Here is a 57,671-nt window from a genome sequence, read left to right as displayed (position 1 = left end):
GGTGGTCTGGACCAAGTAATGTTCCGTCCAGATCTGAAATAGCTATTTGATACATGTTAACTTACCTTGTTGAGCGGATTGAAAAATCTAATATTTGATTAATTGCGGGTATTCTATATTGGTCTTGTTCCAATAATATTTCATGTTTGGCGTTGTCTATACGAAACAGTTGACTCTGTTGCTGTTTATCTCGGTTAACGATAAATCGTTGTTGTCCTTTTTCAGTTACAATACTGTCCGCACCTGCTTGAATCAATAATACGGGGATATCGATTTTTTGAGCATTTTTTACTGCTTTTTCAGTCGCGTATAAACTTCTGTTCACCCAGCGCATGGTTGGGCCACCTAATTGAGTTTCTATTACTTGTTCAAATATATTAAATATGGCGTTAAAACGTTTTTCGCTTGATGTTAATGCATTATCAGTAAATATGCCTTTTTGATATTCCCCGACCTTAGGTGCATAACAGGCTAATTCATTAAACAAGCTATAGGTTGCATCACAAACAAAGCTGATTATTTTAGCGGCCCATACGGGAATATTACCAGTATTGATAGAAAACATTGGGCTACAAAAACTACTTTGTTAAAAGGATGATCTTGCTCTTGTAAATACAGAGCACTAATTGCAGATCCCATAGAGTGCGCGAGTAAAAAGCATGATGGATAATGTTGTTGCAATGATAATGAGTTAACAAAATAGCGTAAATCCGCTACATAGTGTTCAAACTCATGCATCGTGGCCTCTGTGTAGGTCACCACCTAATCGACTTGATAAACCTTGGCCGCGATGGTCGATTAAAAAAATATCGTAACCTTGTTTGTTTAAGTCAAAAGCCAACTCTTTGTATTTAAACACAGATTCATTACGACCTTGGCAAATAACAATGGCTTGAATGTTACCGGTTTTAATATGTACAGTATGAATCTTGCCATCATGCTCACTATCAAATAGATGCACTGTGGCATGCTGCTGCCAAAAGGCATGAATAGCAGGTGAAAAATCATCGTCTAATAAATCTTCAGTATTGAGTTGATATTTATTGTCTAACATTCGCATTGCACTCTACTTATTTTTCAATAAGTTTATCAGTATATAGAGGAAAAATTAAAACGGAACTGATAGGGGAAATTAAAAACCACGCTGATTAGCGTGGTTTTTAATGGTTACACGAGAGAGTGAGTGATGATTAAGCTAATTTTGCTTTAATAAAGGCAATCGCTTCTTCAATCTTAACTTCTTCTTTCTCGCCAGAGGCACGGTTTTTATATTCGATAACACCGTTATCAATACTACGGTCACCAATCACTAATGTGTGTGGAATACCAATTAATTCCGCATCAGCAAACATGATACCTGGGCGCTCTTTACGGTCATCTAATAGTACTTCAATACCAGCTGCTTGTAATTCTGCGTAGTATTGCTCTGCTAAGTCTGCAACGCGATGTGATTTTTTCATGTTCATTGGCACGATCACAACAGTGAAAGGTGCGATAACATCATTCCAGATGATACCGTTTTTATCATTGTTCTGTTCAATGGCTGCCGCAACAATACGTGAAATACCAACACCGTAACAACCCATGGTCATTACTTGATTTTTACCCTGTTGGTTTAATACTGCCGCATTCATTGCTTGCGCATAAGTATCACCTAACTGGAAGATATGACCCACTTCAATACCACGGGCAATAGATAAGGTACCTTGACCACATGGGCTTAGGTCACCTTCAATCACATTACGTAAATCAGCCACTTGACCTAATGCTACATCACGATTCCAATTAATATTGAAGTAGTGTTTGTTATCAAGGTTAGCGCCTGCAGAGAAATCACTCATTACCGCCACACTGCGGTCTACAATAAATGGCATAGGTAGTGATACAGGACCTAAAGAACCAGGACCCGCTTTAACTAAATCACGGATTTCAGACTCATGGGCAAAGGTCAACGGTGAAGCGACTTCTGCAAGGTTTTCTGCTTTGATCTCATTTAGTTCATGGTCTCCACGAATAATCAATGCAACCAAATCTGATTCACTCTCTTCTGAAGCTTTAACAATGAGTGTCTTAACGGTTTTTTCAATGGCAATATTGTGTTCAGAAACAAGCTCTGCAATTGTTTTAGCATTAGGAGTATCTACTAATTCCATTTCAGCTGTTGCAGGTGCAAGTTCAACTTGTGGGCTAAGTGCTTCTGCTTTTTCAATGTTAGCTGCATAGTCACTTTGGTCAGAGAAAACAATCGCATCTTCACCGCTTTGTGCTAATACATGGAATTCATGTGATGCACTACCACCGATACTACCTGTATCTGCGATTACTGCACGGTACTCTAGTCCTAAACGGTCAAAGATACGGCAGTAAGCATCAAACATAGTTTGATATGTTTTTTCTAAACACTCTTGGTCTAGGTGGAAAGTGTAAGCATCCTTCATAATAAATTCACGAGTACGCATTACACCAAAGCGAGGGCGTGTTTCATCGCGGAATTTAGTTTGAATTTGGAATAAGTTAAGTGGTAATTGCTTGTAGCTATTTACTTCTTTACGTACTAATTCAGTGATCACTTCTTCGTGAGTTGGGCCTAAAACAAAGTCTCGGTTGTGGCGATCTTTAATACGTAATAATTCACCGCCGAATTTATCCCAACGGCCAGACTCTTGCCATAGGTCAGCAGGCTGTACAACAGGCATTGAAATTTCAACAGATCCCGCTCGTTCCATCTCTTCACGTACAATTCGCTCTACTTTACGTAATACACGTAAACCCGTGGGTAACCAAGTGTATAAACCTGAGGCTAGTTTTCGAATCATCCCTGCGCGTAACATCAGCTGGTGGCTGGCAATTACTGCATCACTTGGTGCTTCTTTTTGAGTGGATAATAAATAATTGGTAGTGCGCATGGTGATCCTTGTTGATAGTTATCTATCGTATAACGAATATTAAGTTTGCTGATTTTAGCAGTCGATTGCTGTGGACTAAAGCATTGTTAGTTGATTTAAGTAAATAATATTGTGTTTTTTTATAAAATTTGGTTAGTTTTATAACTCTAGCCAAAGGAGTTAATATGCAAAGCTACTTTAGACCCGCAAAACACAGCTTAATGATCATGTTTTGTTGTGCTGTATTGTTAATATTAAACACGGTTTTTCAAATCAATCGTTTCGGTATTGCCCCAAGGGAGTTAAGTCATTTAACTGGCATTATTTTTCTCCCTTTTTACATGGTGATTGGGCACATCTAGTGAGTAACTTTTTCCCTTTTGTTATTTTCTCCTGCTTGATTGGTTTACATAGCTTAAAACGTTTCTGGTTAGTGTTTGTATTATCAATCTTGATGACAGGCAGTTTAGTTTGGTTATTTGGTCGTGCGGCAAGTATTCATATCGGTATGAGTGGAGTAGTTTATGCGATGTGGGGATATTTAATCGTATACGGGATCAAACAGCGCCACTTTCGCGATATGTTAATTTCTATCTTAGTCTTAATTATTTATGGCGGGTTAGTATTCGGTGTCTTACCAAGTTCACCGAATATCTCCTATGAAAGTCATCTGTTTGGTGCTCTATCAGGTGCAGTGATAGGTTATCTGTTATCTAAGACTAAAACGATATAAAGACGAGGGAGCTTAGACTCCCTCAATAGACAATACATGGATCGCATCAAGCTCACATTGCCACTTAATATTAAAATCCGATAGATGCATTGCATAAACCTTAGTATCTACTTTTGATTTTTTGTAAGCAGGCCTTGGGTCTTGCTGTAATACTTCTATGATGAACTGTTGTAGTGTTTGGTATTCAGCAGGTAGTTCAGCTAACTGAGATAGAGATTGCTCACTAAAGTGAATAGCTAAAGGTGAGTCTGGTGCTGTTTGTGCAAAACCGGCTTGTGCATCAGGATTGGCATCGGCATAAGGTAAATAAGGTTTGATATCGATAATCGGTGTGCCATCAACAAGGTCTATATTACTTAAAGAAAGAAACAACTTACCATCACGTTGAATGACACCATGAAACTTCACTAATGATAAACCTATCGGATTAGGGCGATTAGGACTACGCGTGGCAAACACACCAACACGCTTATTACCCCCTAAACGCGGGGTCTTACCGTAGGGCTCCATGAATTTGTAGGTTCGGAGTCAGGACTAAGGTTTTTATGAAAGGTGAAGATAAGCCATAAATGACTAAATTCATCTAAGCCATTAAATGCATTAATGTCATTAAATGGAGGTAAGATCTCTAATTCCGCTGTTGCACTAGGCACTAAACCTGGTTGCCTTGGTACCGCAAACTTCTCTTTATAAGGAGAATGTACGGTACCTATAATAGTATGTTGCGCATTAACCATCGATTGGCTCTGCAACATCTAATGCTCTACCGTAACAAATCACATTGCTCACGCAACTCTCATCACGTTCAAAATTGATACAAGATTGGAAAACAACACCATTTGCATTCATATCAGCAGCATTGATACGTGCTTCGGTGCGCGCTTCTGCTTCACTTGCTGGCACGTCTATTTCATCAATCTGGCAACTACTCCCTTCAACCGCACCTAATACAGTATATTCAAGGTCTAATAATTGCTGCTTATCATATACAGTCACTTTAGAAGGTTTGAAGTAGGTTTCGAAATTTTCTTTATCAACATTAGAGTGCAGTTGATAATCACTACATCCCGCAATCAAGATAAGTAAAGTAAGTACAAGCAGTCTATTCATGGTGGTTACTCTTTATTAATAGTAGGGAATAATAATGAGTGGCATAATAACATCATTAAATAGTCCTGAAATAGAGAAGTGAAAATGAGTAAGTCAAAACCTGCAGTATTTTTAGATAGAGATGGTGTTATTAACAAAGATAATGGCTATGTGTCAGAGATTGATGACTTTGAATTTCTAGAAGGTGCCATAGAAGCATGTATTGCATTAAAGAAAAAAGGTTACCTATTAGTTCTTGTTACCAACCAATCTGGTATTGCACGCGGTTACTTCTCGGAAGAGCAATTTCATACATTAACGGAATGGATGGATTGGTCGATGGCTGATCGTGGTGTGGATTTGGATGGCATCTATTATTGCCCACATCATAATGAAGCAGGTGTTGGTGAATTCAAAATTGATTGTGAATGTCGTAAACCAAAACCAGGTATGTTAAATAACGCCATTGATGATTTAAACATAGATGTTGAAAATTCAATTTTAGTGGGTGATAAGGTTTCTGATATCCAAGCAGGTATTGCAGCGGGAGTGAAAATTAATTACCTAGTACGTACTGGTAAAGCAATAACAGAAGAAGGTGAAAGGTTAGCAACAGGCATTTTTGATGATTTAACGGCTATTGTTGAAAGTATTTAATAACTCTGTGGATAAGTTGCGTATTTTTGTGTGTAACTTGTGCCCAAGATCAGTATAAAAATTAATTGCAAATAATCGCAATAAAACGCTTGCCAATGTGATCTTAATCCCTATAATGCGCACCCACAGACACGGGACGGAACGCAAGTTACCCAGCGAGTTTGAGAACAAATAAGGTTAACGATTCAAGCTTCGGTTTGAAATTTAGTTTTGCCGAATGGCAATTTTTCATGTTTTAAAAAGATTAATTATCTTTTTGAAAACATTAAATAAAAGGCCTTGACATTGTTCGAAAGGCGCGTAATATACGCCGCCTAGCCGAAAGGCACGCTCTTTAACAATTTAATCAAACAATCTGTGTGAGCACTTATTGTTGATGTGATTTAAAAAAATCAAAGTCCTACTTGTTGGGCAACATCAATAGAAGTGACACACGAATTAATTCATTAATAGGTTAGGAAAACGTAGTTTTCTTAATGATTAACGTAGCGAATGAACTTGTTCAATCGCAGTTAATTCAGAATAACATTGTACTTAGGTACATAGTTTTAGTCAGTAATATTGAGTCGCACTTTTAGTGCAAATTAAACTTTAAATTGAAGAGTTTGATCATGGCTCAGATTGAACGCTGGCGGCAGGCTTAACACATGCAAGTCGGACGGTAACAGAAAGTAGCTTGCTACTTTGCTGACGAGTGGCGGACGGGTGAGTAATGCTTGGGAATATGCCTTATGGTGGGGGACAACAGTTGGAAACGACTGCTAATACCGCATAACATCTCCGGATCAAAGTGGGGACCTTCGGGCCTCACGCCATAAGAGTAGCCCAAGTGGGATTAGCTAGTTGGTAAGGTAATGGCTTACCAAGGCGACGATCCCTAGTTGGTCTTAGAGGATGACCAGCCACACTGGAACTGAGACACGGTCCAGACTCCTACGGGAGGCAGCAGTGGGGAATATTGCACAATGGGCGCAAGCCTGATGCAGCCATGCCGCGTGTGTGAAGAAGGCTTTCGGGTTGTAAAGCACTTTCAGCGAGGAGGAAAGGTTGTACTTTAATAGAGTGCAGCTGTGACGTTACTCGCAGAAGAAGCACCGGCTAACTCCGTGCCAGCAGCCGCGGTAATACGGAGGGTGCGAGCGTTAATCGGAATTACTGGGCGTAAAGCGCGCGTAGGCGGTTAATTAAGTCAGATGTGAAATCCAGGGCTCAACCTTGGAACTGCATTTGAAACTGGTTAACTAGAGTTTTGTAGAGGGTGGTAGAATTTCAGGTGTAGCGGTGAAATGCGTAGAGATCTGAAGGAATACCAGTGGCGAAGGCGGCCACCTGGACAAAGACTGACGCTGAGGCGCGAAGGCGTGGGGAGCAAACGGGATTAGATACCCTGGTAGTCCACGCAGTAAACGATGTCTATTAGAATTTTGTGGCTATATGCTGTGGGATTCAAAGCTAACGCATTAAATAGACCGCCTGGGGAGTACGGCCGCAAGGTTAAAACTCAAATGAATTGACGGGGGCCCGCACAAGCGGTGGAGCATGTGGTTTAATTCGATGCAACGCGAAGAACCTTACCATCCCTTGACATCCAGAGAATCTGTTAGAGATAGTAGAGTGCCTTCGGGAACTCTGAGACAGGTGCTGCATGGCTGTCGTCAGCTCGTGTTGTGAAATGTTGGGTTAAGTCCCGCAACGAGCGCAACCCTTATCCTTATTTGCCAGCGGGTTATGCCGGGAACTCTAGGGACACTGCCGGTGATAAACCGGAGGAAGGTGGGGACGACGTCAAGTCATCATGGCCCTTACGGGATGGGCTACACACGTGCTACAATGGCAAATACAAAGGGCAGCTAACCAGCGATGGTATGCGAATCTCCTAAAGTTTGTCGTAGTCCGGATCGGAGTCTGCAACTCGACTCCGTGAAGTTGGAATCGCTAGTAATCGTGGATCAGAATGCCACGGTGAATACGTTCCGGCGCCTTGTACACACCGCCCGTCACACCATGGGAGTGGGCTGCACCAGAAGTCATTAGCTTAACCTTCGGGATGGCGATGACCACGGTGTGGTTCATGACTGGGGTGAAGTCGTAACAAGGTAGCCCTAGGGGAACCTGGGGCTGGATCACCTCCTTACGTAAAGAAACACATTGACAAGCCTTTCGGTGAATTTGCTTAGGCAAATAAACCTGTCGGCATGAGTTTTTGCTCCGCAAATACTCATCGAGTGCCCACACAGATTGTTTGATTAGAAAGTAAAGAGACGTATAGATAGACTCTAGATGGGTCTGTAGCTCAGTTGGTTAGAGCGCACCCCTGATAAGGGTGAGGTCGGCAGTTCGAATCTGCCCAGACCCACCAATTTCTTGTATTGAAATTGGATTGCTATTTATACAAACCATGTTGGGGCTATAGCTCAGCTGGGAGAGCGCCTGCCTTGCACGCAGGAGGTCTGCGGTTCGATCCCGCATAGCTCCACCACTTCATTTAAACGAAGTGACCAACATGTGAGAAGCCTTAGATAAACAACACATTTTATCTAAGGCTTTTTTTAACGAAAAAGTCTGCTCTTTAACAATTAGGAAAGCTGATAAATGTTCTTATTTATAGCACAAAAACAATGAGTTACTTGTAACTTGAGTGGTGTGATAAATAAAACGAAATGTTTAATTCATTAACGTGAATTAAACGAGTTCTCAATATTAAAACTTCGGTTTTAGTATTGTAATCAAGCAAATAGTTCATTTTTACGAAGTAAATGTGAACACAAATGCACATTACATGCAAATGTAATGAGTACGTATCTACACACTCTTAGAGTGTTAGGTGCACGAAAAACGTAAACGTTTTTCATATGTAAATATGAGAGTCGCAAGCGTCTTGGAAACAACATACACACCCAAACACTGTTTAGGTGTTGTATGGTTAAGTGAATAAGCGTGCACGGTGGATGCCTAGGCAATTAGAGGCGATGAAGGACGTGGTAATCTGCGATAAGTCCGGGGAGTTGATAACAAGCGTTATATCTCGAATTTCCGAATGGGGCAACCCGGCACTTAGTGTCATCGTTATGTGAATACATAGCATAGCGAAGCAAACGAGGGGAACTGAAACATCTAAGTACCCTTAGGAAAAGAAATCAACCGAGATTCCGAAAGTAGCGGCGAGCGAAATCGGAACAGCCCTTAAGCTGTTTAAAAGTTAGTGGAAGGCTCTGGAAAGTGCCACGGTACAGGGTGATAGTCCCGTACACAAAAACTTCTTTACAGTGAAAACGAGTAAGTCGGGACACGAGAAATCCTGATTGAATATGGGGGGACCATCCTCCAAGGCTAAATACTCCTAATTGACCGATAGTGAACCAGTACCGTGAGGGAAAGGCGAAAAAGAACCCTGTGAGGGGAGTGAAATAGAACCTGAAACCGTGTACGTACAAGCAGTAGGAGCGGATTTATTCCGTGACTGCGTACCTTTTGTATAATGGGTCAACGACTTAATTTCAGTAGCAAGGTTAACCATTTAGGGGAGCCGTAGGGAAACCGAGTCTTAACTGGGCGAATAGTTGCTGGGATTAGACCCGAAACTTGGTGATCTAGCCATGAGCAGGTTGAAGATTGAGTAACATCAATTGGAGGACCGAACCCACTAATGTTGAAAAATTAGGGGATGACTTGTGGCTGGGGGTGAAAGGCCAATCAAACCAAGAGATAGCTGGTTCTCCTCGAAAGCTATTTAGGTAGCGCCTCATGTATCACTGTTGGGGTAGAGCACTGTTAAGGCTAGGGGGTCATCCCGACTTACCAACCCTTTGCAAACTCCGAATACCAACAAGTGCAATCATGGGAGACACACGGCGGGTGCTAACGTCCGTCGTGGAAAGGAAACAACCCAGACCGCCAGCTAAGGTCCCAAAGTATATGTTAAGTGGGAAACGATGTGGGAAGGCTTAGACAGCTAGGAAGTTGGCTTAGAAGCAGCCATCTTTTAAAGAAAGCGTAATAGCTCACTAGTCGAGTCGGCCTGCGCGGAAGATTTAACGGGGCTAAACATATCACCGAAGCTGCGGACGCATATTTATATGCGTGGTAGAGGAGCGTTCTGTAAGCCGTCGAAGGGAAAGGTGTAAACCATCCCGGAGGTATCAGAAGTGCGAATGTTGACATGAGTAACGATAAGGGGGTGAAAAACCTCCCCGCCGGAAGACCAAGGGTTCCTGTCCAACGTTAATCGGGGCAGGGTGAGTCGACCCCTAAGGCGAGGCCGAAAGGCGTAGTCGATGGGAAACGGGTTAATATTCCCGTACCCTTATATTTTGCGATGGGAGGACGGAGAAGGCTAGGTGGGCCTGGCGATGGTTGTCCAGGTTCAAGCGTGTAGGTAGGTGACTTAGGTAAATCCGGGTTGCTATATACTGAGACGCGATGTCGAGCTACTAAGGTAGTGAAGTCATTGATGCCATACTTCCGGGAAAAGTCTCTAAGCTTCAGAAATATGAGGATCGTACCCCAAACCGACACAGGTGGTCAGGTAGAGAATACCAAGGCGCTTGAGAGAACTCGGGTGAAGGAACTAGGCAAAATGGTACCGTAACTTCGGGAGAAGGTACGCCCTTGACGGTGATGAGACTTGCTCTCTAAGCTGTTGGGGGCCGAAGATACCAGATGGCTGCAACTGTTTATTAAAAACACAGCACTCTGCTAAATCGTAAGATGACGTATAAGGTGTGACGCCTGCCCGGTGCCGGAAGGTTAATTGATGTGGTTAGACTTGGGTCGAAGCTATTGATCGAAGCCCGGTAAACGGCGGCCGTAACTATAACGGTCCTAAGGTAGCGAAATTCCTTGTCGGGTAAGTTCCGACCTGCACGAATGGCGTAATGATGGCCATGCTGTCTCCACCCGAGACTCAGTGAAGTTGAAATCGCAGTGAAGATGCTGTGTACCCGCGGCTAGACGGAAAGACCCCGTGAACCTTTACTATAGCTTAGCAGTGAACTTAGAGCCTACATGTGTAGGATAGGTGGAGGCTTTGAAACCGCGTCGCCAGATGCGGTGGAGCCGACCTTGAAATACCACCCTTGTATGTTTTGAGTTCTAACCATGGCCCCTGAATCGGGGTTTGGGACACTGTTTGGTGGGTAGTTTGACTGGGGCGGTCTCCTCCCAAAGAGTAACGGAGGAGTACGAAGGTTGGCTAATCACGGTCGGACATCGTGAGGTTAGTACAATGGTATAAGCCAGCTTAACTGCGAGACAGACACGTCGAGCAGGTACGAAAGTAGGTCATAGTGATCCGGTGGTTCTGAATGGAAGGGCCATCGCTCAACGGATAAAAGGTACTCCGAGGATAACAGGCTGATACCGCCCAAGAGTTCATATCGACGGCGGTGTTTGGCACCTCGATGTCGGCTCATCACATCCTGGGGCTGAAGTCGGTCCCAAGGGTATGGCTGTTCGCCATTTAAAGTGGTACGCGAGCTGGGTTTAGAACGTCGTGAGACAGTTCGGTCCCTATCTGCCGTGGGCGTTTGAGAATTGAGAGGAGCTGCTCCTAGTACGAGAGGACCGGAGTGGACGAACCGCTGGTGTTCGGGTTGTTATGCCAATAGCATTGCCCGGTAGCTACGTTCGGAATCGATAACCGCTGAAAGCATCTAAGCGGGAAGCGAGCCTCAAGATGAGTTCTCACTGGAACTTTAAGTTCCCTAAAGGGCCGTTGGAGACTACAACGTTGATAGGCAAGGTGTGTAAGTGCGGTAACGTATTGAGCTAACTTGTACTAATTACCCGTGAGGCTTAACCATACAACACCTAAGTAGTGTTGTTATGTGACCAAGATAGTCAAAGAAGACGTTAAAATATAAGCGCTTGTGATAGCGTATTTACATAACTGCTGATTAGATAGAGCAAAAAACAAGAACATTAGAACATCACTTTCCTAATTACAATTTATGCTTGGCGGCCATAGCGCTGTGGTACCACCCGATCCCATGCCGAACTCAGAAGTGAAACGCAGCTGCGCCGATGATAGTGTGGGGTCTCCCCATGTGAAAGTAGGTCATCGCCAAGCGCCTCATTTAAAATAGCCCCACTGGTTAGTTCCGGTGGGGCTTTTTAATTGTGTTGATTTATGCTGACCTACGCAGAAAGTAGGGCGAGTTTACCGACAGGTAAGGGTCACGAGCGGAGGAGCTCTGCGACGACTTTCCATCGCCAAGCGCCTAACAACGATAAACCCCAGTCTTCGAAAGAAGGCTGGGGTTTTTTCGTTATTGGCTGTTGGTTTAAGAGCGACTTGAACATGGGATAAACAAAAGCAGCGACGTAGTCGCCATCCTTATGTGTGACAGTTGGGCGAATATCGCGACAGCGATGGGTTATGAGCAATGTTCACCCATCGCCAAGCGCCTAATTTAAAATAGCCCTACTGGTTAGTTCCGGTGGGGCTTTTTTAATTGTGTTGATTTATGCTAACCTACTTGAACATGGGATAAACAAAAGCAGCGACGCAGTCGCCATCCTTATGTGTGACAGTAGGGCGAATATCGCGAAAGCGATGGGTTATGAGCAATGTTCACCCATCACCAAACGCCTCATTAAACGAACTCTGTTGACTCACGTCGACAAGATTTTTTTATGTCTGAAATTCGAGGATATAATACTTACCGTACTGACCTATTCTGTTTACGACACATCCTTTGACCTCGGGGCGCTGGCTTTAGCCTGCAGTGTCTTTGTGTTAATTTTGGTTTTAGCTTATGACATTAAAAATTAAATAATCATTAGCTTCTCCCATTTAGGGTATTAGCCGAATGTGGTCATTTTCTGTGTTTAAGGAGCTGATTAATACTCACAATATCACTAAAACCCAACACATTAAAACTGCAGGCTAAAGCCAGCGCCCCGAATATCAAGCTTTGCTTGATAGCTGTCGCTCTGTTATGAGATCAGTGAAAGTGTTGAATTTTAATGTTGATGTAACGTATTTACGAAACATCTTTTGACCTTGGGGCGCTGCCTTTAGCCGGTAGTGTCCGTGTGTTAATTTTGGTTTTAGCTTATGACATTAAAAATTAAATAATTATTAGCTTCTCCCATTTAGAGTATTAGCCGAATGTGGTCGTTTTCTGTGTTTAAGGAGCTGATTAATACTCACAATATCACTAAAAGCTAACACATTAAAACTGCAGGCTAAAGCCAGCGCCCCGAATATCAAGCTTCGCTTGATAGCTGTCGCACTGTTATGAGATCAGTGAAAGTGTTGAATTTTAATGTTGATGTAACGTATTTACGAAACATCTCCTAAGGGGCGCTGCCTTTAGGCTGCTTCTTTTGATTTTAATGTTTTATGTTGTGAACTGTTTATTGGTTCGCTTCGCTCATCGAAACTAATACACATATGCGATAACTCGCATACTGGCAGGCTAAAAAAGGGTGCGCAGAGCTTACCCGCTCATGAGACCAACCTGACGGTTGATTCGCCCAGCGCCTCGAATATCAAGCTTCGCTTGATAGCTGTCGCACTGTTATGCGATTAGTGATGGTATTGAGTTTTAATGGAACGTAATTGACGAGTAACATCGTAAGTTACGACACATCTCCTAAGGGGCGCTGGCTTTAGCCTGCAGTGTCTTTGTGTTAATTTTGGTTTTACCTTATGGCATTAAAAATTAAATAATAATTAGCTTTTCCCATTTAGAGTATTAGCCGAATGTGGTCGTTTTCTGTGTTTAAGGAGCTGATTAATACTCACAATATCACTAAAAGCCAACACATTAAAACTGCAGGCTAAAGCCAGCGCCCCGAATATCAAGCTGAGCTTGATAGCTGTCGCTCTGTTATGAGATTAGTGAAAGTGTTGAATTTTAATGTTGATGTAACGTATTTACGAAACATCTTTTGACCTTGGGGCGCTGCCTTTAGGCTGCTTCTTTTGATTTTAATGTTTTATGTTGTGAACTGTTTATTGGTTCGTTTCCCTCATCGAAACTAATACACATATGCGATAACCCGCATACGGGCAGGCTGAAGCATGCGCCCTGATTATCAAGCTTCGCTTGATAGCTGTCGCACTGTCATGCGATTAGTGATGGTATTGAGTTTTAATGGAACGTAATTGACGAGTAACATCGTAAGTTACGACACACCTCCTAAGGGGCGCTGACTTTAGTCTGCAGTGTTTTGATTTTTATGTGTTGGGCTTGGGCTCATTGGTCCAGTGCCCCGAGTATCAAGCAATGCTTAATTGCTGTCGCTACTCATTAAGCATTCATCATCGAAACTTCGAATCATTGTTTGAATCTTGCCACCTATTTAATTGTACCCGATAGTTTAAGCATCAACATTTCTTGATTAGTATTGATATCAGAGAGTTAGAAAATGTCTATTTAGTAATAGCAACTTAAGCATTTAAACAATGTCTTATTATTCATTACTTTCTTAATAGGTTATTAAACATAGGTTTATTTTGCTAATTTTTAAATTTTTGGTAGATAGTATTAGGCTTTATAGAATGATCAGGGTATTAATGTATTGGTATTAAAGGGTAGTTATACCCATCACACTAAGTAACTGATCTATTTTACTTGTTAAAATAACTGACGCCTTCGTTGTGATTTTCATTAATAGACTATTAACTAAGTTAATCGTCGAAAGGCTTAAACGACGCCTTTAACTAAGGCATTTTTCCTGCGCAAAATTGAGTTCGCTTATTTAATGCAATTGGATTGATAAGGAAATAGTTATGAAATCACTCATGCTTAGTCTAGTGGTTGTTTTGTGTTTATTGATTACAATGACCTTCTTTGAACCATTTCATTCAGAAGATGCTGCGCAGGTAAACTCTCATAGTTCAAGTGATAAAAGTATTATTGGCAATGCATTTAAACAAGATGCTGCTTTGATCCGCAATACCTATGAATCACAGTTATATACCTTATCTGCTTTCAAATCTGGCCATTATGGGCTGAGAATGTACCGTCAAAGCTTAGATGATAAATATGCAGCTGCTATTTGGTCTGATATGGCTCGAGTAGCCAGTCGTTTAAACTATTTTGCTAATGAAGTGAATACACCCGCGCAAATAACTGCTTATTCAGCAAAACGCATTAATAATTATTTAGTAGATGCCAGTGAACGAAGCGTATTACGTTATCAGGTTACAAAAGCGATACCTGAATATTTGTACCTTGGTGTTGATTTATTAGGCTCTATGGCCCGTGCAAATGAGTATGGCTTGAAACATCAACAGGATGCTAAGTTAAGGGAAGTAATAGGTCGTTATGACTTTACTAACTATGCCACCAATCAGGAGATGATAAAGGCTTGGGCTGCACAGTTAGCTAATCAAGTATACTGGTTAAAGCAACTAGGTGAGCAGGATGTAACTGAAGAGTTTATCGAAGCATTCAGAGAAACCTATCCAGATCATCAAGATCAGCAATTATCTGAACAACAGTTAATTAACAAAGTGTATGGTTTAACCCACATTATATTTGCTGCTTCAGCCTATTATCAATTTCCAATTAACGAGACCGATTTTCAATGGATCTATGATTATTATCGAAACAATATCGATATGATTATTGAGCGCACTAAAGAAGATGTGATTGCAGAAGTGGGTATTAATTTTTTACTCGCTGGTTTAGCTGACGATCCTGTTGTACTACAAACACAAAGTGTTATTCAAAAATCACTTGATAGAGAGCATGGGTTAGTGCCTTCTGTAGATGGCGAGTTTGATCTTAAAAAAGGCGAACACCGTAATGTATTAGCAATTATGCTATTAGATTGGCAAGGTGTACATCAAGCGCCAACGGTGAATGCTCAACCTGATTTATTTAAGTCTGTGCCCTATGGTTTAGTTAATAAATAACGCTTCTAATCAAAACCAATAACAAGAAAGGTTTATATGAAATATAGCTTTAATGTAGAAGATGCTGGTCAGATATTTGTAGGGGCATTTGCGTTAGCGGTACCCGTTTCTTTTTCTGAAGAAGCATGGAAACTGGGTGAAACTTTACCCACACCTAACTTGTTAATGTTGCTGTTCTTATCCATTCTATTTTTAAGCCTTTATACCTATCACAGTGTTTTCCAAACTAATATTATTGAACGACGTTTTGTCTTTGTTTTTCGCATTGTGATTGCTTATTTGATGACTGCTTTTGTCGTTGCACTGGTTTTATTGTGTCTTAATAAATTGCCATTCCTTGACTCTCCTTGGATAGCCATTAAACGTATTATCGTTATCAGTATGCCTGCATCGATGGGTGCAATTGTTGTAGATAGTTTCGATAAAGAGTAAGGAAACATTAACCTTACTCTACCTAAGTTATTACCAAGGGATACTTTTACCTTGCCAATCCACAAAGCTGACTTCACCGTCTAACTCACTGTTGTCTACTATGGCAAAAAGCTGTGAGGCAACAAACTCGCTAGTAAATAGTTTTCCTTCTGGTACATTCTTCTGAAATGGTTTAGATAAAGGGCTATCCGTTGTGCCAGGGTGAAATGAAATGAGCTTAATATTCTTAGCCGTTCTAGCAAGCTCAATGGCTGCGGTTTTTAACAACATATTCGTTGCTGCTTTAGAAGCTCGGTAGCTATACCACCCACCGATTTTATTATCAGCAATACTGCCTACTCTTGCGGAGAAAATAACAACTTTACAGGTTTCCTTACCAGATAAGTACGGCACGAGATTCTTCAGCCATAACATAGGTGTGATGGTATTAGCATTCATAACCTCAGTGAAACTATCCACATCAAAAGCCTGTAAGCGTTTCTCAGGGGTAATATGCTGGTTATGCAATAATCCATGACAGATAAAGACATTGGTTATCAGCGTCGCTTTATTTTCCTTAATCGAATCAATAGCTTCATTGATATAGTGCTCTTGATAATCAGCTAAAGTGATGACTTTACTGTTGCGGAATAGCGGTTGCTGATAAAAACTAGGATCACGAGTAATAACAATTAGTCCATTATTATTTTCATTGACTGTTTGTAACGCTAATGCTTTTGCTATTTCACTATTTGCCCCGATGATTAATGTCGTTGGGTTTGCCATAACAGGTTCCTTGTTCACAGTGTTTCATGCCTATACCAAAACGTTGGTACATGAAATTTGAAATTGGCTGGCGATATTTAGCAACTAATAGATAAATTTGATGGGAGAGAGGTTTAATTATTGCCCATTGCAAAGGAGCAACTAACCAGCCTTTACCAACTAGTGTCCAAGCTCTATGGGTAACATCTAAACCTAAGAGTATTTTGCCTTGATATTTGCCATGTAAAATAGCTAATCCTTGGTTAATATCGATCTCAGGATAAATAGTATTAAAATCCGCTTGATGGAGATCCACGAGTAGGATTTGGTCTGCTTTATCCTGTTCCTTTAATCTTTGCATCTCTAAGCTGCATAGTGGGCATTGCCCATCATAGAAAATAGTAAGCTGTTGCATATTCATTTCGACGCCTCTACTTGATGAAGTGGTGAATCTGGTTTAGCGTAACTTAATCGGCTTAAACGTTGACTACTGTGGTAACTGTCTAACCCTGAAATAGCAACCGTCTGCAACGCTTCTATATCAATATACCCATCTTCTTTGATAGCACTCTCTTCGCATAACACATGGCTAATTTCACCAATCACCATCTGTGTATTATTAAGTGCGATAGGCAGTATCTCTTTTAATTTAACCACGAACTTTAAACTGCTTTCTTTGACAAAAGGGACATTATCAATATAACCACATTCAAGACCAGCCATCTCAAATTCACTCTCTTCTATTGGGTAACGTGCTGAAGTTTGATGGGCTTGTTGGTAAAACGCCTCAGAGACTTGGTTAATGGTATAGACTTGAGTTTCAATAATATTATCTAGGGTGTGTCGTTGTCCTGTGTCTGGACGCATAATAAATCCCACTAACGCAGGAGAGGCACCCAAGTGAACAACTGAGCTGAATATGGCTACATTAGTGTTACCTTGCTTGTCTTGTGTGGCAATTAGGTTCGCGCTTTTAAATCCCGATAAACTGTTAATAAAACGCGCACGCTCTCGTGTTGGCATCTGTTTAATTTGTTGTTGTGTGAAATGTTGAATAGCGATAACAAGCCCCTAGCATCTATTTTTAATATTCAAAGATACGTTAATGCCTGAACTTAAGATCTACCACAGATAAAATTAACAGCTTGTTATGTTATCTTGATAGTCCTTTATAGCACTCTATAGGTGAACTAATGAAACGCATTTCTCTTTGTTTATTATTAACATCATTGGTTATCACTCCTTTTGCACAGGCAAGTAATACTGAAGGGGCTTCATTAGATCTCGCTCAGGTAACTTATGTACAAGCTACACAGAGCCAAAATGGAAGTTGGTGTTTTAATACTCAGGTGCATCATAACGACCAAGGCTGGGAACATTATGCCGATGCATGGCAAGTGTTGGATCTACAAGGTAATGTATTAGGTGAAAGAAAATTACTTCACCCTCATGATAATGAACAACCTTTCACACGTAGTTTGTGTAATGTTCAGATTAAACCTGAACTACAGAAAGTGGTGGTCCGTGCTAAATGTAATGAGCATGGCTGGGGTGATAAAACGGTAACGGTGAACTTATCAAGTGAAGCAGGAAAAGAGTTTAAGGTGATTCGAAATAATAAATAACTCGATAGCAGAGATCAATTGGCTACCATCAAGTTATATAAAATAAGTGATTGGTATTATTTAGTGTGTTGCAATGTAAGGCTCTACGATTGCATTGTCTAAACTGTATGACATAGTGATCTTTTTATTGCCATCCACAAGATACAGGTCTTTCACTTCAGGTGTTATACGTAAAGTACCAGTGATCTTAATCGGCATAAAAGGTGAGCCAGCAGCAACAGGTGTTTTTGCTTTCACAAAAATCAACTGATTCGCTGGCGGCACAGGTTTATGAGAACAAGCGCCGATTGTTGGGACTAATAAAAACTCAGAAACTGTTCCTTTATCAAATTCTAGCGCAAGCATATAACCCGACATTTCAATTTCTCTATCAGCTAATAGATCATTGGTGATTAATGCTGCTTTCTCGCGTTTTTGAATGATGATTTCGCGTTGTTCAAACATATAATCAATATCGACATTCTCTGCTATTAATTGTGCTTTAGCATCTTCTGCTTCTTGTAACATAGCCTCTGTCAGATCGTAATCAGGGTATAAACGTTGCATCTCTGAAATACGTCCATACACAGAAAGATTATATAACTGTTCATCGGTTAAATCTGCAAAAGGGTCTTGGTAAGGTTCTACTTTACCTTCCAAGTCCTGCCATGTTATTTTCATTGGCTGGGCTTGCACCATGGAGGTCAAGCCCAGCAATAAAGTGATTAAAAATAGTTTCTTCATAATTTCCTAAAACTTAATACTCATCCCATCTGATAATGAATATTTATAAATCAACCACCCTGGAATAAATGCGATCACTAAAGCACTTAGTTGGATGATTGCTAAGATAAACCAATCATTAGATGTGAGCGTATTGATATCTAAATAGAAGCCATAATAGCTTGCTAATGGTGCCTGTAGCGTAAACAGAAGTAGGTAAAGTAATGCAACACCTAATAAAATACCAGCAAAACAAACAAAACCAGCTTCACCAATAATTAAACCAAAGATATGACCAGGTCTTGCTCCTACTGAGCGTAATATTGCCATTTCACGTCGACGCTCATTCAGACTCATTAAGATGATACTTAACATACCTAATAGTCCAACTAAGACAACAAAAGCAGTAACAATGTTCAATGCGACCTCAGCAAGGCTAAAGAACTGCCATAACTCTTGAAGCGCAACAGCAGGAATAATCGCAGATAATGGCTCAGCTTGGTAGTTATTCACATAACTTTGCATGCTTAAAATCGCTTGAGGCGAAGTTAAACCAACAAAAATAGCATTGATTTTTTCTGGTTTTATTTTTAATAAGCGAGCAACACGTTGGTCTTGTGTATCTTGGTGACCGTGGTGTGCATGGGCATCATGGTCGTCGTGGTCGGCATGTGCTACTTCATCATGTCCATGTTCGGCGTGATCAGCATGCTCTTCGTGAGTCGCTTCATCATGATGTTCATGTGCGTCGTGGTCAGCATGCTCTTCGTGAATCGCTTCATCATGATGTTCATGTGCGTCGTGGTCAGCATGGGCTTCTTGAGTCGCTTGGTCATGATGTTCATGTTCGTCGTGGTCAGCATGCGCTTCGTGAGTCGCTTGGTCATTGTGTTCATGTTCATCGTGGTCAGCGTGCGCTTCGTGAGTCGCTTCATCATGATGTTCATGTGCGTCATGGTCAGCATGGGTTTCGTGAGTCGCTTGGTCATGATGTTCATGTTCGTCGTGGTCAGCATACGCTTCGTGAGTAGCTTCATCATGGTGTTCATGTTCGTCGTGGTCAGCATGCGCTTCGTGGGTCGCTTGGTCATGATGTTCATGTTCGTCGTGGTCAGCATGGGCTTCGTGAGTAGCTTCATCATGGTGTTCATGTTCATCGTGGTCAGCATGCTCTTGATGATTATCACTAGGTAGAATCTGTTCTCCGGGTAGTGCACCAAAGTGACCGTGATTATCAGTATGCATTGCTTCCATTGCTTCCAATGAAATAATTAAAGTTTGGTCAATTGCAGTGAAAGAGGGCGCTAAGATGGCACTAATATAAAAAGGAATATTGTCATGATGATGACCTTCTATTTCACCGCCACCATGTGTCACGATCACTTGATCGCCAATGTTATAATTTAATTTTTTAGCAACTTCTGAGCCGATAACAACAGCAAACATATCATCATCAATTGCGCCTTTATCAACTTTTAAATGCTGTTTATTAGCAAAACTAAAGTAATCATAAAAGCTTAAATCAGTAGCCATTACCGTATAACCTTTATGAGAGTCACCCATTGATATAGGCACCGCCCACTCAACCGTAGGTGATTGGCTAATCTTTTTATAGGTATTGTATTGAATGGTGTTAGGAGTATTACCTATATGGAAAACTGAACTTAATAGTAACTGTGATGATGCGCCTCTAGAGCCTATGATTAAATCAGTACCAGAGATACTTTTCATAAAGCTGCTATTGGTTTCTGTTTTTAAGGTTTGTACACCTAGTAACAAGGTTACACTGATCGCAATTGAAAATAGAGTGATAAAAAATGTCAGTTTACGGTTAAGTAAGCTCTTAAAAGCTAATGATAAAATAGCCATTATAAGGCCTCCTTAATGCTAACCTGATTAAGTTCTTGAAGATTAATATGATGTGAGAAATGGTGTTTTAAAGTAGCGTCGTGACTAACAAAAATTAACGTGATATTTTCTTTTTCGCACTCTTCAAAGAGTATTTTAATAAACGCTTGGCGGTGGTCATTATCCAGTGCAGAGGTTGGCTCATCGGCAATAATAATATCAGGGCTGCCTAACATCGCTCTTGCTGCTGCAACACGTTGTTGCTGACCGACACTTAACTCATTTACACTGCGTTTTATTAACGCTGGATCATTAATCCCTAATGCAGACAGCAAACGAATCGCTTCTTTTTGTAAACTGCCACTGCGGCTCAAGGCTTTCTGTTTACGGTCAATGGAGAAGGTACAAGGTAAAGTGATATTTTCTAAGACACTTAAATAAGGGATAAGATTAAATTGCTGAAAAATAAAACCAATATGATTGGCTCTAAAACTATCTTTTGGCTTGAAGACATCTGGTTTAATGATTGACCGAGTATTTCAACCTCACCACTTTGCGGTGTGATAACACCACCCAATAAATTTAATAGTGTACTTTTACCACTTCCACTAGGGCCTTCAATAAAAAGGTGTTGGCCTTGATCAATGCTGAGTGCATCGATATTAATAATGGGCTCTTTTTGCCATGCAAAACGTAAGTTATTTATATTGATCATATTTTTCTCGTTTGTTTTGAAGATAGTCAAATATCACTTTGTTACAATATAACAATAATCCGGTCATAACATAACGAAATTTAAAAATTTTACGAGATACTAATGTCAGATAAGGGAATAGTTAAGCACAGGCAAAAATAGTCAGTCATTTGTTATATTAAATATATCTGTCACAGAGACTATTTTTAGCAAGTTGTTGAATAATAGATCTTAGTCAAAATCATTAAGTAATACAAAAGAATCACTTTGTTTGAACTTATAGGACGTTTATACTGATTTTAACTGCACAAGTATTAACCCTACTTGTCGCTAATCAACCATAAACTTATCAAACCATTGTGAGAGTATTTTATGTCAACTGAAGCATTAACGAGTGTACAAATTAATGAACTAGCTCAAGCACTATCAAGTGCACGTAAAGAGATTCGTATTGTAGAAGGTTTTCAGGGCCTATTCCGAACACCCTAAAGAAGCTTATCAAGTACAAGACGCCTCTATCGAAGCTTTAGATCAAGAAATCGTTGGTTGGAAAGTAGGCATGATACCACCTGATTTGCGCGATACATTAGGTGATGTACGTGTACTAGGTCCGGTTTTTAAAGATGTACATATTGAATTAACTGAAAAGCAAGCAACGGGTGAAGCATTCGACCTACCTGTTTTTGCTGGTGGTTTTATTGCTATTGAGCCTGAGTTAGTAGTAGAAATTAACCAAGAGATTAAACCTGGTAGTATCAACACTGCTGATGGTGTGACTCATCTAGTGAAAGCCGTTTATGCCGGTATCGAAATGGCAAGCAGCCCTGTGGTGGACTTAAATAGTTACGGCCCAACGGCAATTATTTCAGATATTGGTAACCAATACGGTGTGATCGTAGGCACTGCTATTGAAGATTGGGAAAATGCGATCACTAAGATGGAAACCAGCACTAGCATCAATGGTGAGTTAATTAACACAGCAGCTACAGATGGTATTTTAAATGGTCCTATGTCTGCATTAGCCTTTATGATCGACTGTTGTGCTGAGCGTGGCATCACACTGCCTGCAGGTTCAATCTGTAGCACAGGTGCAATTACTGGTGTGCATGAAGCATTAGTAGGCGCAACATCTACAGTGAAATTTGGCGATGTATGTGAAATGAACTTCACACTAGTAGATAATACTAAAAGCTAAAATACTCCTCGAATAGAGAAACAGGTAAAGCGATCTTATTAGATCGCTTTTTTATGCCATTTCCAAAGCTAATTAACAAATACTGCCACCTTGAAAGTCAATATCTTGCTTATGGCTAACAATCGCTTGTGCCGCCGCCGCTAATCCTTCAACAATTAAATCTAAAGATAAAGTCGGTTTGGAACCGTCAATAGCTTGCTCTGACATAAGTGGAATATGTACAAAACCGTGACCAATAGTGGAGTTGCGTAAATAATGTTGCACGCCGTAAAAAAGATGATTACAGACATAAGTACCTGCAGTGCTTGATACCTGTGCTGGAATACCTTTATCTTGAATCGCTTTGGTCATTGCTTTAATCGGCAAGGTTGAAAAGTATGCCGCAGGTCCATCTGCAACTACTGGCTGATCGGTAACTTGATTACCTTCATTATCTGGAATGCGATAATCATCAAGATTAATGGCGATACGTTCAGGGGTGATTGCGGCACGTCCGCCGGCTTGTCCAACTGTCATCACAAAGTCCGGTTTGTGTTGTTCAATCGCTGCAATTACTGTATCAATCGATTTTTGATGAACCACTGGCACTGAACAAGTAATAATTTTTGCACCCTCAATAGGTGTGCTTTCTAATCGTGTAATAGCCTCAAGTGCTGGATTGATTTTTTCACCACCGAAAGGTTCAAATCCTGTAATAAGTATAGTTTTCATGGTTAACCTTAAAATGCTAAGAAGTAGATAAGGAACGTATTAATGGCAAGCATTAATAGGGCTGGGAAAAATTGCATGTAAATCACTTGGTTTTTATTTTGTAATTCTAATAATGCCGCTGGCACAATATTAAAGTTAGCGGCCATCGGTGTCATTAATGTCCCACAATAACCAGAAAGCATTCCAATGACGCCAATAATAATAGGGTCACCTGATTGTTCAATCATTAATAACGGAATGGCAACACCAGTAGTGATCACGGCAAAAGCAGCAAATGCATTACCCATAATAATAGTAAATAGCGCCATTCCACATGTGTAACAAAGTACATAAGCAAATAAGTTGCTATCGGGCACGATCTCTTTCACTATTTGTGACACAGTATTACCTACACCAGCCTCACCGAATAAATAACCTAACGCGGCTAAAAATTGCGATAAAATAGCAGCCCAACCAATTGCATCAATAAGGCGACGTCCTTCATGTAAACTTTGCTGTGCTTTGCCTTTGGTGATCATTAACGCAACGATTAATGCGAGTAAAGCACTGATCCCTAATCCTATTAATGCGCTGGTACCAGTAAACTTAGACCACATAATAGTACCAATAGGCACGATTAACGCAGGTATAAACATTTTATTTTTTAGTTTATCCGCACTGGCTTTACGAAATGCTGGGTCAGAGTGGCGATAATTACCTATTCCCATAAAGCCACCTGCAGCAATCAAGGTTAAAGCTAATACCATTAAGCCGATAAACCAATCAGGTAAGACAGTACCTAAAATAAAGGATAAGCCGTAAATTAACCAAAATAAGCCAGTGCCAATACGTTTGCTATTACTAGTATCTACAAAGGTTTGTAGTGAAAAGGCAATTAAGAGTAAGCCTGTTGCTTGATATACATATTCTAACATTGCTCTTTCTCCACAGTTGCATTGGCATTATCGATTTGGCGTTGCTGTAACTTAGCAAATATATAAAAGATAAATATGGAGGCAAAAGCGGTTGGCAGCGCCCAGTAATACATCTCATCCAGCTCCATGGCATAACCGCTTTCATTTAATACACCTTTGATCAGTAACAACCCGCCACTACCAATAAACAATAATTGGCTGAAGAAATTCGCAAAGTTTTCACTCATTGCACTAAAAGCTCTAACACGTAAGCCTTCCTTAACTGGTAAGTCTGGATTATCAGTTACTGCAGCAGCCTCGGCCATTGGTGCAATTAATGGACGAACCATAGTAGGGTGACCACCTAGGCTTAAACCAATAGCATTGGTCACCTTACGAAGTAATAAGTAACTTAATGTGACCTTACTAACGGATGATTTTTTCATGGAGGAGATTAACGATTCAGCTCGTTCTTTTAAGCCATAATGCTCTAACAAACCAATCATGGGTAAAATAAGTATAAATAACGACATATATCTATTTTTAGTAAATGAAGCACCTAATATAGATAGGATCTCGATAAGGTCTAAATGTGCAACTAAACCTGTCACCACACCTGCGACTAGAATCACCAGTAATGTATTGAGCCTAAAAGCAAAGCCTATCGTAATAATAGCAATGCCGATCAATGGCCATAAATCGATCATAATATTGTCCCTAATATAAAGTGTTTGTTGAAATTCAAAGTTTGAATTTTTAGTTGGTTTACATTTTGCGTTTATATTAAATGCAAAATGCGCGTAAATTGTATTTTGCATATACTGAGCCAATATTCTTGTTTGTGATAGATCTTTTTTTGATCCTGATAAATAGACGCTTGAGCGGTCACAAATTACTTATTTAACAGAAATTGATTAAGCAAACCTGTTTTTTATTGCACTAATTTGGGACTTAACGCACTACTTTGGTTTGTTTTTAGACTTAAGGAAAGCCTGTTATTTTAATGTTTTACTTTTAAAAAAGGGGGAGGTGAAAATAGAAAATTAAATTTAGTTGTTATTAAACAATTATTTAAATTTAATTCTTGAAGGGAGAACTCAAGGTCAAGTATCAATCTTTGAAAATGGTACGAACCATGCATTTTACGAATCATTGGATATATTGAATGTAATTTACGCGTAATATGTATTCACGTTGATTTTGTAAGTTAATAAAGGATAAGGATGATCTATGAAACAATTTATTAAAATGGCTGCATTAACAGTGGCGGTTTGTACCTCTGTAACAGCAAATGCAGCAACACGTTGGGATATGGCAACACCTTATGTTGATGCAACACACCATACACAAAATATTCGCCAGTTTGCTGAAGAAGTAAAAACAGCAACAGATGGTGAATTTGAAATTATTGTGCATGCCGGCGCTTCTTTAATTAAACATAAAGAGATACCAAGAGCAGTGCGTACACAACAAGTACCAATCGGTGAAGTCTTTATCGGCATCTTAGGTAATGAAGACCCTATTTATAAATTGGATAACCTACCATTTTTAGCAACAAACTTTACGCAAGCTAAAAAGCTATATGAAGTCTCTAAATCAGCGCTACAAGCTAAGTTAGATAAAAAAGGGATGATGCTTTTGTATTCTGTGCCTTGGCCTCCACAAGGTTTATATAGTAAAGAGCCAATCAATAACATTGCTGATTTTAAAGGTGCCAAGCTACGTGCTTATAGCTCTACTTTATCACGTCTTGCGATTTTATTAGAAGCTTCACCAACAACAGTACAATCGGTAGAAATTCCACAAGCCTTTTCAACGGGCATTATTGATATGATGATCACTTCGCCAACAACAGGTGTGAGTAGCCAATCTTGGGATTATGTAAATAACTACACCGACGTACAGGCGTGGATCCCTAAAAATATGGTGATTATTAATAAACGTGCATTTAAACGTTTAGACAAATCTTTCCAACAAGCATTATTAACTGCCGCAGCCACTGCAGAACAGCGCGGTTGGGAAATGGCAATGAATGAAACAACCAGTAAAACTCAAGAGCTAGCAGCGAAAGGAATGAAGGTCGTTGAGCCAACGCCTGAACTAATGGAGTCACTGAAAGCCATTGGTGATGATATGGCTAAAGAATGGGCTGAAGAAGCAGGAGAGGAAGGTAAAGCACTATTAAGTGAATACCACTAGTCACTTACTTTTATGATGATAACGACCCAGTTATCTTCTTAGCTCAGGATTAGATAATCTAATTCTGAGCAGTATTATCAAGATCATAGGAGTTAGCGCTATGCGTTCCTTTTTAGATAAACTTTATCTGTGTGCCGGTGCATTATCGGGCATATGTATTATTGCTATCTGTTGTATTATTTTGGCCCGTGTTATTGGTCGTTGGCTGGGTATCGAAGCACCTTCTAGCGATGATTTTGCAGGTTTCTTATTAGCCGCGGCAACTTTTTTAGGGCTAGCTTATACCTTCCGTGCAGGCGGGCATATTCGCGTAAGTCTATTTACATCTCGCTTACCAACTGCCGTTAATAAATTCATTGAAAGAGTCATCTTATTTTTAGGTTGTGGCTTAATTTTGTATCTATGCTGGCAACTTATCTACTTAGTGTATGAATCCTATATTTTCGATGAGCTTTCTTCTGGTTACATTGCCGTGCCTCTCTGGTTAGTACAATTACCTTTAGCGATTGGCATGATTATTTTCAGTGTCGCCATTATTGACCAAACTATTTGTCATTTACTGTTTGATCAAGCTCTTCCAAAATCTGAAGAAGAAGCGCTGAGTGAAAGTGCGCCTATCGATCTTAATGCATCATCAGCTGCGGAGAGTAAGTCATGAACGAAATAACAATTGGATTCATATTATTAGCTGTTTTATTTGCATTGTTGGCCAGTGGCTTTTGGATTGCCTTTACTTTAATTGCTGTTTCATTTGCAGGATTAATGCTGTTAGGAAATGATAATTTTGGTTTGTTATATAGTACATCAACGTGGGGCGCTGTCTCTGATTGGTCATTAGCGGCATTACCATTGTTTATTTGGATGGGAGAAATCCTGTTCAGAACACGACTGTCAAAAGATCTCTTTGAAGGTTTAACACCCTGGTTAAGCCGAGTACCAGGGCAATTATTGCATGTAAATATCTTAAGCTGTGGCATTTTTGCTGCTGTATCTGGCTCATCGGCTGCAACGGCAGCGACTATCGGAAAAATGACGCTACCTGAATTAAAGCGTCAGGGATACGATGATAAAATGGCCATTGCAACACTAGCAGGCTCAGGGACTTTAGGACTATTAATACCCCCTTCAATTATTTTAATTGTTTATGGTGTTGCAGCAGAAGTCTCCATTGGCCGTTTATTTATGGCAGGCGCATTACCTGGTCTGATGTTAGTTATCATGTTTATGGGCTATACCGCGTTTTGGGCTATGCGTCGAAAGGGTCATAAAACTCAACAAGCAACACACTATTCATGGGCAAAAAAGCTACGTTCATTAACGCGTTTAATACCTGTTAGTGCATTAATTATTTTCATCATTGGTTCTATTTATGCTGGTTTAACAACACCAACAGAAGCAGCGGCTTTTGGTGTACTTGGCTCTTTAGTGCTCGCATTTGGTAGTCGTTCATTAAGCTTAAACAGCTTTATTGAAAGTTTAATGGGCGCAGTTAAAACCTCTTGTATGATCACCTTTATTCTTGCTGGTGCTGCTTTCTTAACCATGGCGATGGGCTTTATTGGTTTGCCTAGAATGCTAGCTGAGAATATTGCGTTATTAGATCTTTCTCCTTATATGCTGTTATTTTTGATGACCATTATGTTCGTTATTCTTGGTTGCTTCTTGGATGGAATATCAGTTGTGGTATTAACCACATCAGTGGTCTTACCCATGGTGATTGAAGCGGGTATTGACCCACTGTGGTTTGGTATTTATATCGTATTAGTGGTGGAAATGTCACAAATTACCCCGCCGGTTGGCTTTAATCTGTTTGTTATTCAAAGTTTAACTGGGCGAAATATTTTCTTTGTTGCTAAAGCGGCTTTACCCTTCTTCCTATTATTAGTTGCCGCAGTGTTTATAGTCACAGTCTTTCCTGAGATTGTTACTTGGTTACCAAACTCGATGTCGAGAGGATAAAAAATGAATAAAAAACCAGAATATGTACCGATTTTATCGTCCGCTCATTTAGTGGGTAAAAATGGCCAAGCCTTAAGTGAGTTCGAATACGGTTTAACCATGGTTAACAATGCTTTCCAACGTTGGATGCAGTCATGTAGTAATGCCTGTGAACAACACAATTTAAGCCCATTAGATAACTTGGTTATCCATAATATATTTCATCGAGAGCGAGCAAAACGTATCACCGATGTCGCTTTTACTTTAAATATAGATGATACACATAACGTCTCTTACTCGGTGAGAAAGTTAGTAAAAAGTGGCATGTTGACCCATGAAAAACGCGGTAAAGAAACCTTCTACAGCGTGACAGAGTTAGGTAAAAAATATTGTTTAGAGTATGCGGAGGTGAGAGAGAAGTGCCTTATTCAAGCACTAGAACATCTCTCTATTGACGATTCATTAGGTGAAGTGGCAAAACTCATGCGAACGCTGTCGGGTGTCTATGCGCAAGCTTCAAGATCGGCAAGTTCTCTTTAATAGTTGGTAAGGAGTAAATGATGCTTATAAATTGTGACATGGGTGAAAGCTTTGGTATTTGGGAGTTAGGAGAAGACCAAACGATTATGCCTTTTATCGATATGGCGAATATTGCCTGTGGAATGCATGCTTCTGATCCCAGTGTGATGTTAAAGACGGTTCGCTGTGCTAAAGCACACAATGTTAAAATTGGCGCGCATCCTGGGTATAACGATTTACAAGGTTTTGGTCGCCGCTTTATTGAAATGCCATTGCCTGAATTACAAGCCTTGTTTATTTATCAACTTGGTGCATTACAAGGTATTTGCCAAAGTGAAGGTGTTCAGCTGAGTTATGTCAAACCACATGGGGCTTTATATAACGCGATGATGAAATCCGATATTATTTTTATGGCATTAATGGAAGCGTTAGCTAAATACGATAACAGCTTACCGTTTATGGCGATGGCGGTTCCTGATTATCAACGCTACCAAGAGATGGCGGCACAACATAACATTAGCCTTTTATTCGAAGCCTTTGTTGACCGTACTTACCAGCAGGATGGTCGTTTAACTCCAAGAAGTCAGTCAGGCGCTTGTCATAGTGATTTACAGTCTATCTGTGACCAAGCAATGCAACTAGTGGAGCAACAAAGTGTGTTGAGTATTGATAATATCGAAGTGCCTATTAAAGCTGATACATTATGTATACATGGTGATGGGGCGCTTGCAGTTGATGTCGCAAAGGCATTATATCAACGACTTAAAAGTGTAAGTGAAAGCGCTGAGAATGTTTCATGAAAATTAACTTGGTTAATGAAAACAGTGTGATTATCTATTTCTCAGATGCTGTCAGTATCGAAACTGCGGATCGCATTGCTTATGCTTGTCACTTGTTACGAAACGGGCTATCGACAATGTTGTCAGATATCGTGCCCTCCTATACCTCGATTTTATTAAGCTGTAATTTACGTAAAACAGGGCTACAAGGGTTTGTCTTAGAGGTGAAGAAAGTCCTTGAGCAAATAGAAGCACATAATATTGAAACCCCTGCTGCCAAACAGATCACATTACCTGTTTATTACGGAGAAGAGGTTGCCTTAGACCATGCAGAGATCAGCGAACATGCTGGTTTATCTTTTTCTGAAGTAGTGAAGTTACATACTTCCGAATGCTATCGAGTATTTGCCATTGGTTTTGCCCCAGGTTTTGCTTATTTAGGTAATACACCAGAATCAATTAAGATGCCGCGTAAAATGACCCCAAGAACCAAAGTACCTAAAGGTAGTGTCGCTATTGCAGACCAACAAACGGCCGTTTATCCTCGAACCTCACCCGGTGGCTGGCAAGTGATTGGCCGTACTCCGGTTAACCTATTAGACTTTTCTCAAGATAATTTAAGTCAATTCTCGGTTGGCGAACAAGTACGTTTTGAAGCCATTGACCGCGCTACTTTTTTGGCAATGGGTGGCGAGCTGTAACGTGAATAAAATGGACAGAGTATGACATTACATATCAAACAAGCTGGAGTGTTGAGCTTGTTACAAGATCTTGGTCGTTATGGACATCAAGATGTTGGCGTAACACCCGGAGGCCCGATGGACAGCCATGCATTTCATTGGGCAAATAAATTACTAGATAACCCAGCTAATTCCGCACAAATAGAGATAACCATGGGGCCTTTCCAAGCCCACTTTCAAGCAGAAACCACTTTCAGTGTGTGCGGTGCAGATGTGGAATTGAAGCTCAATGGCATAAGTCTTTCACCTTGGCGTTCATGGCAGGCACAAAAGGGTGATCTATTAGAAATAGGTTATCCAAGTAAAGGGTTACGTAGTTATCTTGCCGTTGCTGGTGGTTTTCAAGTCTCAGAAACTTTAGGAAGTGCTAGCAGCGTGGTACGTGACCAATTAGGTGGTTTAGATCAGCAGGGCCATAAGTTGAGTGATGGTGATGTTATTCCGTATCAAAGCGTAAAACGTCATTACACACGGACAGTGCCAACCCAGTTTATTTCTGATTTTAACAAGGTGATTCGATTAGGAGTCTTACCTACTTATCAATTCCACGAGTTCAGTCATACCGCAAGAAGCACATTGTTTAATGAATTATATACGGTGACGCCTGAAATGGATCGAATGGGTTATCGTCTAAAAGGCAAAGCGATAGAGGTTAAACAACAAAACTTCATCTCAGAAGGGATCGCGTTAGGTGCAATTCAAATCCCAGCCAATGGTCAGCCAATCGTATTAATGCGTGATAGACAAACTATAGGTGGTTATCCCAAAATAGGTTGCATCTGCCAACGCGACTTAAACTTACTAAGTCAAGCCACACCAGGCACCAAAATTCAATTCTTCGAACAAGACCTGTACCAAGCCGAAGCAGAATTACAACAAACACAACAGTACTTTTTTGAAGGTGAGTAAAAAGGGTAAGGTAAAAAGATAAAAGATAAAAGTAAAAAGGTAAAAGAAGCAGGCTGAAAAAAGGAATCGCAGAGCTCTTCCGCTCATAACACTAGGCTGTCGCCTAATTCGCCCAGCGCCCCAAGGTCAAAAGATGTTTCGTAAATACGTTACATCGACATCAAAATTCAACACCTTCACTGATCTCATAACAGAGCGACAGCTATCAAGCAAAGCTTGATATTCGGGGCGCTGGCTTCAGCCTGCAGATCTTTTGTGTGTTTCTTTTTAAATCTGTATATCGCTTTCTTATAAATTGATAAATGAGTAAATCAAAATCAACACTTTCACTCATCTCATAACAGAGCGACAGCTATTAAGCATTGCTTGATTTCGGTGCGCATGCTTCAGCCTGCCCGTATGCGAGCCATCGCATACGGGTATTAGCTATGATGAGCGAAGCGAACTAATAAGCAATTCAAAACATAAAACACAAAAATCAAAAGAAGCAGGCTGAAGCCAGCGCCCCATAAAAAAGTTTCGTAGCTTTGGTTGATCTTCGACGATGATAAACTTTACGGATGATGCTGTAATCCAACGTAGATAACGCTTTGAAGTGCGATAGCCATCAAGCAAAGCTTGATAATCGGGGCGCATGCTTCAGCCTGCCCGTATGCGAGTTATCGCATACGAGTATTAGCGAAGCGAACCAACAATCAATTCAAAACATTAAAATCAAAAGAAGCAGCCTAAAGGCAGCGCCCCAAGGTCAAAAGATGTTTCGCAACTTTGATAGATTATTCGTTATAGCAGGTCAGAAGATGTTTCGTAACTTTGTTTGATCTTCGACGATGATAAACTTTACGGATGATGCTGTAATCCAACGTAGATAACGCTTTGAAGTGCGATAGCTATCAAGAAAAGCTTGATAATCGGGGCGCATGCTTTAGCTTGCCAGTATGCGAGTTATCGCATATGTGTATTAGTTTCGATGAGCGAAGCGAACTAATAAGCAATTCAAAACATAAAACACAAAAATCAAAAGAAGCAGGCTGAAAAAAGGAATCGCAGAGCTCTTCCGCTCATAACACTAGGCTGTCGCCTAATTCGCCCAGCGCCCCAAGGTCAAAACAAACACACAAAAACACTGCAGGCTAAAGCATGCGCCCCAAGGTCAAAATCAACACATAAAAACACTGCAGGCTAAAAAAGGAGTCGCAGAGCTTCTTCCGCTCATAACACTAGGCTGTCGCCTAATTCGCCCAGCGCCCCAAGGTCAAAACAAACACACAAAAACACTGCAGGCTAAAGCATGCGCCCCAAGGTCAAAATCAACACATAAAAACACTGCAGGCTAAAAAAGGAGTCGCAGAGCTTCTTCCGCTCATAACACTAGGCTGTCGCCTAATTCGCCCAGCGCCCCAAGGTCAAAACAAACACACAAAAACACTGCAGGCTAAAGCATGCGCCCCAAGGTCAAAATCAACACATAAAAACACTGCAGGCTAAAAAAAGGAGTCGCAGAGCTTCTTCCGCTCATAACACTAGGCTGTCGCCTAATTCGCCCAGAACCCCTAAAGATGTTTCGTAACTTTAATAGATTCTTCGTGATAGCAAGGTCAAAAGATGTTTCGCAACTTTGATAGATTCTTCGTGATAACAAGGTAAAAAAGTGATTCGTTATAGCAAAGTCAAATCATAACGTAGCTTCGATAGATAAAGCTACGTTATGTTTTACTGTATACCATTTACTCAATGGTGATGAATAGCGTCAGCGATTAAGCTAACCATAACCTTAAGCCACAAACTCTTCTATTTGAATGCGCTGTGTGACGGTTTCTTGTTTCTCGTCTAAGATGCTTTGCACTTCTGGTAAACAGCTGCCGCAACCTGTGCCGGCGCTGGTGCATTCTTTAATGCTATCCAGAGTTAAACAGCCTTGTTCTACGATTGCATCGGTAATGGTATTGATGCCCACTTGTTTACAGGCACAGATGATCTTACCTTGAGCAAGTTTACCTTCTACCACACCTGAAATAAGTGTCTGTTCGATACTGCCATCTAAAGGCATATCTAATACACTCTGTAACCAATCTAAGGATTGATTGGTGAGCTTATCCGACGCTATGTAAGCATTATTTAGTTGATTTTCCTGAATAAATGCATAGCGATATAACATCTGTTGCGTGCTATCTGTGCTAGCAAACTGCAAGGTTTTACCTGACTCATTACTTAACAGAGCTTCAAGCGAGGCAGCTAGTTCAGAAGGCAAACGCTCATCGGCAATGCGATATAAATAACCCTGTTCAACTTTCTGTTTCACCCAATAATCAAACTCGTCAAAATCAAGTTGAGTACGCGTTAACAACATAGCTTCACTCTGATATTGCCATTTCTTGATATTAGCCTGTGTTGATTTTAAAGCAGGTTGACCAGAAACTGGGTCGGTATCATCATTGACTAAGTTACATACATTAGCGGTTTTAGCTGTTTGTCTGTTCCAGTGAATTGGTGTGAATATCTGCCCAACATTTTGTTGCTTAGTAATTAAGGCTCTGACTAGCATAGCTCCCTGCGGGCTATTGATGGCAACTAAGTTATTATCTTCAATCGCTAATGGTGAGGCATCATCAGGATGAATTGCGACAAAAGGCTCAGTAATATGCGCGGCTAAACGGCTCGATAAACCAGTTCTGGTCATAGTATGCCATTGGTCACGAATACGTCCGCTGTTTACAATCAGAGGGTATTTAATTAATGATTTTTCAGAGACCTTCGCCTTGATACTCGATGAAACAGCAACAAACTGCGCTTTTTTAGAGGCAGTAAAGAATTGTTTATCGGCAAATAAACGCTGTTGAATAATCTCTGTTTGCAACTCAGTCACTGGCCATTGTTGTGGTGTTAACTGACTATAACCTTTAGCATCAAGTTGCGTTAACCCAATCAAGTTTAAATCTCGGTTACGTCCATCTTCATTATCTAAGGTGGTCATCTTGGCAAATTCAGCAAACACTTCGCCTTCATGCAAAAAGTTAAAAGCCTCTTCAAATCCCATACGTTTTGCCACTTCACTCATGATCCACCAGTCAGGCTTAGCAACACCTGGACTAGAGAGTAAACGCCTTTGCCTTGAAATACGGCGTTCAGAGTTAGTAACAGTACCTGATTTTTCACTCCAACCTTGCGCAGGTAAAAGCACATCTGCATAAACTGTGGTGGCCGTTTCTGCAATACAGTCAGACACCACTACAAATGGACATTTCTCTAGGGCTTCTCTGACTTTATTACTATTAGGAATGCTCACCACTGGGTTAGTCGCCATGATCCAAACCGCTTTAATTTTGCCTTGATGCATCTGGTCAAATAGATCTACGGCTTTTAAGCCAGGTTTAGTGGCTAAAGTATCCGTTCTCCAAAAATCGCTAATCAACTGATTAGCATGATCATCACCAAACTCCATATGCGCTGCTAGTGTATTAGATAAACCACCAACTTCGCGGCCACCCATGGCATTGGGTTGCCCAGTTACAGAGAACGGGCCCATACCAGGTTTGCCGATACGGCCAGTGGCGATATGGCAATTAATAATACTGTTTACCTTGTTACTGCCTTGTGTGGATTGGTTAACACCTTGAGAAAAAATAGTGATCGCTTTTTCTGTGTTTGCAAACTGTTCAAAAAACTGAGAAATATGCTGTTCATTCACTGCTAACGTTTCAGCTAATGCTTGAATGCATTGTGCATCTTGTTGAGCACTACTTAATGCGGCTTCAAATCCTTCACTGTGATTGTCGATATAGGCTTTATCGATTTTATTATGGGTAACAAGGTAAGAGAGTAAACCGTTAAATAACGCCACATCGGTTTCTGGTCGAATGGGTAAATGTAAATCGGCAATGGAACAAGTATCTGTTTCACGAGGGTCAATCACCACAATAAATAGATTATCACGCTGAGCTTTCTGTTTTTTCAAACGTTGAAATAACACTGGGTGACACCACGCTAAGTTAGATCCCGTGATCACTACTAGTTCAGCAGTATCAAGGTCTTCATAACAGCCTGGAACTGTATCACTACCAAAACCGCGCTTGTGCCCAGCTACGGTGGAGGACATACATAAGCGCGAGTTAGTATCAATATTACCGCTACCGATAAAGCCCTTCATTAATTTATTTGCGACGTAATAATCTTCGGTTAATAGCTGTCCTGATACATAAAAAGCCACGGAGTCAGGACCATGTTCAGCAATGGTTTGTGAGAATTGTTCTGCAACATGTTGCAGGGAAGTTGGCCAATCTGTTTCCGTTCCGTCAATGGAAGGGTGCAGTAAACGTCCTTCGTGAGTAACGGTTTCACCTAGTGCTAATCCTTTTGAACATAGGTCACCATAATTGGCTGGGTGGGATTTATCACCACGTATTGTTAATTCTCCAGAGGCTTGTAATTGCGCTTCAATACCACAGCCTACTCCACAATAAGCACAGGTTGATTTAGTCCATAAATCTTTACTTTGAGTCATTTTGTCTCTCTTTGATAACAATTAGCGCTATCACTAATGCTAGATGATAGGGAATACACACAATAATCTAACTGTTATGAATGTCCGGTTGATATCTATTTAAATAGTTACAGTACTTTTACAGCAAAGAGCAGACCAATTAGTGGTGCTTTTTCTACATACTAAAAAATAATCTTAAATGTTCTTTAAAATCAATGGCTAAAGTTCAACTTAAAACAGCTATATAAAGAAGAAAAAATTAAATGAATTAATAACAAAAGAAATATCGCACCATCTTGGTGCCTTGCGCACTAGGACTTCACATTTCTTTAACAAAATGGTGGTAAGGCATACACCTTGATTAAGGTCTTGTCCAAATGGTCACCTCTAAAGTGTTGAATAATATAAGTTATTATTTTTATTGTTTTTTATTTATTTTTTGGCGTTTTCTTTGCAACGTTATTTTCAAGGCGCTTATACGGACAAATAAGCGAACTAACAATATAATGTTAAAAGGATGTAAAAACTATGAGCAAGCAACGTGTTATTGTCGTCGGTAACGGCATGGTGGGACATAAGTTTATCGATACCATTATTGGTAGTGATAACCACAATTTTGAGGTGATCACTTTTTCTGAAGAATCCCGCCTAGCTTACGACCGCGTACAATTAAGTTACTTCTTTTCAGGTAAAACAGCTGATGACCTTGCATTAACAGATGCTGCGTATTACGAAGAAAATGGTATTAAGTTTGTTTTAAATGACAAAGTCGTAGATCTAGATTTCCCAAACAAAAACGTTATCACTGCAAGCGGCCGCGTAGAAAGCTACGATAAATTAGTATTGGCAACTGGCTCTTTCCCTTTTGTTCCTCCAATCCCAGGTAATGACCAAGAACATTGTCATGTTTATCGTACTATTGATGACCTAGAAAATATCACTGAATCAGGTAAAACCAGTAAAGTTGGTGTGGTGATCGGTGGTGGTTTATTAGGCCTAGAGGCTGGTAATGCACTGGTTAATCTGGGTGTAGAAACACACATTGTAGAATTTGCTCCACGCTTAATGGCTGTTCAGCTAGACGACGGTGGTGGTGCATTATTAAAACGCAAAATTGAAGAATTAGGCGTACAAGTACATACACAGAAAGCAACCACTGAAATAGTTGCGGGTGAGCAATGTCGTTACCGCATGAACTTTGCGGATGGCTCATTCTTAGAGACCGATATGATCATCTTCTCTGCCGGGATTCGCCCTCAAGATGAACTAGCGCGTAGCTGTGGTATTGCCATTGGTGAGCGTGGCGGAATTGTAATCAACAATCACTGTCAAACTAATATTGATGACGTGTATGCCATTGGTGAATGTGCCCTGTGGGAAAACTTTATCTTCGGTCTAGTTGCTCCAGGTTATCAAATGGCAAAAGTCGCTGCAGCACATATGCAAGGTGACAAAGAAACCGAGTTTACTGGTGCAGACATGAGTACCAAGTTAAAACTGTTAGGTGTTGATGTAGCGAGTATTGGTGAAGTACACGGTCAAACACCTGGCGCGCAATCTTATACTTACCATGATGAAATCGAACAAGTTTATAAACGTTTAATCGTATCAGCTGATGGTAAGAAAATGGTTGGTGCAGTATTAGTGGGCGATGTAGAAGCTTACGGTACTTTACTGCAACTAAAATTAAACGATATGGATTTACCGGCTAATCCAAGTGTCTTAATTCTACCTGCTGCTGGCGGTGAAGAAGCTGCTGGAATGGGCGTAGATGCGCTACCTGATACAGCTGCAATTTGTTCATGTTTTGATGTATCAAAAGGTGATATTAAAGAAGCCGTTGCAGCTGGTTGTTGTAGCATGGGTGACCTAAAAGAGTCGACAAAAGCCGCGACAGGTTGTGGTGGTTGTTCAGCGTTAGCGAAACAAGTATTAGACAGCGAATTAGCCAGTCTTGGTTTTGAAGTAAACAAAGATATCTGTGAGCATTTTGCATATTCACGTCAAGAATTAGCTGACATCATTCGTGTTAAACGTATCAAAACCTTCTCTGCTCTATTAGCGGAATGTGGTTCAGGTATCGGTTGTGAAATTTGTAAACCAGCCGTGGCAAGTATCCTTGCTTCTTACTGGAATGATTACGTATTAGAAGACGAACACGTTGGTTTACAAGATACCAATGATAACTACCTAGGTAACATGCAAAAAGATGGCACTTACTCAGTGGTTCCACGTATGCCAGGCGGTGAAGTGACACCAGATGGTTTGATTGCTATCGGTCAAATAGCGAATGAATTTAACCTTTATACCAAAGTAACGGGCGGCGCTCGTGTGGATCTTTTGGTGCACAGTTACATCAACTACCGACGATTTGGAAAAAACTAGTGGATGCGGGTTTTGAAACTGGTCATGCCTACGGTAAATCGTTACGTACTGTTAAATCTTGTGTGGGTGATACTTGGTGTCGCTACGGAGTGAAAAACAGTATTGGTTTTGCGATAGAGCTAGAGAATCGCTACAAAGGTTTACGCTCACCACATAAAGTGAAGTTCGGTGTGTCGGGTTGTACCCGTGAATGTGCTGAAGCACAGGGTAAAGACTTTGGCTTGATCGCAACTGATGGTGGCTGGAACTTATACTTCGGTGGTAATGGTGGTATGCGTCCTCGTCATGGAGACCTATTTGCATCTGATTTAACCGATGAGCAAGTACGTACTTACATTGACCGAATCTATATGTTCTACATTCGCACCGCTGATCGTTTACAACGTACATCAGTGTGGTTAGAAAACTTAGAAGGCGGTATCGAATACTTACGTAAAGTAGTGGTTGATGACTCGCTTAACATCAATGCAGAGCTAGAAGCAGAGATGCAAAACAACATTGCGCATTACCAATGTGAATGGAAAACTACCATTGAAAGTCCTGAAAAACTGAAACGTTTCAAACACTTTATTAACAGTCAGGAACAAGACTCTGGCCTAGTTTATAAAATTGTTAGGGGGCAACGTTTCCCGCTAGAGAAAGAAATTGAAGTTACAGAATTAGTTTAATAGGGATAAGAAAATGGAAACATCAAACACAACATGGACAAATATCTGCGCAGCAAATGATTTAACACCTAACGCAGGTATTTGTGCTTTATATAACGATCAGCAAGTGGCTATCTTCTTATGTAAACAAACGAATAACGTTTATGCCGTTGCTAATTACGACCCATTTGGCGGTGCCAATGTATTATCACGTGGTTTAATTGGTTCAACGCAAGATATTATCTATGTTGCCTCTCCTCTGTACAAACAGCGTTTTAATTTATCAACTGGTGAGTGTTTAGATTCACCTGATCATAAATTAAAAACCTACAACGTACGTATCGAGAATGATCAAGTTCAGCTAAAAGAAGCGTCTTAATCAGATCATTACATCAGCCTACACCTAACAAGTTATTTTAATGAGAGACTCAGTCTCTCTTAAAGTAACTTGTTTGTTATGCCGAGCTTTAAATTATTAACAAGCATGCTTGGTATGAATTCTCAATAATTAGACAGGATATCTATGAGTAACAGTTCATTTAATATATTTTCCTTCCAAGGAAAAATGAAAACATTACACTTAAGCTGGATGGCATTTTTTATTACTTTTGCTGTGTGGTTTAACTTTGCGCCATTATTACAATCAGTAAAAGAAACCCTAGGCTTAACCACAGAAGAAATTAAAACCCTATTAATCTTAAATGTTGCGATCACCATTCCTGCTCGTGTCATTATCGGCTCGCTAACAGATAAATATGGTCCACGATTAGTTTACTCTGCGTTATTAGTTTTATGTTCAATCCCTTGTTTCACTTTCGCTTTTTCAGATAACTTTATGCAAGCGGCGATTTCACGTTTTGCTCTAGGTTTCATTGGTGCTGGTTTTGTTATCGGTATTCGTTTGGTATCTGAATGGTTCCCACATAATGAGCTCGGTACAGCCGAAGGTATTTACGGCGGTTGGGGTAACTTTGGTAGTGCTGCTGCAGCATTCACCCTACCAACTGTTGCATTAATGTTTGGCGGTGATGACGGCTGGCGTTATGCAATGGTAGTAACGGGTCTACTAAGCTTAGTATTTGGTTTTATCTTTTACACAAACATTACCGATACACCAAAAGGCTCAACTTACTTTAAACCTAAAAATCTAACTGCAATGGAAGTGACTTCAAAAGGTGATTTCTTCTTATTACTGATCATGAAAGTACCAATGTATGCGGCACTTGCCCTATTAGCTTGGAAATTATCACCAGACAACGTAGGTATGATCTCTAACACAATCTGTTATGTGATTTACGCATTGCTATTTGCTTTGTACCTATATGAATGGTCACAGGTATGGAAAGTTAATAAATCAATTTTCACTACACCAGTACCTGAAATTCACCAGTACAAATTCAAGCAAGTAGCGGTATTAAATATTCTTTACTTTGCAACATTTGGTTCTGAATTAGCTGTGGTTTCAATGTTACCGTTATTCTTCCTAGAAACCTTTGAATTAACACCGGTTATTGCGGGTATGGTTGCCTCAGCTTATGCCTTTATGAATCTAGCTTCTCGCCCAGGTGGCGGTTGGTTGTCTGATAAGTTTGGTCGTAAATCAACGTTAATTATCCTAACAGCAGGTCTAGCGTTAGGTTACTTACTCATGGCTCAAATTGAATCTAGCTGGACACTCTGGGTTGCCGTTGCAGCAGCGATGTTATGTTCTTTCTTCGTACAAGCAGGTGAAGGTGCAGTATTTGCGACAGTACCATTAATCAAACGTCGTATGACTGGACAAATTGCAGGTATGACAGGTGCATACGGTAATGTTGGTGCAGTAGTTTACTTAACAGTATTATCTTTTGTAAGTTACCAAACATTCTTCTATGTGATTGCTTGTACTGCCTTTATTGGTTTAATCACGCTATTATTCATGGCAGAACCTAAAGGTAAAATTGCCGAAGTAAATGAAGATGGCAGTGTTACTATGATAGATGTGAGTAGCCATTAATAGAAGGTAATATAGAGCATGGATAAGCGTCCTAAAGCTAAGCTAACAGTATCAATGGGTGGTTACTCCACAGCGGGTAATCGAGAAGTTAACCAAGATGCTTTTGCGCTAAAGGACCCTTATTCAGATTTAGAAAAACGTATTAAAGGTATTGTTGCCTGTGTTGCTGACGGCGTAAGCTGCAGTGATAATGGGCAACAAGCCAGCCACACTAGCGTCACGCAATTTATTGCAGACTATTACAGCACCAACAACAGTTGGGACGTCAAACAATCTGCCAGTAAAGTCTTAAACTCCCTCAATACTTGGTTATATCAACATAATCAAAATGACCTAAGACATAACGGTCTGATCACCACTTTTAGTAGTGTAATATTTAAATCAACCACAGCACACCTTATTCATATTGGTGATAGCCGAATCTATCGTTATCGTGAACAAGCATTAACACAACTGTCTCATGACCACAGCCGAAGAACTCATGCTAAAAATTCAGTATTAACCCGTGCATTAGGCATGGATTGCCATCTAGATATTGATTATCAAGCTGTCTCGTTGCAAGTAGATGACTTATTTATGCTAAGCAGCGATGGTGTACATGATTATCTTGAGAAAGAGGTAATAGCTGCAAACTTAAGTCGATTGTCAGAGGAAGCCACCACCAAAGACTACGAACAAGTTGCGAAAGATATTTGTGACCAAGCTTTAGCGCAGGGCAGTAGCGATAATATCAGTTGTTTAATCGTCAAAATCACCACATTACCTAATGCGGATCTCTCTGAGTTATTTACTCACCTGAGTACGTTAGTGATTCCACCTGCATTGCAAGTAGGTAATGAGATAGATTGCTTTAGAATTGATAAAGTGTTGCACGAAGGTGCAAGAAGCCATGTTTATTTAGCGACTGATAAAAGTAATCAAAACAAAGTGGTATTAAAAATGCCATCGTTAAATTTTGAGGAAGATCTCAATTACTTACTTGGTTTTTACAAAGAGCAGTGGGTAGGGCAGTCGATAGATAATCCAAGCATAATGTCGATAGCCAATAATATTAAAAACTCAGTATTTTTATATCACATCTGTGAATACGTAGAAGGGGGCTCGCTACGACAATGGATGCTAGATAACCCTCATCCTGAACTACAGCAAGTGAATACGATCATTAATAAAGTGGTTAATGCCGTTCGCGTATTACAACGTGCGGGCATGGTACATAGAGATTTAAAACCAGAAAACATCATGCTTACGCCAGACGGAAACATAAAGATATTAGATTTCGGAACCGTGCGTGTAAATGGTTTTGAAGAGATAGTCAAAGAGCAACAAGAAGAGCCACTAGGCGCAGTGGATTACATTGCACCAGAATACTTAAACGACGGTGAAAGTAGTGCGCTGTCAGATCTATTCTCGATCGCCGTGATCGCCTACGAAATGCTATCAGGGCAATTGCCTTACCCCAGCAACCAAGCACAATCATTAGACCGAGCAAGACAATACACCTGGGAATATGCATCCATTCAACCATTACGCCCGGAAATCTCATCACGCCTAGATAAAGTCTTACAAAAAGCCCTTAATCCAAAGCCAAGCCAACGCTACAGCAGCATGAGCGAATTCATCGGTGACCTCACCAAAGTGCAACAAAGACAGATCGCAAAAGCCCCAAAAAAATCACTCTTAGAAAGAGACCCAGTAAAATTCTGGCAATGGCTCGCCTTCATCTTCATGGGCATCAGCGCAACACAACTCTTCATCATGCTAAGAGATAACTTCTGAGTGTAGGGATAACATATATGTTGTTGTTTCGAACGCAGACAGAAAAGCAGCGTTATTAACATTACTCATTACTATTAACTCGCGATAGCGATCAAGCAAAGCTTGATATTAGGGGCGCATGCTTCAGCCTGCCCGTATGCGAGCCATCGCATAGGAGTATTAGCTATGATGAGCGAAGCGAACCGTGAACAACTAAAACAACACAGTCAAAATACAAAATCAAAAGAAGCAGGCTGAAAAAAGGAATCGCAGAGCTCTTCCGCTCATAACACTAGGCTATGGCCTAATTCGCCCAGCGCCCCTAAAGATATTTCGTAACTTACGATGTTATTCGTTAATTACGTCGCATCAGAACTCAATTCCACATCGCATAACAGAGCACTAGCTATCAAGCGAAGCTTGATAATCGGGGCGCAGGTCTTCAGCCTGCCCGTATGCGAGTTATCGCATACAAGTATTAGCCACAATGAGCAAAGCGAACCAACAAGCAAAGCTTGATAATCGGGGCGCTGGCTTCAGCCTGCCAGTATGCGAGTAATCGCATACAAGTATTAGCTATGATGAGCGTAGTGAACCAACAAGCAATTCAAAACATAAAAATACAAAATCAAAAGAAGCAGGCTAAAGCCAGCGCCCCTTAAAAGATGTTTCGTAACTTACGATGTTATTCGTTAATTACGTCGTATCAGAATTCAATTCCACATCGCGTAACAGAGCGACAGCTATCAAGCGAAGCTTGATATTAGGGGCGCATGCTTTAGCCTGCCCGTATGCGAGTTATCGTATACGAGTATTAGCTAGGATGAGCGAAGCGAACCGTGAACAACTAAAACAACACAGTCAAAATACAAAATCAAAAGAAGCAGGCTGAAGCCAGCGCCCCTTAAAGATGTATCGTAACCTTCATCATGCTAAGAGATAACTTCTGAGTGTGGGGATAACATATATGTTGTTGTTTCGAACGCAGACAGAAAAGCAGCGTTATTAACATTGCTCATCACTATTAACTCGCGATAGCTATCAAGCAAAGCTTGATAATCGGGGCGCATGCTTTAGCCTGCCCGTATGCGAGTTATCGCATACAAGTATTAGCTATGATGAGCGAAGCGAACCGTGAACAACTAAAACAACACAGTTAAAATACAAAATCAAAAGAAGCAGGCTTAAGCCAGCGCCCCTAAAGATATTTCGTAACTTACGATGTTATTCGTTAATTACGTCGCATCAGAACTCAATTCCACATCGCATAACAGAGCGCTAGCTATCAAGCGAAGCTTGATAATCGGGGCGCATGCTTTAGCCTGCCAGTATGCGAGTTATCGCATACGAGTATTAGCTATGATGAGCGAAGCGAACCAAAGTGTTCAGCCCAATAGTCCAAATCCCTAAAACTAACCTACACTTTTTTATGTGGCGATTAAAAGGGGAAACGCATGCATATTAAAAGCCTGTTTCACATCAATCATCCCAATGCGATTCAGTTTGTTACATTCAGAACACAAGAAAGCATCCGTTATTATCTACAAAACAATCATGCAGATAAAGCAACCAGTGCAGCTAAACAACAATTCGAAATGGATAAAGTATTAGACCTTTCAAAAGAAGGCGCAATACTAAATACAGAAGTTATTGAATTGCTGATGCAATATCTATTATCAAAAAACAACTCACTTTATAACCTAGTAGCAGTATCAATAATGCCCAACCACGTACATATTATGTTTGAACAACTAGTTCCTCTAACTAAAATAATGCAACACATCAAAGGCGCTAGTTCATTACTAATAAATCGACATCTAGGGAGGAGCGGTGTGCTGTGGGATAAAAGTTATTACGATAAAATAGTCAGGTCCGAAGAGCAATTCAGAATCACTTATGAGTACATCAAAAACAACGCATACAAAGCTGAGCTAGCAGATGCATCAAAGCGTTTCTATGGAATATATGAGTAGTAGGAAATTAAAGAATAAATCGTATTGCCATAACTTCAGAAAGTAAAAATCAAAAGAAGCAGGCTGAAAAAAGGAATCGCGGAGCTCTTCCGCTCATTGATCTAGCCTGTCGGCTAATTCGCCCAGCGTCCCTAAAGATATTTCGTAACTTACGATGTTATTCGTTAATTACGTCGCATTAGAATTCAATTCCAGATCGCGTAACAGAGCGCTAGCTATCAGGCAAAGCTTGATATTAGGGGCGCATGCTTTAGCCTGCCCGTATGCGAGTAATCGCATACAAGTATTAGCTAGGATGAGCGAAGCGAACCAACAAGCAAAGCTTGATATTAGGGGCGCATGCTTTAGCCTGCCAGTATGCGAGTAATCGCATACGGGTATTAGCTAGGATGAGCGAAGCGAACCAACAATCAATTCAAAACATAAAAACACAAAAATCAAAAGAAGCAGGCTGAAAAAAGGAATCGCAGAGCTCTTCCGCTCATAACACTAGGCTGTCGCCTAATTCGCCCAGCGTCCCTAAAGATATTTCGTAACTTTCATTGATAACGATAAAACACAAAACAAGCAGCCTAAAGGCAGGCTCTAAGGTCAAAAGATGTTTCGCCCCATGGAAACCAAAACCCTACCCAGTAATAATTGTTCTTAATCCGTAGTCTAAAATCTTTCCGGTTTGGCTTTTTACACTGAGCGTGGTGACTTGCACTTTTTCATTGGTACATAGTTCGCTAGTGATTTGACGAATACGTTCGGCGTTTAAACGCGGGGAGTAGGTGTTTGCAACGATAAAACCGCCTTTTGCTCGTAAGGCTAAAGCGGCTTCAATGAGTTCGGGAAATTTATTTTCGATTTTCCAACGTTCTTTTTTCGCACCAATACCAAAAGCGGGGGATCCATCACCAGTCCTTGATATTTTTTACCGCGTTTAATCTCACGTTGAGCAAATTTAAGCGCATCTTCCAACACCCAGTGCACATCAGTTAACCCTGATGACTCCATGTTTTCTTTGCCCCATTTAATGATTTGCTTTACCGAGTCACAATGCAACACTTCTGCGCCTTGATCTCTTGCCACTAAAGAGGCCACACCCGTATAAGCAAATAAATTCAAAAAACGATCGCCAGTTGTTAAATTTTCAGCAATAAAATCCCAATTAACGCGTTGCTCAGGAAACAGCCCAACATGTTTAAACTTAGTCAGGTGTAAATTAATAGTGATGTTATTGAACTTAATCTGCCAGTCATGCTCCAAATTACCTTGTAGTGCTTTCCACTCACCGGCACTGCTACTGCTTTCAATAAATTCGAAGTGTGCTTTTTTAGCCACTCTTTTTTAGATAAAATCGGTTCAAAATAAGCATTCATCTCTGGGCGGATAGTATAAACATCTCCCCAGCGTTCGAGTTTTTGGCTATTACCAGCATCGATTAATTCATAGTCAGGCCAAGGGAAGTAAAAGTGCGTTTTATCATAGGAAGTTAGCTTTTTGAAAGTGAATGGAAACTACAAGTAATAGTGCGTTTGTTCAAATTATCTCAACAAACGTGTAAATATAATAGAGACGATTTTATAGTATTGGCGTCAGGCTGTCACAGAGTTTAACTTAATTGGTGCTACAGGCGAAGTAGGTATTAACAAACATTAATACCTATAATAGACGAGCATAAATGTTACTTTTGTTATAAAGTAGCTTGATATGGATTTGATTATGAAAAATTTGATGTGTAAATTAATGGCTTATAGATTGCTCTAAAAGTTTGATTTTGTTATTGTCAGTCTTTTTTTGTCAAAAATTTCTTTCTTAGATTAGCCTTAAGTAGGTGTTATGATTAATTTTTTACCTTTACAACGCAGTCGATTTTTACTGTTCCCTCTGCTCTTAACCCTAGCTGCTTGTACCAGTAAACCTCGAGAAGTTTATGCAACAATACCGTTAGTAACCGCTAATGATGTAAAACCAAACAAAAAACAACTACCGCCTACTTTTGCCTCTGCACTAAGTAATCCAGCAGCAAGAGCGCTGACTTACAAACAATATAAAATCACCATCGCACCCACTTATGTCTCTGCTTTAGGGCACTCATGTCGCCAGATGGTATTTAATGAATCAAACCAAGCATCAAAAACCAGAATTGCCTGTGAAACTCCTTACAAAGAGAATGACACTCTAACAAAATCTTGGTTTTTAGAGCACGCTATTACCGAAGCAGATAATAATATCGACTTATAGCATGAACACTTATTAACAACGTTGAGCCTAATATGAATATTTTTAAAACAACCACGGTTTGGTTACTCACAAGTGTATTTATCATGCCAAATGCCTTTGCCGCTTTTGAGCCAAGCACGATTGACCTTCAAAACAGTACTAGTGCTGGCATTCCACAAATCGAAGCCAATGACGATGCCGCCAGTAGCAGTATTGGCTCTTATCAAAATCAATCTCGTTCAGGCATTTTATTACCAGGCGAAGTGGACGTAAGTGAACTATTACCTTCATCAGGTGAAGATAACCCACCGCCTTATGGCGCAAACTTATTCGCTGGTGGGTATGAAACCGAACGTGTTGACGGCTTAAACGAAAACTACCTGATCGCAGCAGGCGACCAAATCAATATCTGGATATGGGGCGCAGTTTCTTACAGTAGTGTAGTAACCGTCGACAACCAAGGTAATATTTTCATTCCCAATATCGGGCCAATCAATGTATTAGATGTGCCAGCAAGCCAGGTAAACCAACTGGTACAATCTAAAATCAAAGCGATTTACACCAACAACGTTGAAGTTTACGTTAATCTATTAACAGCAACGCCGGTAAGCGTGTATTTATCTGGTGCAATTATTCGTCCTGGTCAATATGCAGGTATGGCATCAGACAGCGTTTTATATTATCTAAAGCGTGCTGGTGGTATCGACTCTGAACGTGGTAGTTACCGCAGTATTCAAATTATTCGAGACAATAAAGTATTAAAAGAGGTCGATCTGTACAATTTTGTACAAACGGGGCAATTACCAAGCATTACCTTTAAAGATAAAGACGTCATTCTCGTTAAACCACAAAAGTCTGCAGTGAATGTGTCTGGTGGTGTTAAAAACCCATTTCGCTTTGAGCTAAAGAAAAAACAAACTAAAGGCAGTGAGCTAGCAGAATACGCGAAACCACTGGTCAAAATAAGTCACGTAGGCGTGTTTGGTACCCGTGACACGGGGCCTTTCTCAGTTTATCTGACCTATCAAGATTTCTTAAACTACACATTACAAGATGGTGATAGCCTAGTCTTTAATGACGATAACCATGCACAAGTCATTGATGTGCAAGTATCTGGCAGCTACCTAGGCCCATCATACTTTGCCGTGAAAAAAGCACTCGTTTACACGACGTACTTAATGCCATCCCTATCGTTCCTGAGCTAACTGATAATCAATCGATTTACATCTTAAGAAAAAGTGTGGCTGAACGTCAAAAACAGATCTTAGACGACTCATTAGATAGGCTTGAACGAAGTGTCTTTACTGCACCTGCAGCATCAGATGGAGAAGCATCGATCCGTGCAAAAGAAGCGGAGCTAGTGATGCAATTTGTAGAAAAAGCGCGCCAAGTGAAACCATTGGGTAAAGTCATCGTATCCGATAATGGTGTTACAGCAGATATCTTCTTAGAAAAGGGTGATCAAATCGTCATCCCACATTACACCGACTTAATCAATGTAGGTGGTGAAGTACTCGTTCCGCAGGCGATTGTTTATAACCCAGATGCAACTTTAGACGATTACGTCGCTTGGGCTGGCGGCTTTACTGATAGAGCTGACGATGAGCGTATCTCAATTGTGCGTGCTAACGGCATGGTGGTCTTTGCTAAAGATGATAAAGAGGCCAAATCCATTAAGATAAATCGTGGTGATCAAGTATTAGTGTTGCCGAAAGTGGATACAAAAATCATTCAGTCTGTTAAAGATATTACACAAATTGTTTATCAAATTGCTGTTGCAGCCAATGTGGCCATTAACTAATGTATAGCCTCAATATGCAAATCTTCACTGATCACGCAGGGCTAAAACAATGGCTTTAGTTCAAAAACGTTCAACCCTAAAAGTCTGGGCTGATGTGATATTTGCGATATTTTTACGGGAAGTTAAAAGCCAATCGACCGATAAAATTGGGCTAATTTGGACCGTGGTTTCACCTTTGATCATGATTGCGGGTATGACAGCAATGCGTACCTTATTGTCTGGTGGAGGCGATACGCACGGCATGCCAACTATGTTTTTTATGGTCTACGGCATGATTTTAATTCAATTTTTCTTAAGTGTATTAAGTAAAACCAGTGGTGCCGTACAAAAAAATAAACCCTTATATGCATTTAGGCAGGTACAACCTATCAGCTCAATTATCGCAATTGGCTTCTTTGAACTACTCATCAAGATTGCTGTTGTATTTGTCATTGCTTTAATTTGTTTTGTTTTGCAGATAGACATAGTCGTCCATGATGCCATTTCAGTGATCACTAACTTCTTTAAAGTGTGGTTAATAGCCGTCAGTTTAGGCACCATATTTGGCTTATCATACTGCTTTATACCGGAACTAAAAAAATCCAACAATTACTGACGCGTCCTCTGTTTTTTATCTCTGGTATATTCTTCAGTTTACAAGATATTCCAAGAGAGTATTGGCATTACCTAGATTGGAACCCTTTATTACATGCGGTAGAACTAACCCGTTATGCGGCTTATCCAAGTTATGGTCATGAAGGGGTAAGTTATTTCTTTTTAGATATGTGTACGTTAATCAGCGTGTTTTTGCACTCGCTTGTTATCACATAGGGTGGAAACAAGCGATAAGTCGTTAATCTCATTGCAAACAGATAACGGCTCTATTTGTCAGGCTTTAAACATTAATATTTAAAGCTTTTATTAATTTTCAAGCCTTTAGGTATTACTACCTATAGCCTTTATAGCGACTTATGTTAGATAAACGATTTAATGAGTTTAAAAATTCAATCACTCCAGCAGAGTTTAATCATGTTGAATTTTTACAAAAGAAAGCAGAGTCATTGAGAGCAACAGATCCTGAATTATCAGATCGTATTTTGGTTCGTGTGAACAATCTAAAATCACAGATTAAAAAGCAATCTCAGCCAAAACAGCATTCACCTGTTCAAAAAACGAAAGCGACTGCTAAACCCCAATCAAAATTGGCTAAACTGAAGCGTTCGCCTTTCCTTGCTTGTGTCGTATTACCTACCTTAATCTTTGCGGCTTATCAATTGTTATGGGCGACGGAGCGTTTTGAAAGTCAAGCTAAAGTGATTGTCCAGCAACCTGATAGTGCTTCAACCATGGATTCTGGTATGGCGTTATTAACGGGATTAACTGGTAGTAGTAGTGGATCGGACCCAGAACTGGTGAAAGCTTATATCTACTCTAATGACATGGTCGAATATTTAGATAATAACATCGCCTTAAGAGAACATTACTCTCAATCTAATATCGATTTCTTTAGCCGTATTCATGATGACGATTCTAAAGAAGCATTAAACCAATATTATCAAGAACATGTCGATGTCATATTAGACGATGCTTCAGGAGTAATTACAGTCGCAGCGCAGGGATTTGATAGTCAATACGCACAGTTACTCACCAACACCATAGTAGAGAGAGCGGAATGGTTTATTAACTCGATTGGCCATCAACTCGCTAATGCACAATTAACTTTTATGCAAGGCGAGCATAAACGCATCGAAGAACGATTCTCTTCTGCACAAAAAGACTTATTAGTTTTCCAGCAAAAATATAACCTATTAGATCCAACCGCTGAAGGTACCGCTAAACAAACGATTACTAATACCATCGAAAGCCAAATCGCCACTAAACAGACGGAAATTAAAACCTTAAAAGCGATCATGAGTGATAGCTCTCCACAGGTACAAGGGTTAAAAAATGAGTTATCTGCATTGAATGCACAGTTAGAAGTAGAAAGAGATAAGTTGTCACAAACTGGGTTAGACGAAGTGCCGGTCAGTGAACTTCTATCGCGATTCACTGACTATAAAATCAAAATGGATCTCGCGTTGCAAGCTTATACGTCATCGCAAATCTCATTAGAGAAGTCTCGCATAGAGGCTTATCGCCAATTGAAATATTTAATTACCGTTGAAAAAGCAACCTTGAGTGAAGACAGCAAGTACCCTGATGTCATTTATAATATCTCATTGTTTTTACTACTATTAAGTCTTGCCTTTGGTATCGGTAAAATAATTATTAGTACAATTAAAGAATTGAAATAACATTATTTCAATTGTTACAACATAAATGGAAAGGACTGAGTATGAATAATAACCCATTAAACCGCAAAGGGATTATCTTAGCAGGTGGTTCAGGCACGCGACTTTACCCACTAACGAAAGTAGTGAGTAAACAGTTGATGCCGGTTTACGATAAGCCGATGATTTATTACCCACTTTCTAACCTATTTATGGCCGGTATTACTGAAATATTAATTATTTCAACACCATTGGAATTACCACGTTTTAAAGAGCTATTAAAAGATGGTTCACAATGGGGCGTGAGCATTGAATATGTTGTACAGCCAAGTCCTGATGGTTTAGCACAAGCATTTATATTAGCGGAAGAGTTTTTAGATGGGTCACCTGCTGCATTAATTCTAGGTGATAACCTGTTTTATGGTCACGACCTTGCTAAATCATTACAAAAAGCGAATAAACAAGAAACGGGAGCAACTGTATTTGGTTACTACGTGGCTAATCCAACGTCTTATGGTGTGGTTGAATTCAATGAAGAAGGGCAAGCGATTTCGATTGAAGAAAAGCCTGCAGAGCCTAAATCTTCTTACGCGGTGCCTGGTTTATACTTCTTCGATGCAGACGTTGTTGAATTCGCAAAAAATGTTAAACCGTCACCACGTGGCGAATTAGAAATAACAGATGTTATTTCACAATACCTTGATAACAAAACATTAAAAGTAGAAGTCATGGGCCGCGGTACCGCATGGTTAGATACAGGCACATTAGATGACTTACTAGATGCAGCATTATACATACGTGCCATCGAAAAACGCCAAGGTCTAAAAGTATGCTGCCCAGGCGAAATCGCATTCCGTATGGGATACATAGACGCAGACGGCATCAAAAAACTAGCAGAACCTTTAAAAAAATCAGGTTACGGCGAGTACTTATTAAGCCTACTAGAAGTAAGAATACTACCAAGCACATAACATGTTTAGGTGCACATGGTTTAGCCTGCTTTTTTGGGTTTTGTGTGTTCGATGTTAGTACAACGTAGTTGACGAAACATCTTTAAGGGGCACAGGCTGCAGCCTGCTTGTTTTTGGTTTTGTGTTCGATGTTGATACAACGTAGTTTACGAAATATCTTTAGGGGCGCTTGGCGAATTAGCCGGCAGGCTAGAGCAATGAGCGGAAGAGCTCTGCGATTCCTTTTTTCAGCCTGCTTGTTTTGAGCTGAGTGTCGCGCAAGTTGCGACACATCTTTAGGGGCGCATGCTTTAGCCTGCTTGTTTTGAATTTGTTTTTTTGTGTTTTGATTTTAAATGTAGCCTTTCGAACTTGAGCTTTTATATTTGAATAAAGAGTAGCTAAAAAACATATGCGATAACTCGCATACTGGCAGGCTGAAGCCAGCGCCCCGAATATCAAGCTTCGTTTGATAGCTATCGCACTGCTATGCAATGAGCGAAGGTGTTGAATTTTGATGTGATGTAATTGACGAATAATATAGTAAGTTACGAAACATCTTTTAGGGGCGCTGGGCGAATTAGCCGGCAGGCTAGAGTCATGAGCGGAAGAGCTCTGCGATTCCCTTTTTTAGCCTGCAGTGTTTTGGTGTTGTGTGCTTGATGTTGATGCATGTAGTTTACGAAACATCTTTAGGGTGCTGGCTTCAGCCTGCTTCTTTTGAATTTGTTTTTTTGTGTTTTGACTGTGCTGTTTTAGTTATTCACGGTTCGCTTTGCTCAGCGATGCTAATCGTTGTATGCGATAACTCGCATACTGGCAGGCTAAAGCATGCGCCCCGAGTATCAAACGTTGTTTGATAGCTATCGCACTGCTATGCAATGAGCGAAGGTGTTGAATTTTGATGTGACGTAATTGACGAATAATATAGTAAGTTACGAAACATCTTTAGGGGCGCTGGCTTTAGCCTGCAGTGTTTTTGGTTTTAGTGTGTTAATTTTGATTTAGAGCTTTGTAATAAAACGACATAAAAGCTTTTAAATCCAACACAAAAAGATCTGCAGGCTGAAGCCAGCGGTCCGAGTATCAAGCTTCGCTTGATAGCTATCGCAGTGTTATGCAATGAGCGAAAGTGTTGGTTTTGACTGTTAACTTTTAACTTGTAACTTTAGCCTTTTAACTTATAACTTGTAACTTATAACTGAGTGTATTTATGAAATTTATTGAAACGAATATTCCTGATGTGAAAATTATCGAACCACAAGTGTTTGGTGACGAACGTGGCTTTTTTATGGAAACATTCCGTACCACATTATTTAACGAACACTGTGGTGAACGTGAGTTCGTACAAGAAAACCACAGTAAATCTAGTCACGGTATTTTACGTGGTCTACATTACCAAACCGAAAACACCCAAGGTAAATTAGTCCGAGTAACCAAAGGTGAAGTGTTTGATGTGGCAGTTGATATGCGTAAAGACTCTCCAACATTCGGACAATGGGCTGGAGTATTACTTTCAGCTGAAAACAAACGCCAACTGTGGGTGCCTGAAGGCTTTGCGCACGGGTTTTATGTAACTACTGACGAAGCCGAATTCGTGTACAAATGTACTGACGTTTACAATCCAAATGCAGAAGTCTCTCTAAAATGGGACGATTCATCACTGAACATTGATTGGCCAATCGCAGCTGATAAAAAACCATTACTCTCTGCCAAAGATGAAGCAGGTTTAAGCTTTACTGATGCACCAAAGTTTTAATTAATGCGCATCTTTATATCAATAGTGTCGCACCGCCATCATGATGTGATCATCAACCTAGGCACTATCAAAGCTTTTTCGAAATATGATGAAATCACTGTCGTCTGTCGAGATAATGATCCCGTTGGCAAGTTAAAAAAATACTGTGATAAATATAATGCACACTACCTTGCTAATGGGCATGAACAAGGCTTCTCTGCTAACAATAATGCCAATTACATGCATTGTAAGTTTGAGTTAGGGATGGAAGAAGATGACTACTTTATCCTACTAAATCCAGATGTATTTATTACCCAGCGAAATATACTCGAGCTGATTGATGTATTAAAAAACCAAACCATTAATTTAGGCGTCGGAAACTTATTTTTAGACAGAGAAGAGATGGTGCAAGACGATAATATTCGTCTCTATCCTAAATTCTCCAGCTTTATTAAAACCTACTTACTAAACGACCGATCAACCATGGTGAACCGAGCGAGAGGCTTGGCTGACAACCAAGCGTATTGGGCGAGTTGTGCTTTTATGATCATCAAAGCGGACTTGTATAATCAACTCAATGGCTTAGATGAACGCTATTATATGTATTGTGAAGATATCGACTTCAGTTTCAGAGCGAATAAAGCGGGTTTTCCATTACAATATTTAGAGAACGTTAAAGCGGTCCATTTCAGACGTTGTGCCAGTAAGCAATTTATGAGCAAATACTTCTTTTGGCATGTGCAAAGTGTATTTAAATACTCCTTCTCTAAAAAACAAGAAACCGCATTAACCTCGCGTCTTGAATATCAAAATAGATATAAGAAATGATCGATATCGTACTCGCCACTTATAATGGAGAACGGTTCTTAGTTGAGCAGGTAAAGTCAATTCAAGCTTGTATCGATTATCATACTTTAGTCTCACGTTTAATTATTGTGGATGATGGTTCAACGGATAATACACTCAACCTTATTACGCAGCTAGCTAAGCAAGATCAGCGAATAGAGCTACACCTCAACGAAAGTGGTTTGCATGGACCGAGTCATAATTTCGGCTATGGGTTAACTAAAACCTCGGCGAACTACCTCATGTTGTGCGATCAAGATGATATTTGGTTCCCTGAAAAGATCAGCGTTTCGATACAGCACTTAAAACAAGCAGAAAACAGATTACCGCCTAATACGCCAATATTAGTCTTTAGTGACAAGCAAATTGTTGATGAAAATTTGCAACTCATTTGCGATAGCTACTTTAGCTTAAAGAACATCAGCAAAGATTGGCATCGCACATTTAAACAACTATGCCAACAAAACGTCGTCTCAGGCTGCACCACCTTATTTAATCGTGCATTAATGGAAAAAGCTTTACCAATACCAGAGCAAGCTTACATGCATGATTGGTGGTTAGCACTGGTAGCACATCGTTGCGGAGAGATAGTGTTTATCGACAAAGCATTGATCCAATATCGTCAACATCATCACAACACTATTGGTGCACGTGAACGCAGTGTTATCTCGTTATTTTTAAAATTTACTCACCATTTACGCCAATTTAAAAAAAGCCAACAAGGCATTATTAATCAAGCAATTGCCTTTAAACAGTTCGAACAAAAAAATAAATTGAGTGAGAATGAAACACTCGCTATTTTAAGTAGTCTCAATAGCGCGACTTTGTGCAAAAAAATGTCTTATTTTTGTAAAGGGAAAGTGACTCGATCTCATTTTTTCGGTAAAGTAGCGCTCTTAGTATCACTTTTGGATAGTAAAAAAACAAAAGTAATAAAAAAATAATTTAAAACAAGTAAGGTTGCTATGAAAGTATTAATTACAGGGAAGGGCGGTCAGCTCGCGTGGGAATTAGAGAAGCTAGCACCACAAGGCATACAATTACTTAGTTGTTCAGTTGAAGAGCTTGATATCACCAATGCAGATCAAGTGAATCAAACTATTACGCAATTTCAACCTGATGTTGTTATTAATGCCGCTGCTTATACCGCCGTCGATAAAGCTGAAAGTGATACAGAAACCGCTTACGCTGTGAACGACTTGGGCAGTGAATATATCGCTACTGCTTGTAAAAAGGTATCAGCAAAACTAATCCACGTCTCTACCGATTTTGTCTTCGATGGCACGAAAACCACCCCTTATCAAACGGATGATTCCGTTAATCCTATTAATGTTTATGGCGCATCAAAGCTAGCGGGTGATCGTAAAGTCAATACTATTCTAGGTGAACAAGCGACTATCATCCGTACCGCTTGGGTCTACTCCGTCAATGGTAATAACTTTGTAAAAACCATGCTGCGCTTAATGGCTGAAAAAGACCAATTAGGTATTGTTTATGACCAAGTCGGGACCCCTACATGGGCAAAAGGCTTAGCAGAAATGATCTGGGCGCTAGTATCTCGTAGCGAAGCCAACTCGCATCTATCATCTCAAAAAGAAGCAACGCTTCTTCACTGGACAGATGCAGGTGTGTGTTCATGGTATGACTTTGCCGTTGCGATCCAAGAGCTTGCTATTGAAAAAGGCTTATTAGATAAAGCCATCCCAGTACGCCCAATTCCCGCTAGCGCCTACCCAACACCCGCAACAAGACCCAGCTTTAGCGTCATCGATAAAAGTACTGCAGAACAAGCAAGCGGTGTCGAAACAACCCATTGGCGTAAACAGCTATCTAGCATGATGGATGAATTAAAGAAAGCATAAGAAATTAGATGCGAAAAATCTCGCATCTAAAAATTTAAAAATTAAATTTAAAATAATGGAATAAATTAAAATGCGAAATTTATTAGTAACAGGCGGTGCAGGCTTTATTGGTGCAAACTACGTTTTATATTGGTTGGAAAACAACCCACAAGATAAAGTTGTGGTATTAGATGCCTTAACCTATGCAGGTAACCGCGAAAGCTTAGAATCTGTTGAAGATAACCCAAATTTTGTATTTGCTCATGGTGATATTTGTGACACTGCGTTAGTAGAAAGTCTATTAAAAGAGCATAAGGTTGATACCTTAGTGCATTTTGCAGCTGAGTCTCACGTTGACCGTTCAATTACAGGGCCAGATGCCTTTATTGAAACGAATATTATCGGTACTTATAGCCTGTTAAAGGCCGCTAAAAAAGTATGGATTGATGAACCTAAATCGAAAAGTGAAGCGCCGCTTAAACATCGTTTCCACCATGTTTCTACCGATGAAGTCTATGGTGAATTAGGGCCGCATGATCCAGCCTTTACCGAAGACACTGCTTACGCTCCAAACTCGCCTTACTCAGCGTCTAAAGCGGCAAGTGATCACCTAGTACGTGCTTACCACCATACATATGGGTTAGAAGTAACGACGTCAAACTGTTCAAATAACTACGGTCCTTACCATTTCCCAGAAAAACTGATCCCTCTGATTATTACTAATATCCTGCACGACAAACCGCTACCTGTTTACGGTGATGGACAACAAATTCGTGATTGGTTATACGTAGAAGATCACGCACGTGGTATCGAGCTTGTATTAAACAAAGGCCGTTTAGGTGAAAACTACAATATCGGTGGTCATAACGAATGGGCGAATATCGATATTGTGAAACTAGTTTGTAAACTTATGGATGAGCTTTTTGCTAATGATCCGGCTCTCGCATCTCGTTTCCCGAAGGCGAAAGCCGTACTAGTAGGCGAGGCCGCCTCGTTAATAACCTTTGTAGAAGATCGTGCAGGCCATGATTGGCGCTATGCGATTGATGCAACGAAAACGAATAATGAACTAGGTTATAAGCCCGTTGAGTCATTTGAAACAGGGATTAAGAAAACTGTTGAGTGGTACTTAGGAAAAGAAGATTGGTGGGCTCCTTTGCTGGAAGAGAAATAATTATGGATAAAAATAAAATCGAAGAGGCAGTTGTAGCAAAATCAACTGCTTCGGTAGGAAAGGAATCTACAGTAAACAACCAATTAAACACAAAAGACTCTGATATGAAAAATAAGGTAGCTAAAGAGGCCTCTGTTGAAGTTGGTCAAAAAACTAATCCACCAATAAAAATTCCTGATGTTTTTATTGATGGATTAGTTGGTGATGCGATTCAAGGTTGGGCAAAAAAAGCTGATACGGTTACTATTTTTATTGAAGATACTAAAATCGCTACCGTTTCCTGTAAAGAGTATAGAGAAGATTTGAAGGCTATCTTACAAGATCCTAATTCTAGCTTTTCTTATACATTAACAAAAAGTGATATCGATAAAAAATGGTTAGTATTATCTCAGTTGAGTATCAGTGTTAATTTTTTAGAAGCAGAGCTATTAATAGACACGTTAGAGTTTACTGTGTCGATAGAGC

General features: G+C 40.2%; 48 protein-coding genes, 2 tRNA genes, 3 rRNA genes and 2 pseudogenes (2 of these 55 cut by a window edge). 36 read left to right on the top strand and 19 right to left on the bottom strand.

The window, feature by feature from the left end:
- From ACLKL2_RS09100 to ACLKL2_RS09085, 4 genes and pseudogenes are all read right to left on the bottom strand, one after another.
- Nucleotides 1–55, bottom strand: the 5' portion of a protein-coding gene (locus ACLKL2_RS09100; RefSeq protein WP_113819244.1) for a Cof-type HAD-IIB family hydrolase. It extends 743 nt beyond the left edge of the window; only the first 55 of its 798 coding nucleotides appear in the window; the start codon lies at nt 53–55; its stop codon lies beyond the left edge, outside the window.
- Between the two features lie 6 nt (nt 56–61).
- Nucleotides 62–738: pseudogene (locus ACLKL2_RS09095) on the bottom strand (alpha/beta fold hydrolase).
- Nucleotides 731–1,054 carry an alpha/beta fold hydrolase gene (locus ACLKL2_RS09090; protein ID WP_413694149.1) on the bottom strand — a complete coding sequence of 108 codons (324 nt, stop codon included), beginning with the start codon at nt 1,052–1,054 and terminating at the stop codon, nt 731–733. Before ACLKL2_RS09090 ends, ACLKL2_RS09095 begins: the two are co-directional and overlap by 8 nt.
- 136 nt (nt 1,055–1,190) lie before the next feature.
- Nucleotides 1,191–2,906 carry a proline--tRNA ligase gene (locus ACLKL2_RS09085; protein WP_113819246.1) on the bottom strand — a complete coding sequence of 572 codons (1,716 nt, stop codon included), beginning with the start codon at nt 2,904–2,906 and terminating at the stop codon, nt 1,191–1,193.
- A 164-nt stretch (nt 2,907–3,070) separates the two neighbouring features.
- Between ACLKL2_RS09085 and ACLKL2_RS09080 the strand changes: the two genes are divergently transcribed.
- Nucleotides 3,071–3,247 carry a hypothetical protein gene (locus ACLKL2_RS09080; RefSeq protein WP_413694148.1) on the top strand — a complete coding sequence of 59 codons (177 nt, stop codon included), beginning with the start codon at nt 3,071–3,073 and terminating at the stop codon, nt 3,245–3,247.
- The gene (locus ACLKL2_RS09075; RefSeq protein ID WP_413694147.1) at nt 3,247–3,618 is read left to right on the top strand and encodes a rhomboid family intramembrane serine protease; all 372 of its coding nucleotides are present in this window, start codon (nt 3,247–3,249) and stop codon (nt 3,616–3,618) included. The genes ACLKL2_RS09080 and ACLKL2_RS09075 overlap by 1 nt, the downstream gene beginning before the upstream one ends.
- 12 nt (nt 3,619–3,630) lie before the next feature.
- Here the strand turns inward: ACLKL2_RS09075 and tsaA are convergent, their stop codons facing one another.
- The 3 genes from tsaA to rcsF are packed head-to-tail and all read right to left on the bottom strand — an operon-like array spanning nt 3,631 to nt 4,728.
- A complete protein-coding gene (tsaA, locus tag ACLKL2_RS09070) occupies nt 3,631–4,128 on the bottom strand; it encodes a tRNA (N6-threonylcarbamoyladenosine(37)-N6)-methyltransferase TrmO (protein ID WP_413694146.1) in 498 nt (165 codons plus the stop codon).
- Entirely contained in the window at nt 4,098–4,373 is a 276-nt protein-coding gene (locus ACLKL2_RS09065) for a TrmO family methyltransferase domain-containing protein (protein ID WP_413694145.1), read from the bottom strand. The genes tsaA and ACLKL2_RS09065 overlap by 31 nt, the downstream gene beginning before the upstream one ends.
- Complete coding sequence (gene rcsF / locus ACLKL2_RS09060) at nt 4,348–4,728, bottom strand: Rcs stress response system protein RcsF (protein WP_413694144.1); 381 nt, start codon at nt 4,726–4,728, stop codon at nt 4,348–4,350. Before rcsF ends, ACLKL2_RS09065 begins: the two co-directional genes overlap by 26 nt.
- An 84-nt stretch (nt 4,729–4,812) precedes the next feature.
- On the opposite strand from rcsF, the gene gmhB reads away from it, so the two are divergent.
- From gmhB to ACLKL2_RS09020, 8 genes are all read left to right on the top strand, one after another.
- On the top strand, nt 4,813–5,364 hold the full coding sequence (gene gmhB, locus ACLKL2_RS09055; protein ID WP_413694143.1) for a D-glycero-beta-D-manno-heptose 1,7-bisphosphate 7-phosphatase: 552 nt from the start codon (nt 4,813–4,815) through the stop codon (nt 5,362–5,364).
- 593 nt (nt 5,365–5,957) lie between these two features.
- A 16S ribosomal RNA gene (locus ACLKL2_RS09050) occupies nt 5,958–7,498 on the top strand.
- A gap of 148 nt (nt 7,499–7,646) precedes the next feature.
- A tRNA-Ile gene (locus ACLKL2_RS09045) sits at nt 7,647–7,723 on the top strand.
- 44 nt (nt 7,724–7,767) lie between these two features.
- Nucleotides 7,768–7,843: transfer RNA gene (locus ACLKL2_RS09040), tRNA-Ala, on the top strand.
- Between the two features lie 442 nt (nt 7,844–8,285).
- Nucleotides 8,286–11,165, top strand: a 23S ribosomal RNA gene (locus ACLKL2_RS09035).
- Between the two features lie 150 nt (nt 11,166–11,315).
- Nucleotides 11,316–11,431: ribosomal RNA gene (rrf, locus tag ACLKL2_RS09030) — 5S ribosomal RNA — on the top strand.
- The 16S, 23S and 5S rRNA genes sit together here with 2 tRNA genes alongside, the layout of an rRNA operon.
- Nucleotides 11,432–14,104: 2,673 nt before the next feature.
- Nucleotides 14,105–15,235 carry a DUF3541 domain-containing protein gene (locus ACLKL2_RS09025; RefSeq protein ID WP_413694142.1) on the top strand — a complete coding sequence of 377 codons (1,131 nt, stop codon included), beginning with the start codon at nt 14,105–14,107 and terminating at the stop codon, nt 15,233–15,235.
- A gap of 36 nt (nt 15,236–15,271) precedes the next feature.
- Nucleotides 15,272–15,667, top strand: a complete 396-nt coding sequence (locus ACLKL2_RS09020; protein ID WP_413694141.1) for a DUF2391 family protein — start codon at nt 15,272–15,274, stop codon at nt 15,665–15,667.
- Nucleotides 15,668–15,697: 30 nt separating this feature from the next.
- Here the strand turns inward: ACLKL2_RS09020 and ACLKL2_RS09015 are convergent, their stop codons facing one another.
- Genes ACLKL2_RS09015 through ACLKL2_RS09005 form a run of 3 tightly spaced genes read right to left on the bottom strand, consistent with a single transcriptional unit; the run spans nt 15,698 to nt 17,434 of the window.
- Entirely contained in the window at nt 15,698–16,432 is a 735-nt protein-coding gene (locus ACLKL2_RS09015; RefSeq protein WP_413694140.1) for an SDR family NAD(P)-dependent oxidoreductase, read from the bottom strand.
- On the bottom strand, nt 16,395–16,832 hold the full coding sequence (locus ACLKL2_RS09010; protein ID WP_413694139.1) for a thiol-disulfide oxidoreductase DCC family protein: 438 nt from the start codon (nt 16,830–16,832) through the stop codon (nt 16,395–16,397). Before ACLKL2_RS09010 ends, ACLKL2_RS09015 begins: the two co-directional genes overlap by 38 nt.
- Nucleotides 16,829–17,434 carry a flavin reductase family protein gene (locus ACLKL2_RS09005; protein WP_413694138.1) on the bottom strand — a complete coding sequence of 202 codons (606 nt, stop codon included), beginning with the start codon at nt 17,432–17,434 and terminating at the stop codon, nt 16,829–16,831. The genes ACLKL2_RS09010 and ACLKL2_RS09005 overlap by 4 nt, the downstream gene beginning before the upstream one ends.
- Before the next feature lie 170 nt (nt 17,435–17,604).
- On the opposite strand from ACLKL2_RS09005, the gene ACLKL2_RS09000 reads away from it, so the two are divergent.
- A complete protein-coding gene (locus ACLKL2_RS09000; protein ID WP_113818436.1) occupies nt 17,605–18,036 on the top strand; it encodes a hypothetical protein in 432 nt (143 codons plus the stop codon).
- Between the two features lie 60 nt (nt 18,037–18,096).
- On the opposite strand, the gene ACLKL2_RS08995 is transcribed toward ACLKL2_RS09000, so the two are convergent.
- The 4 genes from ACLKL2_RS08995 to ACLKL2_RS08980 are packed head-to-tail and all read right to left on the bottom strand — an operon-like array spanning nt 18,097 to nt 21,301.
- Entirely contained in the window at nt 18,097–18,759 is a 663-nt protein-coding gene (locus ACLKL2_RS08995) for a DUF3299 domain-containing protein (protein WP_113818435.1), read from the bottom strand.
- A 6-nt stretch (nt 18,760–18,765) separates the two neighbouring features.
- Nucleotides 18,766–20,607, bottom strand: a complete 1,842-nt coding sequence (locus ACLKL2_RS08990; protein WP_413694137.1) for an ABC transporter permease — start codon at nt 20,605–20,607, stop codon at nt 18,766–18,768.
- Nucleotides 20,607–21,032 carry an ATP-binding cassette domain-containing protein gene (locus tag ACLKL2_RS08985; RefSeq protein WP_413694289.1) on the bottom strand — a complete coding sequence of 142 codons (426 nt, stop codon included), beginning with the start codon at nt 21,030–21,032 and terminating at the stop codon, nt 20,607–20,609. Before ACLKL2_RS08985 ends, ACLKL2_RS08990 begins: the two co-directional genes overlap by 1 nt.
- Nucleotides 21,020–21,301: an ATP-binding cassette domain-containing protein gene (locus tag ACLKL2_RS08980; protein WP_413694136.1), complete on the bottom strand. Its 282-nt coding sequence runs from the start codon at nt 21,299–21,301 to the stop codon at nt 21,020–21,022. The genes ACLKL2_RS08985 and ACLKL2_RS08980 overlap by 13 nt, the downstream gene beginning before the upstream one ends.
- 538 nt (nt 21,302–21,839) lie before the next feature.
- On the opposite strand from ACLKL2_RS08980, the gene ACLKL2_RS08975 reads away from it, so the two are divergent.
- Nucleotides 21,840–22,475 (top strand): fumarylacetoacetate hydrolase family protein, encoded by a 636-nt coding sequence (locus ACLKL2_RS08975; protein WP_413694135.1) that lies wholly within the window; start codon nt 21,840–21,842, stop codon nt 22,473–22,475.
- A 72-nt stretch (nt 22,476–22,547) separates the two neighbouring features.
- Here ACLKL2_RS08975 and pcp read toward each other — a convergent pair whose 3' ends face one another.
- The 3 genes from pcp to ACLKL2_RS08960 are packed head-to-tail and all read right to left on the bottom strand — an operon-like array spanning nt 22,548 to nt 24,786.
- Nucleotides 22,548–23,186, bottom strand: a complete 639-nt coding sequence (pcp, locus tag ACLKL2_RS08970) for a pyroglutamyl-peptidase I (RefSeq protein ID WP_413694134.1) — start codon at nt 23,184–23,186, stop codon at nt 22,548–22,550.
- 8 nt (nt 23,187–23,194) lie between these two features.
- A complete protein-coding gene (locus ACLKL2_RS08965; protein ID WP_413694133.1) occupies nt 23,195–24,100 on the bottom strand; it encodes a DUF979 domain-containing protein in 906 nt (301 codons plus the stop codon).
- Entirely contained in the window at nt 24,094–24,786 is a 693-nt protein-coding gene (locus ACLKL2_RS08960) for a DUF969 domain-containing protein (protein ID WP_113818429.1), read from the bottom strand. The genes ACLKL2_RS08965 and ACLKL2_RS08960 overlap by 7 nt, the downstream gene beginning before the upstream one ends.
- Nucleotides 24,787–25,309: 523 nt before the next feature.
- Between ACLKL2_RS08960 and ACLKL2_RS08955 the strand changes: the two genes are divergently transcribed.
- From ACLKL2_RS08955 to ACLKL2_RS08925, 7 genes are all read left to right on the top strand, one after another.
- Nucleotides 25,310–26,278, top strand: a complete 969-nt coding sequence (locus ACLKL2_RS08955) for a TRAP transporter substrate-binding protein (RefSeq protein ID WP_413694132.1) — start codon at nt 25,310–25,312, stop codon at nt 26,276–26,278.
- Nucleotides 26,279–26,378: 100 nt separating this feature from the next.
- On the top strand, nt 26,379–26,936 hold the full coding sequence (locus ACLKL2_RS08950) for a TRAP transporter small permease (protein ID WP_413694131.1): 558 nt from the start codon (nt 26,379–26,381) through the stop codon (nt 26,934–26,936).
- Nucleotides 26,933–28,237 carry a TRAP transporter large permease gene (locus ACLKL2_RS08945; RefSeq protein WP_413694130.1) on the top strand — a complete coding sequence of 435 codons (1,305 nt, stop codon included), beginning with the start codon at nt 26,933–26,935 and terminating at the stop codon, nt 28,235–28,237. The genes ACLKL2_RS08950 and ACLKL2_RS08945 overlap by 4 nt, the downstream gene beginning before the upstream one ends.
- A 3-nt stretch (nt 28,238–28,240) precedes the next feature.
- Nucleotides 28,241–28,756: a winged helix DNA-binding protein gene (locus ACLKL2_RS08940; protein ID WP_113818425.1), complete on the top strand. Its 516-nt coding sequence runs from the start codon at nt 28,241–28,243 to the stop codon at nt 28,754–28,756.
- A gap of 17 nt (nt 28,757–28,773) precedes the next feature.
- Entirely contained in the window at nt 28,774–29,535 is a 762-nt protein-coding gene (locus ACLKL2_RS08935; RefSeq protein WP_413694129.1) for a 5-oxoprolinase subunit PxpA, read from the top strand.
- On the top strand, nt 29,532–30,215 hold the full coding sequence (gene pxpB, locus ACLKL2_RS08930; RefSeq protein WP_413694128.1) for a 5-oxoprolinase subunit PxpB: 684 nt from the start codon (nt 29,532–29,534) through the stop codon (nt 30,213–30,215). The genes ACLKL2_RS08935 and pxpB overlap by 4 nt, the downstream gene beginning before the upstream one ends.
- A gap of 21 nt (nt 30,216–30,236) precedes the next feature.
- A complete protein-coding gene (locus ACLKL2_RS08925; protein ID WP_413694127.1) occupies nt 30,237–31,163 on the top strand; it encodes a biotin-dependent carboxyltransferase family protein in 927 nt (308 codons plus the stop codon).
- Between the two features lie 1,774 nt (nt 31,164–32,937).
- On the opposite strand, the gene ACLKL2_RS08920 is transcribed toward ACLKL2_RS08925, so the two are convergent.
- A complete protein-coding gene (locus ACLKL2_RS08920; protein WP_413694126.1) occupies nt 32,938–35,664 on the bottom strand; it encodes a molybdopterin-dependent oxidoreductase in 2,727 nt (908 codons plus the stop codon).
- 507 nt (nt 35,665–36,171) lie between these two features.
- Between ACLKL2_RS08920 and nirB the strand changes: the two are divergent.
- The 5 genes and pseudogenes from nirB (at nt 36,172) to ACLKL2_RS08895 (ending at nt 44,399) form a co-directional block, all read left to right on the top strand.
- A pseudogene (gene nirB / locus ACLKL2_RS08915) lies at nt 36,172–38,696 on the top strand (nitrite reductase large subunit NirB).
- 13 nt (nt 38,697–38,709) lie between these two features.
- Nucleotides 38,710–39,054, top strand: a complete 345-nt coding sequence (gene nirD, locus ACLKL2_RS08910; protein ID WP_413694125.1) for a nitrite reductase small subunit NirD — start codon at nt 38,710–38,712, stop codon at nt 39,052–39,054.
- A gap of 144 nt (nt 39,055–39,198) precedes the next feature.
- On the top strand, nt 39,199–40,671 hold the full coding sequence (locus ACLKL2_RS08905) for a NarK family nitrate/nitrite MFS transporter (protein ID WP_413694124.1): 1,473 nt from the start codon (nt 39,199–39,201) through the stop codon (nt 40,669–40,671).
- 18 nt (nt 40,672–40,689) lie between these two features.
- Nucleotides 40,690–42,447, top strand: coding sequence for a protein kinase domain-containing protein (locus tag ACLKL2_RS08900; protein WP_413694123.1), 1,758 nt, complete (start codon nt 40,690–40,692; stop codon nt 42,445–42,447).
- A 1,433-nt stretch (nt 42,448–43,880) separates the two neighbouring features.
- A complete protein-coding gene (locus ACLKL2_RS08895) occupies nt 43,881–44,399 on the top strand; it encodes a transposase (protein WP_413694122.1) in 519 nt (172 codons plus the stop codon).
- Nucleotides 44,400–45,209: 810 nt separating this feature from the next.
- Here ACLKL2_RS08895 and ACLKL2_RS08890 read toward each other — a convergent pair.
- Complete coding sequence (locus tag ACLKL2_RS08890; protein WP_413694121.1) at nt 45,210–45,725, bottom strand: class I SAM-dependent methyltransferase; 516 nt, start codon at nt 45,723–45,725, stop codon at nt 45,210–45,212.
- Between the two features lie 498 nt (nt 45,726–46,223).
- Between ACLKL2_RS08890 and ACLKL2_RS08885 the strand changes: the two genes are divergently transcribed.
- The 12 genes from ACLKL2_RS08885 to ACLKL2_RS08830 all read left to right on the top strand — a co-directional run.
- The gene (locus ACLKL2_RS08885; protein ID WP_413694120.1) at nt 46,224–46,628 is read left to right on the top strand and encodes a hypothetical protein; all 405 of its coding nucleotides are present in this window, start codon (nt 46,224–46,226) and stop codon (nt 46,626–46,628) included.
- A 32-nt stretch (nt 46,629–46,660) separates the two neighbouring features.
- Nucleotides 46,661–47,812, top strand: coding sequence for a polysaccharide biosynthesis/export family protein (locus ACLKL2_RS08880; protein WP_413694119.1), 1,152 nt, complete (start codon nt 46,661–46,663; stop codon nt 47,810–47,812).
- Nucleotides 47,813–47,847: 35 nt separating this feature from the next.
- Complete coding sequence (locus ACLKL2_RS08875; protein WP_413694118.1) at nt 47,848–48,408, top strand: SLBB domain-containing protein; 561 nt, start codon at nt 47,848–47,850, stop codon at nt 48,406–48,408.
- A 49-nt stretch (nt 48,409–48,457) separates the two neighbouring features.
- Nucleotides 48,458–49,003 carry a hypothetical protein gene (locus ACLKL2_RS08870; protein ID WP_413694117.1) on the top strand — a complete coding sequence of 182 codons (546 nt, stop codon included), beginning with the start codon at nt 48,458–48,460 and terminating at the stop codon, nt 49,001–49,003.
- Between the two features lie 355 nt (nt 49,004–49,358).
- Nucleotides 49,359–50,681, top strand: coding sequence for a lipopolysaccharide biosynthesis protein (locus tag ACLKL2_RS08865; protein WP_413694116.1), 1,323 nt, complete (start codon nt 49,359–49,361; stop codon nt 50,679–50,681).
- Nucleotides 50,682–50,722: 41 nt separating this feature from the next.
- The gene (gene rfbA, locus ACLKL2_RS08860) at nt 50,723–51,628 is read left to right on the top strand and encodes a glucose-1-phosphate thymidylyltransferase RfbA (protein ID WP_413694115.1); all 906 of its coding nucleotides are present in this window, start codon (nt 50,723–50,725) and stop codon (nt 51,626–51,628) included.
- 1,192 nt (nt 51,629–52,820) lie between these two features.
- Nucleotides 52,821–53,366 carry a dTDP-4-dehydrorhamnose 3,5-epimerase gene (rfbC, locus tag ACLKL2_RS08855; protein ID WP_413694114.1) on the top strand — a complete coding sequence of 182 codons (546 nt, stop codon included), beginning with the start codon at nt 52,821–52,823 and terminating at the stop codon, nt 53,364–53,366.
- Between the two features lie 3 nt (nt 53,367–53,369).
- On the top strand, nt 53,370–54,173 hold the full coding sequence (locus ACLKL2_RS08850; protein ID WP_413694113.1) for a hypothetical protein: 804 nt from the start codon (nt 53,370–53,372) through the stop codon (nt 54,171–54,173).
- On the top strand, nt 54,170–55,135 hold the full coding sequence (locus ACLKL2_RS08845) for a glycosyltransferase family 2 protein (RefSeq protein ID WP_413694112.1): 966 nt from the start codon (nt 54,170–54,172) through the stop codon (nt 55,133–55,135). The genes ACLKL2_RS08850 and ACLKL2_RS08845 overlap by 4 nt, the downstream gene beginning before the upstream one ends.
- A gap of 21 nt (nt 55,136–55,156) precedes the next feature.
- On the top strand, nt 55,157–56,053 hold the full coding sequence (rfbD, locus tag ACLKL2_RS08840; protein WP_413694111.1) for a dTDP-4-dehydrorhamnose reductase: 897 nt from the start codon (nt 55,157–55,159) through the stop codon (nt 56,051–56,053).
- A 70-nt stretch (nt 56,054–56,123) separates the two neighbouring features.
- Nucleotides 56,124–57,206, top strand: a complete 1,083-nt coding sequence (gene rfbB / locus ACLKL2_RS08835; protein ID WP_413694110.1) for a dTDP-glucose 4,6-dehydratase — start codon at nt 56,124–56,126, stop codon at nt 57,204–57,206.
- Between the two features lie 2 nt (nt 57,207–57,208).
- Nucleotides 57,209–57,671 carry the 5' end (the start) of a hypothetical protein gene (locus ACLKL2_RS08830; protein WP_413694109.1) on the top strand. The gene runs 623 nt beyond the window's last position, so 463 of the gene's 1,086 nt are visible here — the first part of the coding sequence; its start codon is at nt 57,209–57,211; its stop codon lies off the right edge, out of view.

Source organism: Psychromonas sp. KJ10-2 (assembly GCF_047323255.1).
In the GTDB taxonomy this organism is placed as follows: Bacteria; Pseudomonadota; Gammaproteobacteria; order Enterobacterales; family Psychromonadaceae; genus Psychromonas.
The sequence above is the reverse complement of the archived record's forward strand: the minus strand, read 5'-3'. Positions and strand labels throughout refer to the sequence as shown.

Excerpts from the sequence above, each read along its gene's own strand:
- ACLKL2_RS09090 (WP_413694149.1), bottom strand. The coding sequence starts at position 1,054 with ATGTTAGACAATAAATATCAACTCAATACTGAAGATTTATTAGACGAT.
- ACLKL2_RS09085 (WP_113819246.1), bottom strand. The coding sequence starts at position 2,906 with ATGCGCACTACCAATTATTTATTATCCACTCAAAAAGAAGCACCAAGT.
- ACLKL2_RS09080 (WP_413694148.1), top strand. The coding sequence starts at position 3,071 with ATGCAAAGCTACTTTAGACCCGCAAAACACAGCTTAATGATCATGTTT.
- tsaA (WP_413694146.1), bottom strand. The coding sequence starts at position 4,128 with ATGGAGCCCTACGGTAAGACCCCGCGTTTAGGGGGTAATAAGCGTGTT.
- ACLKL2_RS09065 (WP_413694145.1), bottom strand. The coding sequence starts at position 4,373 with ATGTTGCAGAGCCAATCGATGGTTAATGCGCAACATACTATTATAGGT.
- rcsF (WP_413694144.1), bottom strand. The coding sequence starts at position 4,728 with ATGAATAGACTGCTTGTACTTACTTTACTTATCTTGATTGCGGGATGT.
- gmhB (WP_413694143.1), top strand. The coding sequence starts at position 4,813 with ATGAGTAAGTCAAAACCTGCAGTATTTTTAGATAGAGATGGTGTTATT.
- ACLKL2_RS09025 (WP_413694142.1), top strand. The coding sequence starts at position 14,105 with ATGAAATCACTCATGCTTAGTCTAGTGGTTGTTTTGTGTTTATTGATT.
- ACLKL2_RS09020 (WP_413694141.1), top strand. The coding sequence starts at position 15,272 with ATGAAATATAGCTTTAATGTAGAAGATGCTGGTCAGATATTTGTAGGG.
- ACLKL2_RS09015 (WP_413694140.1), bottom strand. The coding sequence starts at position 16,432 with ATGGCAAACCCAACGACATTAATCATCGGGGCAAATAGTGAAATAGCA.
- ACLKL2_RS09010 (WP_413694139.1), bottom strand. The coding sequence starts at position 16,832 with ATGAATATGCAACAGCTTACTATTTTCTATGATGGGCAATGCCCACTA.
- ACLKL2_RS09005 (WP_413694138.1), bottom strand. The coding sequence starts at position 17,434 with ATGCCAACACGAGAGCGTGCGCGTTTTATTAACAGTTTATCGGGATTT.
- ACLKL2_RS09000 (WP_113818436.1), top strand. The coding sequence starts at position 17,605 with ATGAAACGCATTTCTCTTTGTTTATTATTAACATCATTGGTTATCACT.
- ACLKL2_RS08995 (WP_113818435.1), bottom strand. The coding sequence starts at position 18,759 with ATGAAGAAACTATTTTTAATCACTTTATTGCTGGGCTTGACCTCCATG.
- ACLKL2_RS08990 (WP_413694137.1), bottom strand. The coding sequence starts at position 20,607 with ATGGCTATTTTATCATTAGCTTTTAAGAGCTTACTTAACCGTAAACTG.
- ACLKL2_RS08980 (WP_413694136.1), bottom strand. The coding sequence starts at position 21,301 with ATGATCAATATAAATAACTTACGTTTTGCATGGCAAAAAGAGCCCATT.
- ACLKL2_RS08975 (WP_413694135.1), top strand. The coding sequence starts at position 21,840 with ATGATACCACCTGATTTGCGCGATACATTAGGTGATGTACGTGTACTA.
- pcp (WP_413694134.1), bottom strand. The coding sequence starts at position 23,186 with ATGAAAACTATACTTATTACAGGATTTGAACCTTTCGGTGGTGAAAAA.
- ACLKL2_RS08965 (WP_413694133.1), bottom strand. The coding sequence starts at position 24,100 with ATGTTAGAATATGTATATCAAGCAACAGGCTTACTCTTAATTGCCTTT.
- ACLKL2_RS08960 (WP_113818429.1), bottom strand. The coding sequence starts at position 24,786 with ATGATCGATTTATGGCCATTGATCGGCATTGCTATTATTACGATAGGC.
- ACLKL2_RS08955 (WP_413694132.1), top strand. The coding sequence starts at position 25,310 with ATGAAACAATTTATTAAAATGGCTGCATTAACAGTGGCGGTTTGTACC.
- ACLKL2_RS08950 (WP_413694131.1), top strand. The coding sequence starts at position 26,379 with ATGCGTTCCTTTTTAGATAAACTTTATCTGTGTGCCGGTGCATTATCG.
- ACLKL2_RS08945 (WP_413694130.1), top strand. The coding sequence starts at position 26,933 with ATGAACGAAATAACAATTGGATTCATATTATTAGCTGTTTTATTTGCA.
- ACLKL2_RS08940 (WP_113818425.1), top strand. The coding sequence starts at position 28,241 with ATGAATAAAAAACCAGAATATGTACCGATTTTATCGTCCGCTCATTTA.
- ACLKL2_RS08935 (WP_413694129.1), top strand. The coding sequence starts at position 28,774 with ATGATGCTTATAAATTGTGACATGGGTGAAAGCTTTGGTATTTGGGAG.
- pxpB (WP_413694128.1), top strand. The coding sequence starts at position 29,532 with ATGAAAATTAACTTGGTTAATGAAAACAGTGTGATTATCTATTTCTCA.
- ACLKL2_RS08925 (WP_413694127.1), top strand. The coding sequence starts at position 30,237 with ATGACATTACATATCAAACAAGCTGGAGTGTTGAGCTTGTTACAAGAT.
- ACLKL2_RS08920 (WP_413694126.1), bottom strand. The coding sequence starts at position 35,664 with ATGACTCAAAGTAAAGATTTATGGACTAAATCAACCTGTGCTTATTGT.
- nirD (WP_413694125.1), top strand. The coding sequence starts at position 38,710 with ATGGAAACATCAAACACAACATGGACAAATATCTGCGCAGCAAATGAT.
- ACLKL2_RS08905 (WP_413694124.1), top strand. The coding sequence starts at position 39,199 with ATGAGTAACAGTTCATTTAATATATTTTCCTTCCAAGGAAAAATGAAA.
- ACLKL2_RS08900 (WP_413694123.1), top strand. The coding sequence starts at position 40,690 with ATGGATAAGCGTCCTAAAGCTAAGCTAACAGTATCAATGGGTGGTTAC.
- ACLKL2_RS08895 (WP_413694122.1), top strand. The coding sequence starts at position 43,881 with ATGCATATTAAAAGCCTGTTTCACATCAATCATCCCAATGCGATTCAG.
- ACLKL2_RS08885 (WP_413694120.1), top strand. The coding sequence starts at position 46,224 with ATGATTAATTTTTTACCTTTACAACGCAGTCGATTTTTACTGTTCCCT.
- ACLKL2_RS08880 (WP_413694119.1), top strand. The coding sequence starts at position 46,661 with ATGAATATTTTTAAAACAACCACGGTTTGGTTACTCACAAGTGTATTT.
- ACLKL2_RS08870 (WP_413694117.1), top strand. The coding sequence starts at position 48,458 with ATGGCTTTAGTTCAAAAACGTTCAACCCTAAAAGTCTGGGCTGATGTG.
- ACLKL2_RS08865 (WP_413694116.1), top strand. The coding sequence starts at position 49,359 with ATGTTAGATAAACGATTTAATGAGTTTAAAAATTCAATCACTCCAGCA.
- rfbA (WP_413694115.1), top strand. The coding sequence starts at position 50,723 with ATGAATAATAACCCATTAAACCGCAAAGGGATTATCTTAGCAGGTGGT.
- rfbC (WP_413694114.1), top strand. The coding sequence starts at position 52,821 with ATGAAATTTATTGAAACGAATATTCCTGATGTGAAAATTATCGAACCA.
- ACLKL2_RS08850 (WP_413694113.1), top strand. The coding sequence starts at position 53,370 with ATGCGCATCTTTATATCAATAGTGTCGCACCGCCATCATGATGTGATC.
- ACLKL2_RS08845 (WP_413694112.1), top strand. The coding sequence starts at position 54,170 with ATGATCGATATCGTACTCGCCACTTATAATGGAGAACGGTTCTTAGTT.
- rfbD (WP_413694111.1), top strand. The coding sequence starts at position 55,157 with ATGAAAGTATTAATTACAGGGAAGGGCGGTCAGCTCGCGTGGGAATTA.
- rfbB (WP_413694110.1), top strand. The coding sequence starts at position 56,124 with ATGCGAAATTTATTAGTAACAGGCGGTGCAGGCTTTATTGGTGCAAAC.